Below are 57671 nucleotides of genomic sequence, written 5' to 3'. Positions count from 1 at the left end.
GCTTTACAGGGGCGTCTCATTTGATATGATGCGCCCCGCTTCCAGCAGGAAGCAGGCCAGTAAATAGCATTACCCCGTGGTGGGGTTCCCGAGCGGCCAAAGGGAGCAGACTGTAAATCTGCCGTCATCGACTTCGAAGGTTCGAATCCTTCCCCCACCACCATCATCTCAAAGCCAATCCAGTGATGTATTTCAAACGATGTGTCATGCATAGCAACAGACGATCACATTGGTGGCAACCGGCGCTTCACCGGTGAACTTTTTACGATCGACGTATTACACTGAGCATGTTCCGCCAGACCATCAAGCAACGCATCCAGTTGCTCAATCGACCGCACGACCAGCCTGATAACAAAGCAGTCTTCACCGGTGACTTTATCGCTCTCAATACATTCCGGCATGGCCTGAATGTATTTATCTACCTTTTGCAGTAACCCCGGTAAAGGACGAACCCGCACCAGCGCCTGCAACGTATACCCCAACGCCGTCAGATTGACGCGCGCGCCATACCCTTCAATCACCCCACGCTCTTCCAGCCTTTTCAGACGCTCTGCTGTACTGGGAGATGTCAGTCCAATACGTCCGCTGAGTACCTTTAGCGACATGCGCGCATCCTCAACCAGACAGGCCAGGATTTGGCGATCGATATCATCGAGAAGGTTTTCCATCGTTTTTACCTAATTTAAAAAAGCCATCACTGTATTTCACCTTATATCAGCCATGTTATTCCCGACAGCGGTATTCGACAATATCGTCATTAATCAGGAGGTGAATAATGGGTGATGTACAAAAAGGCGTCTGGCAGATGAGCCTGGCGATGTTAATTTCCGGCTCGATTGGCGCGTTTGTTCTGCTTTCCGGCCTGCCGGTGACGGAAGTGGTTTTCTGGCGATGCCTGATCGGGGCAATGGCCCTTTTTATTTTCATCCGAATAAGTCGAAAACCATTTAGTCCCCTCACCCGGGTCACGCTGTTGCTGGCAATTCTGGGCGGTGTTGCGTTAGTGGTGAACTGGTTGCTGCTGTTCGCGGCTTATGAACGTATTTCAATCGGCCTGTCTACCGTGGTTTATAACACTCAGCCGTTTATGCTGGTGTTGATGGGGATGTTTTTAGGTGAACGCGTGAGCCTGGTGAAATGGGGTTGGCTCGTTCTCGCCTTTGGCGGCGTGGTCATCCTGCTCTCCAGTGAGCTGAATGGCGCACAGGGCGAAGGCTGGCTCGCAGGAATCGGTCTGGCGATGGGGGCCGCTTTCTTCTACGCACTGACAGCCATAATCGCCCGCAGACTGAAATCAGTTGCGCCCCAGCATATCGCCTTTATTCAGGTACTGACCGGCGTGGTCATGCTGTTGCCCTTCGCCCACCAGCCGACATTTTCAGCTGATTTCCCATGGCCGATTTTACTGACGTTAGGTGTCGTCCACACTGGGATCATGTATCAGTTGCTGTATAGCGCGATCCAGAAGCTCCCGACGCCCGTTACCGGTTCTCTGTCTTTTATCTATCCCGTGGTGGCCATAATTGTCGATAACGTGGTGTTCGGACACTCGCTGAATATCACGCAACTGGCTGGTGGTGCATTGATACTGTTTGCGGCGGCAGGTAATAACCTGGGCTGGGGCGAGAAAAAACCCCGCGAGTGCGGGGTTGGGATCAAATCAGCAAATTAGCGTCGGGGGCGAACAGGCTAATCCTTGCGGATTAACGTGAGGAGATGTTCACGAGCCTGTTCAAGTTGCCTGAGTCCGCCGCGCAGCCAGATACCTTTTCTGAAAAACTCGACCCGGGCGGCATGATCGAACTGATCGTAGTCAACCGGGTACACCAGGGCCGGGATCCCTTTTTGAATACAGTGCCACATAATCCCCGCCCCGCCGTGGTGTATCACGACATCGTAACGAGATAACCAGGCATCATAATCAACCCAATGCATACGTAAGAAATTCCCTGCCCGCTCACATTCCGCACTTTCCAGGCTGCCATCCGTGAAATGGAACACCCAGTCTGGCATCGTTTTCGCCAGAGCTGTTGCCGCTTTCGCTACGTCATCTTTATGCCAGTCCAGATGTGTACCCAGCGTAATCAGGACATGCCGCTTTCCTTCAATGAAGGTCGGTTTCTCTCCATCTGCAGGCGGCGTGTACAGCGCAGGTCCAATAAAGGCTACCGATTCAGGCCAGGTCCGCTCAAATTCCATCTCTTTTTCGCCCAGAGCGAGAATGCGCAAGGGTGAATATGCCGTTTCACTGCCGTCAGACCGATAAAGCCGGGTTATGCCCGTCTGACGAATTACACCGCGAAAAAACCAAAAAACAAGACTCTTGAACAACCTGACTTTTTTCCTGTGGATCAGGTGGCTTATCCGTTCCCACGCGGTGATGGCCGGCATCAGCCCACCACAATAAGCGGGTGGGCCGTCCGGCGCTTCAAGAACGCACGGCGACGGCAAGCTACTCCACCAGAGAACCTTCATCCGGGTACAGACAGGCCCCACGACGGGAAGTGTAAAGTCGGCGATGACCAAATCCGGCACGCCTTCCCGATGCCACGCCCTCTCAAGTTCGTCAGCAAAACCCTTAAGCAGGCCCACGACTGAACGAAACTGACGATAAAGCCTCACAGGATGCGTCTTTACGGCATATTTTGGATTGGCGATCGACACTAACGGTGTATCGAAATCGCCGTCAAGAATGAGTCCTTGCAGTCCGGACGCCGCAATCCGCGCGCTGGCACCGCGAGTACTGATAATACGGACCTGATAATGCGCTGAAAGCGCCCTCCCCATTGTCAGCACGGGATGCAAATGTCCGGAAAATGGCGGGGCCAACAAATCAATTCGCGTGACGTTGTCAGGAATCAGATCAAACAAGCGTTGCATATCAGACTCTATTTCCGTATTTGATTTATAAATCGCTGACATAAACAGACCAGCTCCGGCTGCGAGAGATAGTCCATATGACCGCAGGGTATGCGCTCGTCCGCCTGGTGAAACCAAAGGCGAGAAATCCAGTCTTGCTGCCCCTGAACCAAAAGATGATGGCAGTCAGGACGCTGACGAGCCACGGGGCCGTAAGCCAAAATACTCACGCGAGACAGGACTGAGGACGGCAGGTGAAGATTATTAAAGAGTTCCAGTCCACAGCTTCCGGAAAGTAACAGCGTGTGATCCGCCGATTCCAGCAACGCGATCGCAATGTTTCGATAGCGCTCGCCAAACGCTGCCCTGCGAGAAGTGAGGTAGTCCCGCGCATTGCTGCAACTTGCACGCAATAAACCCGTATCACACCATGGCTGGGTTTGAGGTATCCAGGGGAAATTTTCAGTAACAGGCATGGCCCCTTCCGTCAGCAAAGACTGGAGGAACAAACTCTGCACCGGGCTGAGCGCAAGGTTGCCGGGACGGCTTCTTCCCGTGATAAAAGCGATGTTAAGTCGCATGCCGGTCACAATGAGCTGAAGCGGTCATTGCTGAAAACGCGATAGCGACGTGAACGCCAGTGGATATTCCGGTTGAACAAGGCATGAATTAAATGCACAGGCTGCAACAGCTCTGATAACACCGACATCACCGGCCTTGCGGAAATAGTCTCTGACACTAAGCGCTGTATACGGCGCAAGGCAACGTGGCGAACGAGAAGGACCACCGCCAGTAACACGCAATTTATCCCCCCACTGAATGCGAGCACCACCATCGCCCAAAGCAGTAACGGATGTAAACCCTGAAGAAGAAAGATTGCCAGATTCGTACCGGCAGGCTTCTCACGCATCAACAATGTGGCGAACAAAAACCAGCGGTGCATCTGACGAAAATACCGTCTGACGTCAGGTACGCTAGTTTGTACGCTCACAGGCGCGACAGACTGTACGATGCTTACCCCTTGCTGAGTAAGAAGCGTTGCCAGCGCGAGATCATCGGTCAGATGTCGAAGGATGGGCGAAAATCCCCCCACGCTTTCCAGCACACGTAAAGGTAACAGGTAGCACATGCCATTTAGCGTTAACGGTCTGACAAAAGGCAGCAACGGCAGATACGTCAGCGCTGAGTTATCATTTACAAATTGTGCCAGCAGTCGCGACGGTAAGTTGTCGGTAGCCACATACCAGGGTAGCGCGGTGACAAGCGAATGATCATCAAGCGCGGCAAGCATCGTGTTCAGCGATGTCGCCGTCAGTACCGCATCGTCATCTAAAATCAGGACCTTCAGGGTCTTAACCTGCTTTCTTCCTTGCTCAAGCTTATATAACTTTGGATTTATCCCTTCCGGCGCTTCAGGGTATGCGCAGATATGAATAGCGCTCTGAGGGTAACGCGTCTGCAACCGCTGCGTTACCCTTGCGGCCTCCGCATCGTCCACGTCAGTCAGCCAAAGAAACGTTGCGCCAGGCAAATTTTGAAGACTCGCGGCCAACACCGTCTCTAACGCAGGATCACCGCTGAGTATGGGTTGCATGACCGTAATGTCGCTGAAAGAGCGAGAGATGTTATCCCTTGTGGCTGTAAGCATTTTCTGCGTGATACAGACTTTGAAAAGCAGAATGGCCAGCCATGCTATTGCGATAATTAACACAGGCGCTCTTCCTTGAGTTGTTGTAAAAATGTACGCAGGCTGACGTCAAAATCCATTGAAGGTGGACCAAAGTCATCCAGCATACGCGTAACATTCAGGGTGTTAGTGTAGCCAAAGACGGCAACGCCAAAACGGGTAATCGGCGGTTCTCCCGGCAACGGCAGCCAGCGCCACAGCCTTTCAAGTATGCCAGCAAAACACATCGCTGTTCCCAGGCGCACAGTTTTATGCGGTTGAGGCAAACCCAACTGCTGCAAGACGTCACATAACAGCCGATGGATTTCGACAGATTGACTGGCGGAGATGTTATAACACGGGCGGAGATGACTGCGTTTCACGGCACGCATCAGGTAATCCCCTAGCACATCGACGTGCATAATGTCGGCCTGCACTTTTACACCGCGGCTAAGGATAGAGGGCAGCTTTCCTTTTTTAGCCGCAGCCAACAGAGGCGGTAAGAGCAAGCGATCGCCTTCACCAAATACGGCACAAGGGCGAAAAATGGTTTTCTCACCCTGATACGTCTCAACAAGGCACTCTGCCTGACGTTTTGTGCGCCCATATTGGCTGCTAAATTCGGGGCCGATAGCATCACATTCACGCAGTCCTGGCTGGTGCGCAAAACGGTAGTAAACCGCCGCACTTGAAATAAATATGAGTCGTGGGAAGCCACGATGACGGCAAAAATCGATAACATGCCGGGTCGTCTCAACGTTATCCCGGTAATAATCGTGCTCACTACCCCAGGGCGAAGTCCTTCCTGCCGCGTGAATAACCACATCGGGTACGACATCAAGCGTATGAAGCTGGTCTAACCCAAGTGCGTAATACTCAACTGATGCGGGCAACTCGACATGTGCACGGCGCCCGACGCCGCACAGCGAAACGCCGTCAGTATCGGCAAAACGCCGGATAAAAGCCCCGCCAATGAAACCCGATGCTCCGGTGACCATAATCTTCACGACCATTCTCCGTGTCGCTCAGGGCGTTCACCCATGCGCCTGAGAAAACGCTGCTGGAGAGACATTAAATCGGCGAGGGTGAGCCGTCGATAATCTAGCCCTTCTCGCGCGGCGACATCCTCGATGATTCGGCTCAACTGAGGATAATGGCGATGACTCCAGTGCGGGAAAAGATGGTGAGTCAGATGAAGATTGAGGCCACCCAGCCAGTAACCCATGAACGCGGGCCGTGTCGACCAGTCAAAGGTCGTTGCAAAGGTATGGGAAAGCCTGCCTTGAGCCATTTTGCCCCCGTCAGGGGGGAGCTGAGCGCTGCCCTTTGCCCAGTGCGTCCCGATGACGAGCATGACGAATATCAGAGAAGAGATCATCTGACAGAGCATATAGGTCAGCAAAATTGAACCGGCGCTAAATCTGTCGGCCAATAACCACATGGGTAACACGAGGCTGAATGCTGCGTGCAAGGCTTTACCCGTCAAAAAAAACGTCCAGCCGATAATACCCTGCTGCGCCAGATGAGGCGTCACCGGTGTATATCCCCCTCTGTCGAGCCAGTCAACAATCCAGATATACCAGGGGAAGGTTAATGCGGCGACCAACGGCCAGTAGTAGCGCTGCGCCCGCATAAAGGGGCGCCAGCGCTGCCAGGGCGTCTGGCGCATAAGACCATTTTCTGCGGTGTCCGGATCGTAACATTCTATGTTGGTGAATCCATGATGAAATCTGACATGGCGAACGCGCCAGCAATCGGGATCCAGGCCGAGTGGGATAGCGACAATACGGTTTACCCACGCGTTAGCTTTTTTACTTTTCAGAAAGGCATTATGAGACGCATCATGCACGACGTTCACGGTCAGCAACATCGTGAAAACGATGGCGGCAAAATACCATGAAAAATACAGGGTCAGGTCACTCTGATGAAGCGCTAACGCATAACTTCCAATACAGCCACCAGCCAGCATCACTGTTTTAACCAGCATTCGGCCATCTGCATAGCGATGATCGCCCCGTTCTGTTAACAACGCGCGTGTTTCGCTGTGAAGTGCTGCAACCAGCCCGGGGGGATCGGCGGGAAAGGTCAACCGCTTGTCAGGATTAAACTGGTTCACTTATCCCCCTTTTTGATCTGCGCCCAAGACCACAGGTGAGTGCAATACCGTGTGCGGCCAGTGCCGCCATAACTGCAACCCAATAGACGTGATTCCAGCCCCAGTAACCCAAGAAAAGCAGCGGTAAAGAGAGCGTGACCAGACACCACATCATCACTCCCCAGCGCTGACCCTCGCTGATCCCACCCAATGCGACAGAGCCAGCTGCCAGCAATATAAACAACAGGGACTGCGCAGCGCCCACGTTATCTATGCTGTATCCGTAGCGCTGGATGTAGCCCAGAACGAGCGCAAACAACAGAATAGCCCCGACACCTGTCATTAATATCGAACAGTCAAACTGGCGATGTCGGAGGCGAACCGTTTTCAAAATACCTGCCATTTGCAAAAAAGGAAGATTACTTTCCTGCATCGGGTTTAACGATGGCTTCCTGCCTTTTACCCCATAGGTCGACTTCTCCTGCGAGGGCATCTCGCAGAACGTACCGAATAATTTATCCCAGAAAATAAAGGTGCCACCGTAGTTGGTGTCGGCATAGCGCTTATTATTAAGGTGATGAACGCGATGATGTGTCGGGGTAACAAATACCTTTTCCAGCCATCCCAGCGTTGGCGTTAATGCGTTATGGTTAAAAAACTGAATGCTGTAATGCACGATGGAAACCGCCAGAAAGACACTCAGCGGTACGCCAGCCAGCGCTAACACCAAAAAGAAAGGGATTGACGTTAATGACGAGTACCAGGAATTTCGCACCCCCAGCGACAGGTTATAGTTCTCCCCCTGATGGTGAACAACGTGAACAGCCCACAGTAGCCGAAGCTGGTGATGGAGACGATGAAGCCAGTAGAAACCAACGTCCCATGCTAACAATGTAAAGAGCCATACCCCGACGGCAGACCATCCCTCAAAAAGATTCAGGCTAAAGTGTTCCAGCACAAATCCGTAGCAAAGCACCTCCAGGCACCGGAAAAACCACAGCATAATGTGCCCGGAATTGAGATTGAAAATGATATCGAGCCAGTCAATATTCTGCCGCCGTGTGAACTGAAGAATACAGGCCTCAGCACACACGAAAAACAGCATAAAAAGAACGGGAAACAGGAGTTCACTCACCGGGTATTCCTTTATATTTTTGTCTGCGCACGTCCAGATGCCCTGCCAGCCATACACTGGCCCCTGCCAGCAAAACACCCGCCATTAAATCAATAAACAGATGTCTTCTCAGCTGAAGAATAGAGTAGGCAATAGCACACGCCCAGATGACGCTTGCAACCGTCATCCAGCGTAAACGCCCTGCCGCTATCGCCCAGACGGCGAGTGCCGTCAGCGCAGCGTGCAAAGAGGGAAAGCAATTTTGACGGGAATCGACAGAGACCAGCCATCCCAATACTCTGGAAGAAACACCCTCTCCTGCCAGCGTGGGATACACCATGGTGGTCGGCCATAACAGATATATGATGCCTGCCCCCAGCGCCGAAAATTGCATAGACCGGGCAAGCCACCGCACTCGGTTATACGGCGTTAATAAATATCCCAACGGGACAATCAAGAAAAAGGACAAGTAGAGCCACACCGCATCAGGCGAAAAGGGAATTAACGCGTCAACCCGTAGTGGGGTTAAACGATAACCTTCACCCTGTAACCTGTCGCAAAGTGAATAAACGACCCCGACCGACCCCCACCCCAATAGCATCTGCTTGAGGCGTTGCAGTAATTCACTCATTCTTTTCCCCATTCACGAACTATGCGCCGTCGTTTTGCGTCAAAGTTCGGTGATACGCTTCGGGACTGCAGCGCCCATACCAGCCGGGAAGTGTCTATTCCCTGTAACGTAAACAGCTCATTCAGCGCGTCGCGGCAGTGAGGAAGTATTGCTGCGTCACAATCCGCGGTAAGACACAGTCTCTCTGCTTCTGTTTGTACCAGGCGATAGTCTGCGGTAAGTGGGAGCGTGACGGCCAGCACGCGGCTGCAGGGGTCGGCAAAAATAACCTGCGGTTTGCCCGTGCTATCCGGGAGAAGGAGTTGATCGTCCTGTCGACCCTCAATACGCTCAATCGCGCGCGCCGCACTTCCACACGGGCACCGCGCCTCGCGGGCAACCAGTATGTCATCAAGGCGGTAACGGACGATGGGCTGCGTGCTGCGGGTGAAATCGGTGATAACAGGCGTAAAGCGCTTCTCATCCAGCCAGTGGGGCTCGACGTGAATAAACTCCTCGTTCAGATGTAACGTCCCAAAAGAACAGGTTGAAGCTAAAAAACCCTCTGTTGCCTGATAGATTTCACCCACGCTACCAAATACCTGGTGGATAAGTGCCCTGTCCTGTTCCTCCAGAACTTCGGCGACAGAAATCACCTTTTTGACATTCAGCTGCAGCGTTCCGTCCAGTACCGCCAGCGCCAGCGCACGTAATACCTGTGCGGGGGCAACAATGATCGTCGGGGAAAACCGTTCTACATGGCGCAATTGCGGCTGAAACGGCGCCAGTAAATCGTAAAATTCCAGGCTCAACCAGCGGCTGCTCACACTCTGGTAAAGGTTATTATTTGCCCTCAGAAACAGTGCAACCCGTTCCCGGGCAAAAAGACCGTCCGGTAAGGCCCTTGCAAGAATACCTGCCGCCCAAATTTGCTGCTCCTTCGGACTGACAACAAATAACCCGCGTCTGCCAGAAGTACCTGATGACAGGCCCACGCTAAATCGGCCTATTTTCGGACTGAAGTCCCGGTTTTGTTCACTTTTCAGCGCGCAGGCCATCAGCGCGTCACGCTTAAGACCTTCAGTGTTCATCTCATCGAAATGCGTCAGCATCAGCGCCTTGTCCATCAGCGGCCACTGTCCGAACGGCACCGCTAGAAATCGTTGAAACCATGGGCTTTTCGATAACACGTTCCGCCTGAAGCGATGCAGTTTTTTTTCCTGCCATCTCTCCAGTTTTTCACGTTCGGTAAAACGCCGTCTGCGGGTGCAGAAATAGCGACACATCAACATAATGAGGTTCACAAATCGCCCTCATGACACAGACGAATATCCACTTTACCGTTTTTCCAGAGTTGATTGAGTTGCCGGAGCGTCTGGTAATAAGCAGAGGGATCGGACATCACCAGACTGGCAAGCCGTGAAGGACCGCGCATCTCCCGGTAATTGTCAGGAGACCAGGCCGCATCTGCGGCCAAAAGTGTCCAGCCGTCCTCTGTCAGGACGAATGCCCCGAAGTGTCCGGCCGCATGGCCTGCAAGCGGGATCAAAATAATTTCGCCCTGACTGTCCGGCAAAACATAGCCCCGCTCAAACGGAGCAAGCGCCTCGGGCAGCCTCAGGGTTTCGAAACCTTCAATGAAGCGCAATGACGACTCAAACTCGGAGGTGAAAAGTCCTGGCACAAATGCCTGACGCAGGGCGGCAAATCCTCTCAGCGCTCTCACCTGCTGCCAGCCCTCACCAGAACAAATACAGCTAACATCGGGGAAATCACGCAGCCCTGCGACGTGATCGGCATGGAAGTGCGACAAGATAATCGCATCGATATCGCCCCCGACCAGGCCTTGTGCGTAAAGCTGTTGAGCCAGGGACTGTTTGGGGTCGAAATAGACCGGCGTGACTTGCCGGTAAATGCGAAAAATGCCCGAGCGCGTGTAGTGTTCAAACCAGGAGGAATAGCCGGTATCCCATAGCCATCGGTGTGAACCGACCTCCAGGAGCCAGGCTCGAGAGGGAAATTTGCACACCCTGAGACCAGCGCCTTTTAGAGCCATGCAGCCGATATGGGTGCAATATCCTGTTTCAAACGCGGTAATCTTTGCCATTCGTCCTCAGCCATTCTCCCGTTAACGCGATGCCTTCTTCCATAGAGAAACACGGGGTATAGCCCAACTCCTCTACGGCTTTTTTAGCGCTCAGCGTCATATCGAAACAAACCGTTCCCGCACTGTAACGGGTGACGGGAGGTTCCTTATTGATGCACTTTCCGACTAATTCCATGCCACGCGCGGCCAGTGACACCACCGGCCAGGGAATTGACCGGATCTGATAGCGTAACCCCAGCTGCTGACGCAGCAACGCGTCAAGCATATCAACCAGCCGCTGCGGCTGGTGATTGGTCACGTTATAGATGCTGCCGGAATAAAGAGGCTGGCCCAAGGTTGCACGTTCCATAGCAAAGACCACGTTTTGTACGAAGGTCAAATCCAGAAGCGCTTCTCCTCCCCTGGGCAGACGCAGTACCCCTCCGTCATGATGGAGCTGACGCAGCAGGCGAGGAACGATCACCTTATCATGGGGACCGAAAAGCCCACGCGGGCGCAAAATGATGAACGTAGTCGCGCTGAAGTTTGCCACCGCATCTTCAATGATGCGTTCGGCTGCCCGTTTGCTGCTGGCATAGTGGCTGGAAAATGTGTTCGCCAGGTAGGTTTCCGGAAGATCGTAGTGATGCTGAAAATCGAAGTAGACCGCAGGGGTAGAAATGTGGACAAAACGCGGAATGCCCGCGGTGCCCGCAGCCATCGCCAGTTTTTGTGTTGCAATGACGTTAGCCTGCCAGAAAGCGTCCCGCCCTCCCCAGGGAGAAGATTTCGCTGCGCAGTGCCACACGGCATCGCACCCCTCCATGAGCCTGGCGCATTGGTCCAGAGACGCCTGGGACAAGTCGAGAGGGATAAACGTCGCGCCCACATGCTTTAAATGTGCACCTTCGACCTGATTACGCCCCGTCGCCACTACGCTAAAGCCACGTTCCAGCAAATAGTGGACAGCGTTACGCCCCAGCCCGCTGGTTGCCCCTGTCACCAGGATCTTCATGGCATAAGTACCATGCCAGCCAGCGTCAGGCCTGCTGCAGTACCAATAAGCATCGCGGGTTTTCCCGGCGTGAAACGACCATGGGTTACCGCTTCATGCAGCGCCGTAGGGATGGAGGCGGCCACCTGGTTGCCGTAGTGACGGTAAACATCAATTAAGATGGATTCAGGGACACCCAGCCGCTTACGCATGTGTTCAAGAGAAAGATGGCTGGCCTGATGCGGAATGACGGTACCGATATCCGACAGTTGCAGACCGCATTTTCCCAGCAGCCGCGCGAAGTAGTCATCAATCAGCGAAGAGGCATACCGGAACAGCGCCTTACCCTGCATATGGAACATAAAATCACTGTCGCTCATGCCCGCTCTGGGGTTGCGACGCGTTCCTCCCGCACGGATTTCACAGAGTTCGCTGCCATCCGGGTACATCTCGATTAGGCTTGTTATAATCCCGCTGTTGCCGTCACCACGCTCCACGATCGCACACGCCGCACCATCACCGAAAATCAACGAAGACTCTTCGTGGCTCCAGTCAATGCCGCGCGATGCTAAATCAGCTGAAACAATGGCGATGCGACGATATGCGCCTGTATTCAATAAACCGGCAGCAACTACTAAGGCGGAAATAAAGCTGACACAGCTACTGTTAATATCAAACCCCGCCATACCCGCGGGCATACCCGCCGCCTTGATAATATGAACCGCACTGCAGGGAAGCGCTTGTATGGCAATAGCCGATGCACAAATTAACAGGTCTATGGAAGCAGGTGATATCGTTCCGGCATGTAGCGCGTTATGTAGCGCCTGTGCGGCCAGCCCGGCCTGGCTGGCGGTGTGAGAAGCGTGGTAGCGGGTAAGAATACCGGACCGTTTTTCAACGTAGCCTGGCGGTTTTCCTAACCATGAATCCAGATCGCTGGATGTCAGTCTTTCAGCAGGCAAGGCAATGCCTGTTGAGATAATTTTTATTGCGGCCGAAATTTCCGGCTCTGTTGATTGGCCCACACCAGTGCTCCCTTCACTAGCTAATCCAACCGCTAATAATATAGGAGCCCCTTCTTTACACAATCTGAAATTAACGGGAGCGTCCTGCTCCCGTGTCAGTTTTCAGTGAATTAGCGACGGGCGCGAACAATCTGATATTTGCGCGTCAGATACTCCACCGGTGCGCTCCAGATATGCACCAGACGAGAGAACGGGAACAGCACAAACAGCGTCATCCCGAGCACCAGGTGCACGCGGAAGATAAACGCCACACCGTCAAGGTGCTCAGACGCACCACCGTGGAAAGTCACCACAGACTGCGCCCAGCCGACCAGCTTCATCATTTCGCTGCCATCCATATGCTGAGCCGAGAACGGAATGGTCAGCAGACCCAGCGCACACTGCACCATCAGCAGGGACAAAATCAGAATGTCCGCGCCGGTGGTGGTCGCGCGAACGCGCGGGCTGAACAGACGGCGTTTAAGCAGCAGTAAACCGCCCACCAGCGTCATCACGCCGCAGGCACCGCCGGCAATCATCGCCATTTTCTGCTTCACCTCAATCGGCAGGAATGACTCATACATCCAGTGCGGCGTCAGCATTCCGAGGAAGTGACCCGCAAAAATCCCCAGGATCCCGATGTGGAACAGGTTAGAAGCCAGGTTCATCCCTTTGCGATCGAGCATCTGGCTGGAGGCAGCACGCCAGGTGTACTGGCCGTAGTCATAACGCAGCCAGCTTCCCACCAGGAACACGGTGCCCGCGATATACGGGTAAATGTCAAAGAAGAACATATTCAGGAAGTGCATTATTGCTGTCCTCCGTTAGAGATATTCAAATATTGCGGGGCAACGGCTCCGGCAAAACGACGTTGGTGAGCAGAGATTTCAGACTCACCGCAGTTCTGGTCAGCCATGAATTTCACCTGCTCTTCCTCCCAGACCGCATCCAGCGCCTGTGGCGTATCATCGCGGGCTTCATCGGCGATCTTCTCCGCAACTTTTTCACTGTCGACCGATGCGTTGGCGAGTTTCACCAGCAGGTCGAACAGTACCGCGTAACGGCTCTCGCGCTGCTGAAGTCGTGCGCCGAGCAACGCCAGGATCGGCGCGATGTCCTGCAGCCCCCCCAGCGCCTCCTCTTTAGGCAACTGCGCCAGATACTCAAGGTAGAGCGGCAGGTGGTCCGGCAGCTCGCGGCTGTCGAGCTGCAGGCCGTGTTGCTCGTACTGTCCCATCAGGTCAACCATCGCCTGACCGCGGTCACGTGATTCACCGTGAACATGTTCGAACAGCAGCAGCGACGTCGCGCGTCCGCGGTCAAACAGCTGGCTGTAATCCGCCTGCGCATCCAGTAAATCGCGCGCTAACAGGTCCCGGAGGAAAACGGCCAGTGTCTGGGCATCCTCTTTCTCAAGATTTTCAGATGACGCGAGTGCATCAAAGAGCTCCTGCTGATGCTGCGCAAGCGCAGCATCCGGGTACTCGAGCAGACGCGAAACAATGACAAGTTCAATCATTGGTGCGGCTCCGTTTTGCTCGTCACATCCAGGGCATCAATGCGGCGGCTGTTGAAGAGATTGAATTTCGTGTCTGAACCGTGGCAACCGTCGCCAAAAGTAAAGCCACAGCCATTTTTCTCCGGGAAGGCTTCGCGAGCCAGTTCACGGTGGCTGCTCGGCACCACGAAACGGTCTTCGTAATTGGCAATCGCCAGGTAACGGTACATCTCCTGCGCCTGGGCTTCGGTCAGACCTACCGCTTCCAGTGCACGGGTATCGTTAACACCGTCAACGGTTTCAGCGCGTTTGAAGTGGCGCATCGCCAGCATACGTTTCAGCGCCAGCAGGACCGGCTGGGTATCCCCTGCGGTTAACAGGTTTGCCAGATACTGAACCGGAATACGCAGGCTTTCCACGTCTGGCAGAATGCCGTTGCTGCCGAGTTCACCTGCATCCGCAGCAGACTGGATCGGAGACAGCGGCGGCACGTACCAGACCATCGGCAGCGTGCGGTATTCCGGATGCAGCGGCAGCGCCAGCTTCCAGTCCATCGCCATTTTGTACACCGGAGACTGCTGCGCCGCGTCAATCACGCTCTGCGGAATGCCGTCTTTCAGCGCCTGCTCAATCACTTTCGGATCGTTAGGATCGAGGAAGACGTCCAGCTGACGCTGATAGAGATCTTTCTCGTTCTCGGTGCTGGCTGCATTTTCAATCGCGTCCGCGTCGTACAGCAGCACGCCGAGGTAACGAATACGGCCCACGCAGCTCTCAGAGCAGACGGTTGGCATACCGGCTTCAATACGCGGATAGCAGAAGATGCACTTCTCAGACTTGCCGCTCTTCCAGTTGAAGTAGATTTTTTTGTACGGGCAACCGGTAATACACATACGCCAGCCGCGACACTTGTCCTGGTCGATCAGCACAATGCCATCTTCTTCACGCTTATAGATGGCTCCGCTCGGACAGGTCGCCACGCACGCCGGGTTAAGGCAGTGCTCGCACAGACGCGGCAGATACATCATGAAGGTGTTTTCGAACTGGCCGTACATCGCCTTCTGCATGTTCTCGAAGTTCTGGTCTTTGGCGCGTTTTTCGAACTCGCCGCCCAGAATCTCTTCCCAGTTTGGACCGCTGGTGATCTTATCCATACGCTGTCCGGTAATGAGCGAGCGTGGACGTGCGATCGGCTGATGTTTGCTTTCCGGCGCGTTGTGCAGGTTCTGGTAGTCGTAATCAAACGGCTCGTAGTAATCATCGATGCCCGGCAGATGCGGGTTGGCGAAGATTTTACCGAGAAGCATCGCACGGTTACCCATGCGCGGCTGCAGTTTACCGTTGATTTTACGGATCCAGCCGCCCTTCCATTTCTCCTGGTTTTCCCAGTCGGTTGGGAAGCCTGTGCCGGGTTTACTTTCCACGTTATTGAACCACGCGTACTCCATCCCTTCGCGGCTGGTCCAGACGTTTTTACAGGTGACTGAGCAGGTATGACAGCCGATGCATTTATCCAGATTCAGCACCATGCCGACTTGTGAACGAATTTTCATTTTACGCTCTCCTGTACCTGGTCATTACCTTCGCCGTCTAACCAGTTAATATTCTTCATCTTACGTACCACCACGAACTCATCGCGGTTAGATCCTACCGTGCCGTAGTAGTTAAAGCCGTAGGCCAGCTGCGCATAGCCGCCGATCATGTGCGTCGGTTTTGGCGTAATACGGGTCACGGAGTTGTGAATGCCGCCGCGCTGCTCGGTGATTTCAGAACCCGGCAGGTTAACGATACGTTCCTGCGCGTGGTACATCATGGTCATCCCGGCCGGGACACGCTGGCTGACAACCGCACGCGCCGTCAGCGCACCGTTGCTGTTGAACACTTCGATCCAGTCATTATCTTCAATGCCCAGATCTTTGGCGTCCGTCTCGCTCATCCACACAATTGGGCCACCGCGGGACAACGTCAGCATCAGCAGGTTGTCGCTGTAGGTGGAGTGAATGCCCCACTTCTGGTGTGGCGTCAGGAAGTTCAGCGCCTTCTCCGGGTTACCGTTCGATTTCGTACCCATTACCGCTTTCACGGAGCGGGTATCGATTGGCGGACGATAAACCAGCAGGCTCTCACCGAAGTCGCGCATCCACTGGTGATCCTGATACAGGGACTGACGACCGGACAGGGTACGCCATGGGATCAGTTCGTGAACGTTGGTGTAGCCAGCGTTGTAGGAGACGTGTTCATCTTCCAGGCCAGACCAGGTCGGGCTGGAGATAATTTTGCGCGGCTGAGCCTGAATATCGCGGAAGCGGATCTTCTCTTCCTCTTTATTCGTCGCGAGATGGGTATGATCGCGACCGGTAAACTCACTCAGTGCCGCCCATGCTTTCACCGCCACGTGACCGTTGGTTTCCGGTGCCAGAGTCAGGATCATTTCTGCAGCATCAATGGCCGTGTTCAGCATTGGCTGGCCTTTGGCCGGGCCGTCCGCTTTGGTGTAATTGAGCTTACGCAGCAGGTCCATTTCGCTCTGGGTATTCCACGCAATCCCTTTACCCCCGTTACCGATTTTTTCCATCAGCGGGCCGATAGAGGTAAAGCGTTCGTACGTTGCCGGGTAGTCACGTTCAACGGGAATAATGTGCGGCGCTGTCACGCCCGGGATCAGGTCACACTCGCCTTTTTTCCAGTCCTTCACGTCCAGCGGCTGCGCCAGTTCGGCTGCAGAGTCGTGCTGAATCGGCAGGGTCACCACATCGGTCTCTTTGCCCAGATGTCCTACACACACTTCGGAGAATTTCTTCGCGATATCTTTGTAGATATCCCAGTCGCTTTTGGATTCCCACGCCGGGTCAACGGCTGCAGACAGCGGATGAATAAACGGATGCATATCCGAGGTATTCATGTCGTCTTTTTCATACCAGGTAGCGGTTGGCAGCACGATATCGGAATACAGGCAGGTACTGGACAGACGGAAGTCCAGCGTCACAACCAGATCCAGCTTGCCGTCCAGACCGTTGTCTTTCCACTCCACTTCTTCTGGTTTCACGCCGCCCTGCTTGCCCAGATCTTTCCCCTGAATACCGTTTTCAGTACCCAGCAGATATTTCAGCATGTACTCGTGGCCTTTACCGGAGGAGCCCAGCAGGTTAGAGCGCCAGATAAACAGGTTACGCGGATGGTTTTTGCCGTTTTCAGGCTGCTCGGCCGCAAAGCGAATGGTGCCTTCTTTCAGTGCCTTGACGGTGTAATCCGCCGGGGTCATGCCCGCTTTCTTCGCCTCGTCGGCAATGCGCAGCGGGTTAGTTCCTAACTGAGGTGCTGACGGCAGCCAGCCCATGCGTTCTGCGCGGACGTTGAAGTCGATCAGGTGGCCGCTGTAGCGGGATTTATCCGCCATTGGCGACAGCAGTTCCTGGGCCGTTACCGTCTCATAGCGCCACTGGCTGGAGTGGTTGTAGAAGTAAGACGTACTGTTCATATGACGCGCCGGACGCTGCCAGTCGAGGGCAAACGCCAGTGGCTGCCAGCCCGTCTGCGGACGCAGTTTTTCCTGGCCGACATAGTGCGCCCAGCCGCCGCCGCTTTGCCCCACACAACCGCAGAAGATCAGCATGTTGATCAGGCCACGATAGTTCATATCAAGGTGATACCAGTGGTTCAGACCGGCACCAACAATGATCATTGAACGGCCATGCGTCTTGTCAGCATTTTCAGCGAATTCACGGGCGATACGGGTGATGTGTGCACGCGGCACGCCGGTGATCTGCTCTGCCCAGGCCGGGGTATACGCTTTGATGTCGTCGTAGCTGGTTGCGCAGTTTTCATCATTCAGGCCGCGCTCCAGGCCGTAGTTGGCCAGCGTCAGGTCATACACGGTGGTCACCAGCGCCGTCGACCCATCCGCCAGCTGCAGACGTTTGACCGGCAGCTTATGCATCAGGATGTTCTGCAGCTCAACTTTGTTGAAATGCTCGGACCCTTCGCCGCCGAAGTACGGGAAGCCCACATCAGCAATTTCGTCCTGGCTACCCAACATGCTCAGACGCAGTTCAGTCTCTTCACCGGTGGTACCGTTACGCTGCTCGAGATTCCACTTGCCCTTCTCGCCCCAGCGGAAACCGATAGAGCCGTTGGGTGCCACCAGCTCGCCGTTATTGTTATAGGCGACCGTTTTCCACTCAGGATTGTTTTCCTGACCCAGCGCATCCACCAGATCGGCGGCACGCAGCGTGCGGCCCGCTGCATAGTAGCCATCACGCTCTTCCAGCATGACCAGCATCGGCATGTCGGTATAGCGACGGACATAGTCAGTAAAGTACTGGCTGGGTTTATCGAGGTGGAACTCACGCAGCATCACGTGGCCCATCGCCAGCGCCATCGCGGAGTCGGTACCCTGTTTAGGGGCCAGCCACAGGTCGCACAGCTTGGCAATTTCCGCATAGTCCGGGGTTACCGCAACGGTTTTGGTGCCTTTGTAACGCACTTCCGTGAAGAAGTGGGCATCCGGCGTACGGGTCTGTGGAACGTTAGAGCCCCAGGCAATAATGTAGCTGGAGTTGTACCAGTCAGCGGATTCCGGCACGTCGGTCTGCTCGCCCCAGGTCTGCGGAGAGGCTGGCGGCAGGTCGCAGTACCAGTCGTAGAAGCTCAGACAGGTTCCGCCGATAAGCGACAGATAGCGAGCACCTGAGGCGTAAGAGACCATCGACATCGCCGGGATAGGCGAGAAGCCTGCAACGCGATCCGGTCCGTAGGTTTTGACGGTATAAACGTTAGAGGCAGCAATCAGTTCGTTGACCTCTTTCCAGGAAGAACGAACAAAACCACCGCGCCCACGCGCCTGCTTAAAGCTTTTTGCTTTGTCGGCATCTTCGATAATGGATGCCCAGGCATCAACCGGATCGCTGTGCAGCACTTTCGCTTCACGCCACATTTTCATCAGGCGTTTGCGCATCAGAGGGTATTTCAGACGGTTGGCGCTGTACAGATACCAGGAGTAGCTTGCACCACGCGGGCAGCCACGAGGTTCGTGGTTTGGCATATCCGGACGGGTACGTGGATAGTCGGTCTGCTGCATTTCCCATGTCACCAGGCCGTTTTTAACGAAAATCTTCCAGCTACATGAGCCAGTGCAGTTCACGCCGTGGGTCGAACGGACGACTTTGTCATGCTGCCAGCGCTGACGGTAACCGTCTTCCCAGTCCCGGTTGGTCTCCAGAACCTGGCCGTGCCCATCGGCAAAAGTTTCACCCTTCTGTTTGAAGTAGCGAAACCGGTCCAAAAATTTGCTCATCGGGTATCTCCTGTGTGGAGCCTGTGGCTCTCTAAATCGACATTGCTGATTTGCAGCGAAGGTAACGCTCTGATAGATGGCGAGAATTGATAACGATCAAGGCGGAGAGGGAGTTTCAGGTGGGGTATTAGATCGGATACCACCAAAGCGGTAGTTTTTTAATTTTTATAAGCCATTAATTTATAATGATATTTATAATTTATCGTACAAAAAGCAGGGCTAAATTTAACATCTCAGGTATTAAGGGGTAGAACGCCCTGTAAAGCGATGGCGATCACAGTGTTACCCGCAGGCATTGTTCCTCAAACGCCATCAGTATGTTGTAACTACTGTAGTAATAAAAAAACGCGGCCCGAAGGCCGCGCAAACGGATAATCACACTTACTTATTTTTCTTGGTATTACGGCCATATACCAGCCACGTAATCACTACGCAGGCGATATAGAAAACGAGGAAGACTTTCATTGCTCCTGCCGGAGAGCCGGTCAGGTCCAGAGAGATACCGAACGCTTTCGGAATAAAGAAACCGCCAATTGCGCCGATGGCAGAGATAAAGCCCAGTGCAGCAGCCGTATCCGTCGCGGCTTCACGAATGGCCTGCTCTTCGCTTCCGCCCTGCGCTTTAACGCGATCCATCGTCAGCTTGCGGAAGATAACGGAAATCATCTGGAAGGTCGATGCGCTACCCAGACCGGCCGTCAGGAACAGCACCATAAACACGCCGAAGAAGGCGGTAAAGTTGCCACCCTGGCCATTGGCTGGCAGCGTCAGGAACAGCAGCGCACAGAAAATAGCCATGATCACAAAGTTCACCAGCGTCACGCGTGTTCCGCCCAGACGGTCAGACACCATCCCGCCCAGTGAACGCGCCAGGGCACCGATGAACGGACCAAAGAAGGCAAACTGCAGGATCTGCACTTCCGGGAACTGTGTTTTGGACAGCATGGCAAAGCCTGCGGAGAAACCGATAAACGACCCGAAGGTTGCCAGATAAAGCAGCGCCATGACCCACAGGTGGCCGCGTTTCAGCACCGGCAACTGCTCGCTCAGCGAAGCCTTAGATGCCGACAGATCGTTCATAAAGAACCATGCCGCCAGGGTGAAGACCACCAGGAACGGAACCCAAATCCACGCCGCATTCTGCAGGTACAGGGAAGAACCATCCGCCTGCTCGACGCCACCGCCGCCAAAGGCTGCAAAAATGGAGACAGAGATTGCCAGCGGTGCAATTAACTGCATCACGCTTACGCCCATGTTTCCCAGACCGCCGTTAATACCCAGCGCACCGCCCTGCTTCGCTTTCGGGAAGAAGAAGCTGATGTTCGCCATACTGGAGGCGAAGTTAGCGCCAGCAAAACCGCACAGCAGGGAGATAATCACGAACACGCTGAAAGGCGTGGAGGTATCCTGCACCGCAAAACCCAGCCACACGCAAGGTACGATCATGATGCCCGTACTGAACGCCGTCCAGCGACGACCGCCAAACACCGGCACCATAAACGCGTAAGGGACGCGCAGCAGCGCACCGGACAGCGACGGTAACGCGGTCAGCATAAACAGCTGATCGGTCGTAAAGGTAAAACCCACTTTTGGCAGATTGACTGCCACTGCACTAAACAACATCCATACGCAAAACGCTAACAGCAAACACGGAACGGAAATCCACAGATTCCGGCTCGCTATACGATGGCCGCGCTGTTGCCAGAACGCCGGATCCTCTGGACGCCATTCAGTAATAACGGCACCATTTTCCCTTTCGGGAGCGGATGAGTGACTCATAGACACCTCTGATTCTCGAATGATGCTGCAAACATTAGGGTTTTAGGGCGGCGGTAAGTTGATATAAATCAAAGGAAAAGTGGGAGGTTTTACAGCGCGAAAAAAGCCCTTATCCTTAGTGAGTAGGCTATTTCAGTAAAAAAGACGTGGTTTTTCACGGCACTGAAGCGTCTCCGATACTGCCTCCTCCTGCCGCTTACTCCGTTGGCAATTTAGGGGTAATCCTTTATTGGTATGGGTATACTCCTGGGTATGCACCAGAATAGCGCCATTCCTGCAAGCAGGCCACGTCAGGAGCCCGGCAACTCTATGTTAAAAAGATGTTTATCTCCGCTAACACTGGTTAACCAGTTGGCACTGATCGTTATGCTGTCCACCGCCCTCGGTGTGACCGGTATGGCGATTTCTGGCTGGCTGGTACAGGGCGTACAGGGTAATGCGCATGCCATCAACGAGGCAGGCTCTCTACGCATGCAGAGTTATCGCCTGCTGGCGTCGGTACCGCTGACGGAAGACGATCAGCCTCTGATCGACGAAATGGAGCGTACCGCGTTCAGCCCGGAGCTGGAACGTGCCGCCATCCGTGACGGGCAGGAATCACAGCTTAAATCCCTGCAAAACTACTGGCACACCCAGCTTCAGCCCGGTCTGAAACAGGCGCGCAATACGGAGACCGTGGCACGGGACGTCGCGGGCTTTGTGTCGCGCATTGACGCGCTGGTCTCCTCTTTCGATCAGACCACAGAATTGCGTATCGACCGGGTGCTGATGGTTCACCGTGCCATGGCGTTGTTTATGGGGCTGCTGCTGATTTTCACCATCCTCTGGCTGCGCGCCCGGCTGTTGAACCCCTGGAAACAGTTGCTGGCAATGGCCCGCGCGGTAACCGCACGCGATTTTACTCAGCGCACGCATATCAGCGGGCGGAATGAAATGGCGATGCTGGGCCAGGCGCTCAATACCATGTCCGAAGAACTCTCCGAAAGCTACGCCGTGCTGGAAAAACGCGTGCAGGAGAAAACGGCAGGGCTGGAGCAGAAAAACGAAATTCTCTCCTTCCTGTGGCAGGCCAACCGTCGTCTGCATATGCAGGTGCCGTTATGTGAACGCCTCTCGCCGGTGCTGAATGGCCTGCAAAATCTGACCTTGCTGCATGACCTGGAGCTGCGGGTCTACGATGTTGAAGATGAAGATAATCATCAGGAATTTACCTGTCAGTCCGACATGTCCTGCGATGACAAAGGCTGTCATCTTTGCCCGCGAGGCTTGCCGCCCCTGACCTCCGGCGGCACGACGCTGAAGTGGCGACTGACGGACAGCCATACCCAGTACGGTATCCTGCTGGCCACGCTGCCCGCCGGGCGGCATCTGAGCCACGATCAGCAGCAGCTGGTCGATACGCTGGTCGAGCAGCTGACCGCTACGCTGGCGCTCGACCGCCATCAGGAAAAGCAACAGCAGCTGATCGTCATGGAAGAGCGTGCGACTATCGCGCGCGAACTGCATGACTCCATCGCCCAGTCGCTCTCCTGTATGAAAATGCAGGTCAGCTGTCTGCAGATGCAGGATGCGGAGATGCCGGAAAACAACAAACAGCTGCTGAGCCAGATCCGCAACGAGCTCAATACCTCATGGATTCAGCTTCGCGAGCTGTTGACCACCTTCCGCCTGCAGCTGACCGAGCCTGGCCTGCGCCCCGCGCTGGAGTCCAGCTGCCATGAATTTAGCGCCCGACTGGGGTTCCCGGTGAAGCTTGATTATCAGCTGCCGCCGCGGTTTGTCCCCTCCCATCAGGCGATTCATCTACTGCAGATCGCCCGTGAAGCCCTGAGCAACGTGCTCAAACACGCTGACGCGACGGCGGTCACCGTTACCGTCAGCCAGCACGATAATCAGGTCAGGCTCACGGTTCATGACAACGGCTGCGGCGTGCCGGAAAATGCCGAAAGAACTAACCATTATGGTTTAATTATCATGCGAGACCGCGCCCAAAGCCTGCGCGGTGATTGCCAGGTTCGCCGGCGAGAGACAGGTGGCACGGAAGTCGTGGTCACCTTTATTCCCGAAAAACCGCTCACAACTGCTCAAGGAGAAACCCATGACTAATCAGGAACCGGCATCCATCCTGTTGATCGACGACCATCCGATGCTGCGTACTGGCGTTAAACAGCTGGTCAGCATGGCACCCGATATCACCGTCGTTGGCGAAGCCAGCAATGGCGAACAGGGCATTGAGCTTGCCGAATCGCTTGATCCCGATCTGATTCTGCTCGATCTCAACATGCCGGGCATGAACGGTCTGGAAACGCTCGACAAGCTGCGGGAAAAATCGCTCTCCGGACGCGTAGTGGTTTTTAGCGTCTCGAATCATGAAGAGGATGTGGTGACGGCGCTCAAGCGTGGCGCGGACGGCTACCTGCTGAAAGATATGGAGCCGGAAGATCTGCTCAAGGCCCTGCAACAGGCCGCCGCAGGTGAGATGGTACTGAGCGAAGCCTTAACACCGGTGCTGGCCGCCAGCCTGCGGGCAAACCGCGCCACCTCGGATCGCGATGTCAGCCAGCTAACGCCGCGTGAGCGCGATATTCTGAAGCTGATTGCCCAGGGCCTGCCGAATAAAATGATTGCGCGTCGCCTGGATATCACCGAAAGCACGGTCAAAGTGCATGTGAAACATATGCTGAAGAAAATGAAGTTAAAATCCCGGGTTGAAGCCGCGGTATGGGTACACCAGGAACGTATTTTTTAAGCATTACTCATCCGGCAGCAGCTTCCAGCGCGGATCGTCGGTGGGTAATGCCACTAGCGGTTGCGCCACAGCCAGCGTGATCTCATTGGACGAGACGCGCTTGCCATCATTATCTTCGACCACCACCGAAAGCCGCCAGCGGTTGCTCGCGCCTTCACTGTCATCCCAGGCAGGCATAATCACGCTCCAGCCGTCTTCGCTGGTATTGTTGGCCGGCGATGTCAGACTCAGCGCCTGCGTATCTCCCTGCCAGTGAAGCTGGCGAATCCCGTGCTTACTGCGGATCTGCAGCTTAAGCATCACGGTTTCGCCCCCTTTAAGATCCCACGGCGGTGTCGCCAGGTAGACGGACAACGTTTTGCTCTGGCGGAACTCCATCACCGGCAGGTTATCCCGCTCTGGCGAATCATAGCGACTGCCGCGCAGAGAACGGGTGGCGGCGACTTCACTGGCAGAAAGTTGCTTCACCAGCGGCACGCCAAAGCGGTAGTTGAGCTTGAGGCCAAGATTATTCTGGCTCACCCCACTCTCCCCTTGCTTATGCCCGGCGGTGAGGGTCACCAGCGGAACGGGGGTATAATTCAGCCCCAGATTGACCGCCACCGGGTTGTGATAACCGGTACCGCTGTTGAACAGGTCAACGTTATCACCAAAATATTGCTCAAAGCTGACGCTGGTATTCAGGTGATGGAACCACGGCAGCCACGCTTTAGCGGTCACGTCGTACCCCCGGGCCATGCGCTGCTCCTGAATGTCCGAGCGATCGCGCCAGCCGGCAAAGGGCTGATAATAGTTCGCAGACAGACGCAGGTTCTCGCCCCACACTTCCGCACCTAACCCGGCACGCTGCAGGTTTTCATCCAGCAGGTTGTCGTAAAAGGTGTTGTAGCCGAGCAACCATTTTCCGGCAACCCAGCGCTGTCCAATGCCGGCATTGCTCACCAGACCGTCAGTCTGCTGCGTCAGGCCAAGCTGGCTCCAGCTCAGATAACGGTTGTTATCGTTCCACGGAATAAACCAGCTACCGCTGCTACCGTTAAATTTGCCGTCGTCATCCACCAGCAAGTTCACGCTGGCGTTCCCCCACGGTGAAAGCCAGGATTCAATATGCTGGTTCACTTCGCCGCTCACCGCGTCACGCACCTTGCCAAAGGCAAACTGACGCGCCTGCTCGCCTGTCGTCAGGCCGTTATCGGTCATACTGGCTTCGCCAAACGCTTTCGCCATTTCTGCCAGATGTTTTTCGCCCTCGGTCGTGGGCGCCGCCATGCCGAGATCGGGCAGATTATCCCCGTTGTTATCAAAGGGGTTCTGTGCCTGTTGCACAAAGGAATTCGGCGCACCGTGAACGGCTCCGACCGGAATGAGGGGGAGTAAAGCAAGCAAACGAAGATGAGATGAAACAGCCATTAACGTCGTAAGAAATACCCGATGCTTACGTGAGAACACCGGGTACCTTACCGTTATTCCTCACGTTTTGCAGCCTTAAGAGGAATTTTCCGGAATATCCTGAAACATTGTTTTTAGTTCAGGCACACAGGAGCCGCAGTTCGTTCCGCAGCGCAGCCTGGCACCCAGCGCCGCGACGGAATCACACCCTCCCCCAATCGCCTCGCGTATGACGTTTTCCCCCACGCTGAAACAGCTGCAGATGATCCGGCCCGGATCGACACTGTCCCCGGTTCCCTGTCCATTCAACAACGCGTGGCGCTCAGCAAGCGTCACGGGAGGTGAACGAAACGCGGCTTCAATTACCGCGTGCGCCAGTGTCGGTAACGCAGTGCCTTCCCAGAACCCGAGCATCAATTGTCCGTCATGCCAGGCCAGCACGCTGCTGCGCTCGCTGGTCTGCGCGACCTGCAGCTGCCAGCCCCGTTCACTGGCGTACTGCATAACCCACGCCAGCAACGGCTTATCCCCCGCCACCGTCAGACGTGAGACTTTACGCCACCAGCAGACAGAGGGGGGAAGCTCCGGCAGTTCACGGGCATAAAGCTCACCCTGCCAGCCCGGCTGCCAGGGCATAATCCTGACGGCCGTCTGTTTACTCTCGGGCTGACCGGACAGCGGGTCACAGCGCCCTTCCACCAGCGCATTCACCTTCCCCTGGCGGGCAAACAGGGCATTCCAGTGCATTGGCACAAACAGCTCACCTTCTCGCTGCCCGTCAGTGATACGCACTCTTGCCAGCATCACCCCACGCGGAGAACTGATGCGCGCCAGCTGTCCGTCGCACAGTGAGAAGCGCATGGCATCGGCGGCGCCGATCTCAACACACGGCTCAGCACTATGCTGCATCAGTTTCGGGACGTACCCCGTCCGGGTCATGGTGTGCCACTGATCGCGGATACGCCCGGTATTGAGAATCAGCGGGTATAGCGCGTTTATTGCCGCACCGTGTGGCTGAGGCTCTACCGGCACAATTTCCCGGCGCGCAAAGGCCCCCGCTGGCCACTGATAAGGCTCAAGCCGGTCCCATTCCTCACGGGTAAGTGACGCCAGTTCATGAAGGTTAAACGCCCGCGCACCGTCATTTTCAAAGGCCGAGAGCGCTGCATGCTCACAAAAAATTTGCTGCGGATGTTCCCAGGCGAAGGCTTCACCATAGCCCAGCGCCTGTGCCACCCGGGCGATGATCCACCAGTCCGGTTTGGTCTCGCCTGGCGCCGGCAAAAAGGCGCGCTGGCGCGAAATACGCCGCTCGGAATTGGTTACCGTGCCGTCTTTCTCCCCCCACGCCTGTACCGGGAAGCGGATATGGGCATAGCGGCTGGTGTCGGTCTCCTGCATCACCTCGGAGACAATCACCAGCGGGCAATGTTCCAGCGCCTGGCACACCGCGTGGCTGTCCGGCAGCGAGACGGCAGGATTGGTGCCCATGATCCACACCGCTTTCACTTCGCCGCGGGCGATCGCATCAAACAACTCCACCGCCATCAGGCCCGGCGTCTGGGCCAGTCTTTCTGTACCCCAAAAACGCGCCACCCGCGAAAGAGACTCCGGCTCGAAATTCATGTGAGCGGCAAGCTGGTTCGCCAGCCCACCCACCTCCCGCCCCCCCATCGCGTTAGGCTGTCCGGTCAGCGAAAACGGTCCGCAACCCTGACGGGCGAATTTTCCGCTGGCCAGATGAACGTTGATGATGGCATTACACTTGTCGCTGCCGCTTGAGGACTGATTAATGCCCATGGTGTAGAGCGTGATGGCCCGCGGCGCAGTCACAAACCAGTCGTAGAAGGTCCCCACGACCTCGGTTGAGAGTCCACAAAACTCAGCCACCCGGGCGATGGGCCACGCGTCGGTTCCCTGAATCAGATTGAGTAAACCGACAAACAGCCCGGCGTCACTGCCGGGCGTAAGCGCCAGATGCAGGTCAGCAATATCGCAGGTGGCCGTTTTGCGTGGGTCGATAACCACAACTTTCATCGCAGGATTGTTCTGGCGCGCCTGTACCAGCCGCTGATACAGCACCGGATGGGTCCATGCCGCATTTGACCCGACCAGCACCACCAGATCGCTGTTTTCCACATCCTCATAGCTGCACGGCACCACATCTTCACCAAACGCGCGCTTGTAGCCTGCCACCGCGGACGACATACAGAGCCGCGAGTTGGTATCTATGTTTGCCGCACCGATAAACCCTTTCATCAGCTTATTGGCGGCGTAATAGTCCTCAGTCAACAGCTGGCCGGAGGCGTAAAACGCCACCGCCTGTGGTCCCCAGGTGTCGATGATGGTCTGCAGCCGTTCACCTGCCGCCGCCAGCGCCCGGGACCATTCCACCTCCTGCCCGTCGACCACCGGGTGCAGCAGTCGCCCCTGCAGACCGGTCGTTTCGCCTAATGCCGAGCCTTTAACGCACAGGCGTCCAAAACTGGCGGGATGGCGTTCATCTCCGCGCACGGTGACCTTCTCGCCCTCTACCGTTGCGATCACGCCGCAGCCCACCCCGCAGTAGGGGCACGTCGTTCGGGTTTCATTCATGACGCCTCCGCACGCAAGATCTGCGCGTCGTTCCCGACCCACACCTGACCGTTTTCTATTTTCACCGGCCAGGCGCGCACCGCAGGTTCCCCGTTATCGGCCTGACAGCCGTCGCGCAGACGGATACGCTGCTTATAGAGCGGAGAGATGACCACCGGCTCGCCGGCAGCATCGCCGAGAATACCGCGTGAAAGCACGTTTGCTGTGCTGCCCGGCTCGAGGTCGTCGAGGGCATAGACAGATTGACCAAAGCGGAAAAGCGCAATCGGTTTTCGCCCCAGCCGGGCGCCGATCCCCGCCTGCTCAGGGATCTCATCGATAGCGCAGACCGCTTGCCAGCGTTTATTCTCCTCCACCGGCTGACGGTTCACTTCGGTACGGAACAGCGCCAGACGGCTCGGATCGTTAAGCGTGGTCTGCCATTCACACTGGTAGGTTTCCACCACGCGGGCCATCTCCTGTTCCAGCTCGTGCGCAATGCCCAGGCTGTCGTGAAGAATCACCTCGCGCAGGTAGTCGATCCCCCCTTCCAGATTGTCCATCCACGTACTGGTACGCTGCAGGCGATCCGCCGTGCGGATGTAGAACATCAGGAAGCGGTCGACGGTACGGATCAGCGTCTCGTCATCCAGATCGCTGGCAAAGAGGTCCGCATGGCGCGGTTTCATGCCGCCGTTACCGCAGAGATAAAGGTTCCAGCCTTTGTCGGTCGCAATGACGCCCACATCCTTGCTCTGAGCCTCCGCACATTCACGGGTACAACCGGACACGGCCATTTTAATTTTGTGCGGCGCGCGTAAGCCTTTATAGCGGTGCTCAAGCGTGACCGCGAGACGCGTGGAATCTTGCACGCCATAGCGGCACCAGGTCGACCCGACGCAGGATTTCACCGTGCGCAGGGATTTACCGTACGCGTGACCGGTCTCAAATCCGGCCTCCACCAGCGCCTGCCAGATCGCCGGCAGCTGGTCGAGCGTGGCGCCAAAGAGGTCGATACGCTGCCCGCCCGTGATTTTGCTGTACAGCTGGTAGCGTTTGGCGATCTGGCCGATAGCTATCAAGCCGTCGGCCGACACTTCCCCTGCAGGCATCCGGGGCACGATGGAGTACGTCCCGTCTTTCTGAATATTGGCAAAATAACGGTCGTTGGTGTCCTGCAGCGGCAGATGTGCCGGTTTCAGCAGGTACTCATTCCAGCAGGAGGCGAGCACTGACCCCACCAGCGGTTTACAGATTTCGCAACCGTGCCCCTGCCCGTAACGGCTGATAAGCTGGTCGAAGGTACGAATATGATTGACGCGCACCAGGTGATAGATTTCCTGACGCGACCACGGGAAGTGTTCGCAGATGTCCTTTTTTACCTCCACGCCCTGCTCCGCAAGCTGGTACTCCATCACTTGTTTCACCAGCGCGCTGCATCCTCCGCAACCGGTCGCGGCTTTGGTGCACTGTTTTATGGCTCCAATATCCGCGGCACCGGCACTTACCGCCTGGCAGATATCACCTTTGCTGACGTTATGGCAGGAGCAGATCTGCGCACTGTCAGGCAGTGCCGCCACGCCGAGGGCTTTTGGCGCGCTCCCGGCGAAGGAAGGTAAAATTAGCGTTTCAGGCTCTTTGGGCAACGCTATGCCGTTGAGCATCATCTGCACCAGGGTCGCATATTCGCTGGCATCCCCCACCAGTACGCCGCCCAACAGGGTTTTATTGTCCTCACTGACCACGATCTTTTTATAGATTTGCTGCGGACCATGCGTCCATTGATAGCTAAGCGCGCCGGGTGTTCTTCCATGGGCATCGCCAAACGAGGCCACATCTACCCCCAGCAGCTTCAGTTTGGTGCTCATGTCAGCCCCGGTAAAGGCGCTCGCCTCTCCCGCCAGCGTGGCCGATGCCACCCGCGCCATCTGATAACCCGGGGCGACCAGGCCAAAAATTTTACCCTCCCACAGCGCACATTCGCCGATAGCGAACACGTCTTTATCGGAAGTCTGGCACTGGTTATCAATGCAAATCCCGCCGCGCTCTCCGGTCACCAGGCCACTGCTGCGCCCCAGTACATCCTGCGGGCGAATACCTGCAGAGAAGACCACGATGTCAGTTTCCAGCTGTTCGCCGTCCGCAAAGCGCATCACCAGCCCGCCGTTCGCAGAGACGATGTCGGTGGTGGCTTTGCTGGTGTGAACGCCCACGCCAAGCGCTTCGATCTTTTTGCGCAGCATGGCCGCGCCGTCGTTGTCGAGTTGTACCGCCATCAGGTGTGGCGCAAACTCCACGACGTGCGTTTCCAGGCCCAGCTGTTTCAGGGCATTCGCGGCTTCCAGTCCCAGCAGGCCACCGCCAATGACCACCCCGCGACGGGATTGCTTTGCCTGCGCGGCGATGTTATCCAGGTCGTCCAGCGTACGGTAAACAAAGCAGCCCGGCAGCGTGCTGCCCGGTACCGGAGGCACAAACGGGTACGAGCCGGTCGCCAGCACCAGTTTGTCCCAGTGGGTTTCATGCCCACTGGCGGTACGCACGACGTGTGCGTCGCGATCGATACTCACAATTTGCTGCGAGAGGCGAAGCTCAATGCCGTGTTCAGCAAAGAAATCACCGTCCACCAGTGAGAGCGATTCTGCGCTTCGTCCGCCAAAATACTCTGACAAATGCACACGATCGTAGGCGGCATAGCGCTCTTCGCCAAAAACGATAATCTGGTACTGCCGGTGCAAATTGCGCTTCACACAGTCTTCGAGAAAATGATGGCCGACCATACCGTGTCCAACCACCACCAGCGTAGGTTTTGTCATAGCGTTTTGTCCTGCAACCTGCGGTTGCGTAGTGAATCGATTGAACAGCCAGTCCGCGTGGGCGGGCGCAGCCGTTGCCAGTAAATCGGTGAATGTTGCCGCGTTGCGGCAATCCCCCATCAGCAGCACGCCAGCAAGCGCACCGCGATGCAGTAACAAACGGCGATAGTGACGGGTCAGCGGATCCCAGGCGCTCCAGACCACATCGTCCGGCAGAACCTCTGCTCGCCCGGCGCTGAACAGCTCCACACCGGGTACTTTGAGGCGCATGCCGCTGTCGGTCAGGGCAAATGGCGTGCTAGCCTCCCCAGCCAGCCGGGCGGCGAGGATATCTGCCTGCGCCAGGCAAGGTGCGACCAGGCCGAACGTCTGGCCGTCGATTTCACAGCACTCACCAATGGCGCTGATCGCCGGGACTGAGGTCTGCATCTGGTGGTTAACCACAATGCCGCGGACACAGTGAATGCCGCTGCCTTTTGCCAGTGCGACATTGGGCTGCACGCCGGTCGCCAGCACCACGCGAGAGGCGTTAATCTTGCGTCCGTTGTGTAACGTCACGGCATCCGCCGCAATGGCGGTCATTCCCGATGACAGTTCGCAGCGAACGCCGCGCTCCGCCAGCGCCTCTTCAAGCAAAACGCCTGCCTGCCGATCGAGCTGCTGTTCCATCAGCCACGCACCACGATGCACCAGCGTGACGTTGTCACAAGACCGGGCCAGTGCCGCAGCGACCTCAACGCCGAGCACCCCACCGCCCAGCACTACAGCTGGCCCCGGGTTCTCCTGAATCGCGCGGATATCGGCCAGCGTACGAAAGGTGAAGACATGCAGAGCGTCACCGCCCGGAATGGGGGGTACAAAAGGCGTCGACCCGGTGGCAAAGACCAGTTCGTCCCAGGCCAGCGTGGTTGCTGTGGTACGGACCTCGCGTTTCTCAACATCCACGGAGAGCACCTTTTCGCCCCGTCGTACCGTCACACCCCGTGCGTGATACCAGGCGTCATCCTGCAGGCGGATCTGCTGCGCCTGTTTTTCCCCGCCCAGTACCGGCGAGAGCATGATGCGGTTGTAAGCGTGTTCCGACTCCTCGCCAAACACGGTGATCGTGAAGCGACCGGGCGCACGCTCGGTCAGCGAGGCAATCAGCCGTGTTGCGGCCATTCCATTACCGATAACGATCAGTCGCATCACCGCCTCCGTTACGCCGCTTTAGGCTGTTTTTCATAGAGGAAATGGAGGATCTGCTGACGCATATGGTGATAGCGGCTATCGTCCGCCAGCTGAACCCGATTGCGCGGGCGAGGCAGGTCAACGTGCAGCACCTCGCCGACGGTGGCCGCCGGGCCGTTAGTCATCATCAGTACCCGGTCAGAAAGCAGCACAGCCTCGTCCACATCGTGGGTGATAAGCACGATGGTGGTGTTCAGCGCCTGCTGGATTTGCATCACCGAGTCCTGCAGATGCGCGCGCGTGAGCGCATCCAGCGCGCCAAACGGTTCATCCATCAGCAGGACCTTCGGCTTCATCGCCAGCGCACGGGCAATGCCAACGCGCTGTTTCATGCCGCCGGAGATTTCCGAAGGCCGTTTATGCAGGGCATGCCCCATCTGGACGCGATCGAGGTTGTGTTCAATCCATTCCTTGCGCTCCGCCTTGCTCATGGTGCGGCGAAAGACCTGATCCACCGCCAGCGCAACGTTGTCGAAGCAGGTGAGCCACGGCAGCAGAGAATGGTTCTGAAACACCACCGCACGCTCTGGTCCTGGCCCGGCGATTTCGCGGTTATCGCAAATCAGCCCACCTTCGGTCGGCAGGGTGATCCCGGCAATCAGGTTCAGCAACGTCGATTTGCCGCACCCGGAGTGGCCAATCAGGCTCACGGTTTCGCCTTCGTGAATATCAAAAGAGACGTTCTGCAGCGCCAGAAACTCGCCGCTGGCGGTAGAAAAACGCTGGCTCACGGCCTGGACCTGAATTAATGGTTTCATCTTCGCTCCTTATTTTTCCTGCCAGCTAAAGCGACGGGCGATCAGCATCAGCCCCTGCTCCAGCAGCAACCCGACCACGCCAATGATGACGATGGCGATGAGAATGTTTTCGACGTTGAGGTTGTTCCACTCATTCCAGATCCAGAAGCCGATCCCCAGCCCACCGGTGAGCATCTCGGCGGCGACAATGACCAGCCAGGCGATGCCAATAGAGAGGCGAACCCCGGTCAGCACCGCGGGCAGCACGGCCGGGAAGAGGATCCGCCGCATGATGGTCCACTCGGAGAGCTGCAGCACGCGGGCAACGTTGAGGTAATCCTGCGGAATACGACGTACCCCTTCGGCGGTGTTAATCACCATTGGCCATATTGAACAGATAAAAATGGTCCAGCTGGAGGCGGGTTCCGCTTTCTGGAACAGCAGCAGGCCGATAGGCAGCCAGGCTAAAGGACTGACCGGGCGTAACAGTGCGATCAACGGGCTGAACATGCGCGAGCAAAAGGTGAAGCGACCGATCAGGAAACCGAGCGGGATCCCCGCGAGCGCCGCCAGACCAAAGCCCACCGCCACGCGCTGCAGCGAAGCGAGCACGTTCCAGCCGATACCCATATCGTTTGGCCCGTCGCGGTAAAACGGGTCAGCGAAGAGCGTTAACGCGGAATCCAGCGTGCTGAGCGGCGTCGGGAACCCTTTGCTGTTGATCGCGGCCAGTTGCCAGAGCAACACCAGTAACCCGAGCCCCAGCAGCGCCGGGATCACGCGCTGCAGAAGGTCATTCATCCGTCGCGTGAACGTCGGTGCGCGGCGGCGAACCTGTACCGGAGGGAGGGTAATCACTTCCCCGCTCGCCGGCGTCTCGTCTTTCGATTTCGTGCTGTGCAGATGCTGCATAATCAGGCCCCTTTACGGTGAATAGCGAAGCGGTTGGCGTAACCGTCCGGATCGGTACCGTTCCAGACGGTACCGTCCATCAGGGTGCTGCTGCGATACGGTGATGACGGGGTGGATATGCCTCCCACCGCCGTGGCGGCATCCTGCCAGACCGAGGTCTGGTTAATGCGCTGCGCGATGGCGGCATAATCCGGCGCCGATTTGAGCAAGCCCCAGCGGCGGAACTGGGTTAAAAACCACATCCCGTCGGAGAGGTACGGATAGCTGACGGCACCCTCGTTGAAGAAACGGATCGGATGCGCATCCTGCCAGCGCTGGCCAAGCCCGTTGTCGTACTCTCCCAGCATCCGTCCGGTGAGATACTGCTCTTTGGTGTTCAGCCACGCCCGGCGAGCGAGGATTTGGGCGGTCTCACGTTTGTTGTCTGGTGATGCATCGATCCAGCGTGCGGCTTCCAGTACCGCACTCACCAGCGCCCGCGCGGTGTTCGGGTTTTTCTCCACCCAGTCGCGACGTGTGCCAAGAATTTTTTCCGGATGATCGGCCCAGATCGACTGGGACGTTGCGGCGGTAAACCCGATGCGGTCGTTAATGGCGCGCGCATTCCACGGCTCACCAACGCAAAAGCCGACCATGTTGCCAATCCGCATGTTCATCACCATTTGCGGCGGCGGCACAACCACGGTCCGGACGTCATCGAACGGATTAATGCCCGCGCTGGCCAGCCAGTAGTACAACCACATCGCATGCGTACCGGTCGGGAAGGTGTGTGCGAAGGTATAAGTGCCGGGTGCCTGCTGCCCAATCAGCGTTTTCAGCCCGTCGAGATCGCGAACGCCCTTCTCGGCCAGATCGCTGGAGAGCGTGATGGCCTGACCGTTCTGGTTCAGGGTCATCAGGTTTGCCATCTGCTGTGGCTTACCGGCAAGCCCCAGCTCCAGCCCGTACAGCAGGCCGTAAAGAATGTGGGCGGCGTCCAGTTCGCCGGCCACCAGCTTATCGCGCACGGCTGCCCAGCTTGCCTCTTTGGTTGGCACGATGGTGATGCCATATTTTTTATCAAACCCCTTCAGCGCCGCGATAACCACCGGCGCGCAGTCGGTTAACGGTATAAACCCAATGCGCACCGTCTCCTGCTCCGGTTTATCCGAGCCTGCCGCCCACGCGGCCTGCATGACACCCGGTAACAACATGGCGCCGCTCGCCAGCATGCTGGCCTGTAAAAACCGCCGTCTCGACAAATCCGCCATGACCACTCCTGAAAAAAAGACAAAAAAAAGCGCCCACCCGTGCCGAAGCACCGCTGGACGCCTTTATCCCGAAGACAGATGCACCGCCGTTGGCGCACCGTCAAAAATGGTTAATCAGATAATGCAAAGGGAATGCCAGGTTTTACTGCCCTGTTTTCCGGGCGTTTACCGGGAAATCTCCACGACCGCGCACCTCAATCAGGCACTAAATGCCCACTGATTGTGCAGCTACTCCTTAGGGGTTACCTGCCACAAGCTTTTCACGGTGAGCAGCGCGCGGGCGATATCTACCATGCGCTGGTTTTTGTCCATCGCCATTTTACGCAGCGCCGTCCATGCCTGTTCCTCACTCATCTTTTGATGGGTCATCAGTACGCTTTTCGCTTTATCGATGGTTTTGCGCTCTTCGAGCGTATCGCGCAGTGACGCGAGCTGACGGGAAAGCTGTTCTATCTCGCGCGCCTGCTGGCGAACCAGGGTTAACAAGGGCTTATCCGGATAAGAGGCCAGCGGATCGTCCTGCTCCTCAGCCGGTAGCGTGTACTCCTCCTGGCGATGGATACGCTCGTCCACCGCGATCATCAGATCGGCGATAACCATCTCCTCCAGGGTGCGCAGATGCTCAAGGCGTGCCGTTTGCAGAGCAAACCAGGCCAGTGCGGTATGGCCATTGTCAGCGGCTGGCTGGCGGGTACAGGCCACGCGCCTCAGTTGTTCCGTCTCACGGTCAGGCTGGCAATTCTGGGAAAAGGTGGTTTGCACATCCGCCGTGCTGTGGGTCATGAAAATCTCGAAGCAGGCCTGCTGTCCGTCAATCCGGTCCACCAGCCGCTGACGGATGCCATCGTCAAAATAGCCCTGCGTGAAGCCAATGGCGCCCAGCGCCCGCTCTTGTCCCGCCAGCTCTTTACCCTGCATCAGGCTATAAAGTGCGACAAAGCGGCCTGCGATTTGCGGATCGTCAATGCTGTCATTAAGCTGCGGTACGATACTGAGCAGATGACGCAGGATGCGACAATAGTGATCCATCGCCTGCGGGGCCGTGATGGTTTGCTGAATAACGCCGTCACGAAGGGCTGACAGGTTATCCAGACTGAGCAGCGCGCCGGCTATACGTTCGCACACGCCGCTGCCCTGGAACGGGGAGTGATTATCCAGAACGTCATAAAGCGCAGTGAGGTTCTCATTCACCAGCGCCCGGCTCGCTTTGCATTCGGCAGCGTACAGCTTACCCTGTGAGCAGAGCCAGACGTTAGAGGCTCCACGCTCGCACTGCAGCATATGCACCAGCAGGCTGATGGCGTTAACCAGCACGCCAAGCTGTGCCAGCCTGCTCAGTTGCTCCCGGCGCATCGACCTTGCACGCTGGAGCCATTCGGTCGCACCTGGCGAAATGCCAGCCATTAATGTCATGCTTACTCTCCCGGACAGCGAAACCCTGGATAGCTAAGCAATATTCGTGCCTTTAAAAGAACAGGAGTCAACATGCAAAAGATTGTTATCGTCGCCAACGGTGCGGCTTACGGCAGCGAATCCCTTTTTAACAGCCTGCGTCTGGCGATCGCGCTACGTGATAAAGAGAGTGAACTGGAGTTACGGCTCTTTTTAATGTCGGATGCGGTCACCGCCGGGCTGAAGGGACAAAAACCGGCAGAAGGTTACAACCTCCAGCAGATGCTGGAGATCCTGACCGCGCAAAACGTTCCGGTCAAACTGTGCAAGACCTGCACCGACGGGCGCGGCATCACCGGATTGCCACTGATTGAAGGTGTGGAAATCGGCACGCTCGTTGAACTGGCCGAGTGGACTCTGCGCGCCGATAAAGTATTAACTTTTTAATAATAAACCCGTAAAAATATTATTTTCTTATGGACGCGGTTTCAGCATCAAGTTTACCTGCAGGGTTGCCGATAGGCATGGAAACAACACAGCAGGTATTTCACTTATGTTCAGATCCATTCGTGCACGCATCATTGCCGCGACGACAGGTTGTCTGGTCGTCGCCCTTCTTCTTAATACTGTCATCAATTTTCAGGTCACACGCCAGGATAACCAGCAGTCACAGCGCGACATCCTGACCAGCACCAGCGCCAGCCATAACATGGCGATTGCGGACTGGGTGAAGAGCAAAATGACGGTTATCGCCTCCGCACAAACCGTTGCGCTCAGCGACGATCCGGTTCCGGTCTTTAAACAGCTTGCCCAGGCGGGTGGGTTCACTAACGTATACGTTGGCTATGCCAGCAAAACGGCGAAATTCTCTGAACCAGCGGGCGTACCGGCGGATTATGACCCCACGATCCGTCCCTGGTATCAGCAGGTCGTAAGCCAGGATAGCCCGGTCGTGACCGCGCCATATGTCGACGCCGGTAGCGGAAAACTGGTGGTGACGTTTGCCGTGCCGGTGAAAGAAAACGGTACCCTGAAAGCCGTGGTGGCTGGCGATGTGGCGATGGACAGCGTGGTAGCTAACGTGCGCGGGATCCACCCAACCCCGGCAAGCAGCGGGCTGCTGCTGAATAGCGATGGCACCGTCATTGCCGCCAGCGACCCTGCCCTGACGCTTAAACCGTTCGCCGAAACCCTCAAAGGCATTGACTTTGCGGCGCTGAAAAGTGGAAAACCGGTAAACGGGACCTTCAATGGCGCCGAAAAAACCTTCGTGGCAACCGCCGTGCCGGGTACGAACTGGATGCTGGTTGTTGCCCTGGACACAGGCGATGCCACCTCCGGAATGCGCTCGCTGCTGAAAGCCTCGGCCATCTCGCTGGTGATTCTGGCCTTACTCAGCGGCGCCATTGTTCACTTCCTGATTGCGCGTCTGCTGAAGCGCCTGTCTGACATTCGCGATGCGATGCATAACATTGCGAACGGCACTAACGATCTGTCGCAACGCCTGCCGGACAGCGGCGATGACGAAGTGGCGCAGATAGCGCAGGCGTTTAACGCCTTCAGCGACAAGCTCTCGGTGGTGATGGTACAACTGCGGGATGCCAGCGCATCGGTGAAAAACGCCGCGCGGGAAATTGCGGCAGGTAACCAGGACCTCTCAGGGCGTACCGAGCAGGCCGCCTCCAGCCTTCGCGAAACGGCCAGCGCCGTGGAAGAGATCACCGCGTCAGTAACCCAGTCGAACGAGTCTGCGGCTGAAGCCAATGACCAGGCGAGTAAGGCCTCTGCGGCGGCGGCTCGCGGCGGCGAGGTGGTATCGCAGGCCATCAGCACCATGCAGTCCATTGAAGTGGCTTCCGCGAAGATTGGCGACATCACCAGCGTGATTGACGGGATTGCCTTCCAGACCAATATCCTGGCGCTGAATGCCTCGGTGGAAGCCGCACGCGCCGGAGAGCAAGGCCGTGGGTTTGCCGTGGTGGCCGGCGAAGTGCGTAATCTGGCCAGCCGCAGCGCACAGGCGGCGAAAGAGATTAAAACGCTTATCGATTCCACCACCAACAGCGTGGCCACCGGCTCCCGCTACGTTCATCTGGCCGGGGAAAGCATGAACGAAATCCGCTCCAGCATCGGTAGCGTGTCGGGCATCATGCGTGAAATCTCCATCGCCACCAGCGAGCAGATGAAAGGCATCCAGGAGATTAACCATGCGGTGACCCATCTGGACAGAATGGTTCAGCAGAACGCCGAACTGGTGGTGCAATCTGCGGCTGCAGCCGGCGCGCTGCAGAGCCAGGCGGGCGACCTTGCTGAAACTGCCGGACATTTCCGCATTTAATTTTAGGGTGGCGCGCGTTCACCGGGCAAAACGCGCGCCAGGGTAAATTTTCAGGAATTTTGTCATTTTTGTTTAATCGTTACGCCATTTTTTGATCAAAGTCAGCATCCTCACCCTCCCCCTTTGGTGTTATGCCATGAGTGAATTGTGAACAATATCACGCTCGGATATGGCAGCAGGGAGAGCGTTGTTTAAGACTACGGGGTAAAAAATGGCACTGGTAAAAACAAGTTTGAAATTGTTTGGCGGGGATACGGTCGTGGTGCGGTGTTCTGAGCGCTGCCGCATTCATTTGATGAGTTCGAAAGCACAACAACACTCGCAGGCGGATATCCTGACCGTGCAGGATGACAAGGCATGGCTTACCGTGCCGTACACCGGCACGTGGGATGTTCTGATTGACAGCCATAGTCAGTCACTGGAGCATTCCGTAAGCTACGTTGCTGCATAAGAGACAAACGCCCGGTCTGCTCACGCAGCCGGGCGCATTCTCAGGCAAAACCGGGACGCAGCGTATTATTCAGCGGGTTCCCTTCCAGCAGCGCTTTCACCTTCACCACCAGCTCATTCAGACAATCGTCCTTCATGCCGAGGCGCGTCAGCTCCTGGTCGAGCGAAAAGAGATACTGCGCGTTGGTGCCCAGCGGTCCACTGGCGGCAGCGATCAACGGGGCAATGACCTGCGTGCGGGTATCCGCTTCATACAGCGGATGGCGCGGATCCATAATAAACACCAGCGCGTTAACGGTACGTCCGTCATCGAGTTCCAGCTTGCACCAGCTCGGCATATAGCAGCCGGTGATCATCTCGCGCTTCCACAGCAGCGTCAGTTCGTCTTCCAGCGTTGCATCGGGCAGGCGGTAGGCCACCCCCGTGGTGCGTCCGCCCTCTTTTAGTGCAAGCATGCGTCCAGGCTGACACGCGCTACCTCGACCGGCCGTCAGGCGCAAACAAAATGCGCGATGCCAGCCAGGAAGTGTGCCTGTTGCCGATTCGACAAATTCGAGAGCCGGGTTCCACATCAGCGAACCGTAGCCAAAAATCCATACCGGGCCATCATCCGGGCGGCACGCCAGCGTGGCAGCGAGCGACGCCGCACGTTGTTCAGCTGACCAGAGAAGCGATTCCTCAATAGCACCAAATGCCGTCTTACAATCTGCCTTCATTAAGAAATCACGCGTTAACACTTTCCACCTCCGCCACTGCATGCTTCCTTGCGACATCTGTAATCCGCCTTCCCGGCATTGTGTGCTGGTCATTTTGCCAGCAGTTGAGTAACGATAAGCAATTCACGGGCCAGTTGCAATACAACGGAAGTTCAACCGCCTGAAAAGTCAAAACGAAGGCAGCGAATGATTTCACGGCTATTTCTTTTTATGCCATTTATCGTCGTCTCCTTTCTCATATTCATGTTTTACTGCGGCCCAGGCGACTTTGTGCGCGGTCTCTTCACGGCTGGCATCATCACGTCGATCTTCTTTATCTTTGTATTGATCCCAGGCGCTGTTAAAGGCCTCTTTGTAGATATCCTGCGCGTGCGCGGGTAATACGTGTTGCACGCTGTCTGGTAATTCGCGTTTCGTTTTATATGGCATCGCTAACCCCTCTTTTGGTTAAAAAGATAAGTGTGGACGACGATACGGCATGGTGCCAGTCAATTAAGAATTATGCGTAAATGATAATTTTAATATTATGTTATTAAAGGATTAATTACAGAACACGCTCCATTATCGACACCCCAAAGCCAAAACATTACAAACAGTAAAATTGAGTAAAAAATCAAGGGTATTTAACAGAGATCTGTTAATTTAATGACCGAAAATTCTATCTATAATTACAAGCACCTGCATTGATGGAGAAGCACATGACAGCAGCACACGAGGCGGTAAAGACCCGCCACAAGGAGACATCACTCATTTTCCCGGTCCTGGCACTGGCTGTGCTGCTCTTCTGGGGAAGCAGTCAGTCACTGCCAGTGGTAGTTGGTATCAATATTCTTGCTCTGGTGGGTATCTTAACCAGCGCCTTTAGCGTCGTTCGCCATGCGGACGTATTAGCCCATCGCCTGGGTGAGCCTTACGGCTCGCTAATTCTCAGCCTTTCGGTGGTTATCCTCGAAGTCAGCCTGATTTCCGCGCTGATGGCGACCGGTGACGCCGCACCGACCCTGATGCGTGACACCCTCTACTCCATCATTATGATTGTGACAGGTGGTCTGGTGGGCTTTTCACTGTTACTGGGCGGCCGCAAATTTGCGACCCAGTACATGAATCTGTTCGGCATAAAACAGTATCTGATTGCCCTTTTCCCGCTGGCAATTATTGTGCTGGTCTTCCCGATGGCATTGCCGGGGGCCAACTTCTCAACCGGTCAGGCGCTGCTGGTTGCGCTAATTTCCGCAGCCATGTACGGCGTGTTCCTGCTGATTCAGACCAAAACGCACCAGAGCCTGTTCGTCTATGAACATGAAGATGACGGCGACGACCCGCATCACGGTAAGCCATCGGCTCACAGCAGCGCGTGGCATACGGTTTGGTTGATCGTACATCTGATTGCGGTTATCGCCGTGACCAAAATGAACGCCAACCCGCTGGAGACGCTGTTAACCGAGCTGAATGCCCCGGTCGCGTTTACCGGTTTCCTGGTGGCGCTGCTTATCCTGTCGCCTGAGGGGCTGGGGGCACTGAGAGCGGTGCTGAACAATCAGGTGCAACGCGCAATGAATCTGTTCTTTGGCTCGGTCCTGGCGACTATCTCACTCACCGTGCCGGTGGTGACGCTGATTGCCTTTATGACCGGTAACGAGCTGCAGTTCGCGCTGGGTGCGCCAGAGATGATTGTGATGGTGGCTTCACTGCTGCTGTGTCAGATATCCTTCTCGACCGGGCGCACCAACGTGCTGAACGGCGCGGCGCACATGGCGCTGTTTGTGGCCTATCTGATGACGATATTTGCCTAAGCGTTGTTCGGTGAGGCTCTGAGGCCACACCCGACACCTCTTCCATCGGGAGAGGAATAACCAAAAAAAACCCGCCGAAGCGGGTTTTTTTATTAGTGGCTGGTATCCAGCTCGTCGAAACTCTTCACCAGATCGTCAATCGCCTTGATCTGTTTCAGGAACGGCTCCAGTTTAGCCAGCGGCAATGCGGATGGGCCGTCGCACTTCGCGTTGTCCGGGTCCGGGTGTGCTTCAATGAACAGACCGGCCAGGCCAGTCGCCATACCGGCGCGCGCCAGCTCGGTGACCTGCGCACGGCGGCCGCCAGAAGCTGCACCAAACGGGTCGCGGCACTGCAGCGCATGGGTCACATCGAAGATGACCGGAGACTGGTTGGACACGTTCTTCATCACGCTGAAGCCGAGCATATCAACGACCAGGTTGTCGTAACCGAAGTTTGCGCCACGGTCACACAGGATCACTTTGTCGTTGCCGCCTTCGATAAATTTATCGACGATGTTACCCATCTGGCCAGGGCTCACGAACTGAGGTTTCTTCACGTTGATGACCGCGCCGGTTTTCGCCATCGCTTCCACCAGGTCCGTCTGACGCGCCAGGAACGCCGGCAGCTGGATAACGTCGACAACGTCCGCAACAGGCTGCGCCTGAGAAGCTTCGTGCACGTCGGTGATCACTTTCACGCCAAAGGTCTGTTTCAGTTCCTGGAAAATTTTCATCCCCTCTTCCAGGCCCGGGCCACGGTAAGAGTGAATGGAGGAACGGTTGGCTTTGTCAAAAGAGGCCTTAAACACGTACGGGATACCCAGTTTTTGGGTCACGGTCACGTAGTGCTCGCAGATACGCATCGCGAGATCACGGGATTCCAGCACGTTCATACCGCCAAACAGCACGAACGGCAGGTCGTTTGCCACGTTGATATCACCAATGCTAACCACTTTTTGTTTCATAGGATCGCCTTATTCAGGTGTGAATCGGAATTAAGATTAATGCAGTGTAATTTGTTTGTGCGAGATCGCGTTGATCTGCGCACGAATCATTTCGCTGATCGGGTCTTCCGGGCATTGCTCAACGAAATAATTCAGATCGTTCAGCGCCACATGCTCGCAATCAAGCTGGGCATAAATCAGCCCGCGATCGCGGATTTCGTACGGATCTTCCGGATTAAACTGCAGCAGCACTTCGCTGGCACGTAATGCCAGCTCCATCTGACGCTCTTCCATCAGCGCAGATTTCAGCGTATCCAGCAGTTTACGGATCACCTCGGCGTTATCCGCCTCGTCGAGATCTTCATTAAAGAGCTCGGCAACCGGGCTGATATTGCCTTTTAACCAGACGTCCAGCGTATGCTCATCCAGCGTATCGCCGTTAAACGGATTGATGAGCCACATCTCACCGTCCAGCCACTCCGCTCGCAGGATCATCTGCGTCGGGAAAATGACCGGCACCAGTGGAATATCCAGACGATGCGCGACCCACAGCAAAATGGAACCCAGCGCAACCGCGCTGCCCTGACGATTTTTTAAGACCTGATCCAGCCATAGTGCGTCAGACAGACGATACACGCCACGCGTGTCGCAGAAACCCCATTCGCCGTAGAAAAGCTCAAGCAGCTTCTCTAATTGCCAGTCCTGCGGGCGCGCCTGATTGATCTCTTCACGCGCCAGGCTGACCAGATTCTCCAGCTCTTCGTAGACGTACTGCGACGTAAAATCGTCGCGGATCATCTCCGAAATCAGGATCATGCCATCGCAAAGCGGCACTTTATTAAATTCGAAATCGGCTAAGGACCTCATGACTTACCCCAGTAACGGTATTCTTGTGGTGGCGAGTTTAATGATGATGTACAGCACCACCAGCCCCAGCAGAAAGGCGATAAAACCGGTCTGCTGGCTGCGCGGACGACGACGCCCAAGCGCGATAAAACCCAAAACGATGTAGATGATAACGCCAAACAGCTTTTCAGTCAGCCATGCGCCTTTATCAGTAAATGGCAGATAGCCGGTCTTCCACATTAATCCGGCCCCTGAGAGAAACAGCACCGTGTCAATACAGTGCGGCGCAATACGCACCCAGCGGGCGTCAATCAGCGGATTATTGCTGTAACGCCACCCGTAACGGACGATGAAAAAGCTGATGGTCAGGGCAACGGCTATCAGGTGGGCCGTGATCAGCACGGTAAAGAGACTCATGCACATTGTCCCAGCGTCAGACGGTCGTTGCCGCCATAGTCGCGACAGGTCTCCACGGCACGATAACCTGCAGCGATGAACACGTCACGCACCGCGTCCCCTTGCGTCCAGCCGTGCTCGACCAGCAGCCAGCCGCCGGGGAGCAAATGCTGTCGTGACGTTGTCACAATATGCACAATATCCGCCAGCCCTTCGTTGGCAGCGACCAGCGCCGTCAGCGGTTCGAAACGCACGTCCCCCTGCGTCAGGTGCGGGTCATGCTCGTCGATATAGGGAGGGTTGCTGACAATCATCCCGAACGTGCGGTTATCCAGCGCGCTAAACCAGCTGCTTTGCAGAACGGTGACGTTCGGGAAGCCCAGACGCGCCACGTTACGCTGCGCCAGCGCTACCGCATCGGGCATCACGTCAACCGCCGTCACCTCGCAGTCCGGACGCTCGCTTGCCAGCGCCAGGGCAATTGCGCCAGTGCCGGTTCCAAGATCAAGAATTCGGCAGGCTTGTGCGGGTAAACGCGACAGCGCCTGCTCCACCAGACACTCGGTGTCCGGACGTGGGATCAGGGTCGCTGGGGAGACGTACAATGGCAGTGACCAGAACTCACGCTCCCCGACCAGATGCGCCACCGGCTCACCGGTTTTGCGTCGGGCAAGCAGCGTAGCGAGCTGCGCTTCCTGCTCAGCACTCAGCTGGGTCTCGCCGAAAGCCAGCAGGTAAGTGCGGGCTTTCCCCGTCACAAACTCAAGCAAAATTTCGGCGTCACGTTTAGGGCTTTCGCTCGCGGAAAGCTCACTGGCGGCCTGCCGTAACCAGTGCTGAAACTCCATTATTCCTGCTCGGACAGTGCTGCCAGCTGGTCGGCCTGGTATTCCTGCACGATAGGCTCAATCAGCATATCCAGCTTTCCTTCCATCACTTCGTCCAGACGGTACAGGGTCAGGTTGATGCGGTGGTCGGTAACACGGCCCTGCGGGAAGTTATAGGTACGGTTACGGTCGCTGCGATCGCCGCTGCCCAGCAGGTTACGACGCGTGGAGGCTTCCGCCTGTTGACGTTTTGCCATTTCAGCCGCGTGGATACGCGCGCCCAGCACGGATAAGGCTTTGGCTTTGTTCTTGTGCTGAGAACGTTCGTCCTGGCACTCCACCACGATGCCGGTTGGCAGGTGGGTAATACGGATAGCGGAATCGGTGGTGTTAACGTGCTGACCCCCTGCCCCGGAGGAGCGGAAGGTATCGATACGCAGGTCCGCCGGGTTGATGTCCGGCAATTCTGCTTCAGGCAACTCTGGCATCACCGCAACCGTACAGGCAGAAGTGTGAATTCGCCCCTGAGATTCGGTGGCAGGTACGCGCTGCACGCGATGACCGCCGGATTCAAACTTCAGACGACCGTACACGCCGTCACCGCTGATTTTAGCGATAACCTCTTTGTAGCCGCCATGTTCACCGTCGTTGGCGCTCATAATCTCAACGCGCCAGCGACGCGCTTCGGCGTAGCGGCTGTACATACGGAACAGATCGCCGGCAAACAGTGCCGCTTCGTCACCGCCGGTCCCGGCGCGGACTTCGACAAAGGCGTTACGCTCATCGTCCGGATCTTTTGGCAGCAGAAGCACCTGCAACTGTTGCTCCATCTCTTCAGAACGCGCTTTTGCGTCCAGCAACTCTTCCTGCGCCATCTCGCGCATTTCAGGGTCGTCGAGCATCATCTGCGCAGTTTCAATATCTTCCTGGACCTGTCGCCAGTCGGTAAAGCATTTTGATACATCACTCAACTGCGCGTATTCACGCGAGAGCGCGCGAAAACGTTCCTGGTCAGCAATGGTCCCGGCATCGCCGAGCAGCGCCTGTACTTCTTCATGGCGCTCGTGCAGAGCTTCCAGTTTAGCGACGATAGAAGGCTTCATAGGCGTAAATGCACCTTGTAATAGAAAATGGGTATAGGGCGCTATTCCAGCCCGAGGCTGTTGCGCAGAATAGTCAGGCGTTCATCATCCCCGTCACGGGCGGCCTGCTGAAGAGATTTGGTTGGTGCATGGATCAGGCGGTTGGTCAGTTTCCAGGCCAGATCCTGCATAATGGCTTCTGCGTCGCCACCCTGCTGAAGGGCGGCCAGCGCTTTGGCGGTCAGGTCATCACGCACCTGCTCCGCCTGACCGCGGTACTCGCGGATAGTCTCGCTGACGCTTTGCGCGCGCAGCCAGGCCATAAACTCACTTGTTTCCTGCTCTACAATGGTTTCCGCCTGAACCGCCGCCGCTTTACGCTGGGCAAGGTTATGCGAAATGATGCTTTGCAGGTCGTCCACGCTGTAAAGGTAGGCGTTCGCCAGTTTACCGACTTCCGGTTCGACATCGCGCGGGACGGCAATATCCACCAGCAGCATCGGTTGATTACGGCGGGATTTCAGCGCTCGCTCGACCATCCCTTTACCGATAATCGGCAGCGGGCTGGCGGTAGAGCTGATGATAATATCTGCCTCTTTCAGGCGCTCATCGATGTCGCTCAGCGCAACCACCTCGGCCCCCACCTCGTCCGCCAGCACCTGAGCACGTTCGCGGGTACGGTTAGCGATAATCATCTTTTTAACTTTATGTTCGCGCAGATGGCGCGCCACAAGTTCGATGGTTTCGCCCGCCCCGACCAACATCACAGTGACGGTCGACAGGGATTCAAAGATTTGACGGGCCAGGGTACAGGCCGCGAAAGCAACAGAAACCGCACTGGCACCAATGTCGGTTTCGGTTCGCACACGCTTCGCCACGGAGAATGACTTCTGGAACATACGCTCCAGTTCACTGGCTTTCAGATGCCCTTTTTGCGAATCGGCAAACGCCTTTTTCACCTGACCGAGAATTTGCGGCTCGCCGAGCACCAGCGAGTCCAGGCCGCTGGCCACACGCATCAGATGGCTGACTGCATCGTTATCCTGATGCCAGTACAGGCTATTACGCAGCTCTTCTTCGTTGAGGTTGTGGTAATCACATAACCAGCGGATCAGCGCTTCATGCAGGTTGTCCTGCTCTTCAACGCTTAGGTAGAGTTCAGTACGGTTGCACGTCGAGAGCACCACGCCACCCTGCACCATCGGCTGTGCAAGCAGGCTGTCCAGCGCCAGGTCAAGCGTATCCGGCGAAAACGTGACGCGTTCTCGCAGCGAAACCGGGGCTGTTTTGTGGTTAATACCGAGTGCTAATAGGGTCATGTTGAGCGGGAGTAGTACCAGCGTTAATAAGGTTAGCAGAACGCATCATACAGGATGCGCGAGATCAATAAAAGAGACTGCCCCCTTTCGGAGTAATAGCTTATACAATGCTTTGAGATAATTTGAACGTAGACGGTGGCACCCTTCGACGCTAGCATTAACAGTTATAACTGCAACGTATCTCAAGGATTTGTCCTCATTATGACCCGACTGATTCGCCTGCTGCCCCTGGCGGCACTGGTTCTGACCGCATGTACCGTCACCCAACCTAAAGGCCCGGGCAAAAGCCCTGATTCACCGCAGTGGCGTCAGCACCAGCAGGACGTCCGCAATTTGAGCCAGTACCAGACCCGTGGTGCCTTCGCTTATCTCTCTGATGAACAAAAAGTGTATGCGCGTTTCTTCTGGCAGCAAACCGGGCAGGACAACTATCGCCTGCTGCTGTTAAACCCGCTGGGCAGCACCGAACTGGAGCTTATTGCCAAACCGGGTGAAGCGCAGATCACCGATAACAAAGGCAAGCACTATACCGCCACCGACGCCGAAGAGATGATCGGCAAGCTGACCGGAATGCCTATTCCGCTGAACAGCCTGCGCCAGTGGATCCTGGGCCTGCCGGGTGACGCGACCGACTACCAGCTTGACGACCAGTACCGTCTGAGCCAGGTGAACTACACCCAGAACGGCAAAACCTGGAAAGTGGTGTACAGCGCCTATGACAGCAACACCAGGCCTTCCCTGCCATCCAACATGGAACTGACCCAGGGCAGCCAGCGCATCAAGCTGAAAATGGACAACTGGATCGTTAAATGATGACCCACTGGCCTTCTCCGGCAAAACTGAACCTGTTTTTATACATCACCGGACAGCGTGCTGACGGGTACCATACCCTGCAGACGCTGTTTCAGTTTCTTGATTACGGCGACACAATCGCGATTGACCCGCGTCAGGACGGCGAGGTTTGCTTGCTGACGCCGGTTGATGGCGTGGCGCATGAAGATAACCTGATTGTGCGCGCTGCACGTCTGCTGATGAAAGTGGCGTCGGACACCGGTCGCCTGACGGCAGGAAGCGGCGCGGATATCCGTATTGAGAAGCGTCTGCCGATGGGCGGTGGACTGGGCGGTGGCTCATCAAATGCCGCCACCGTGTTGGTTGCCCTGAATCACCTCTGGGGCTGCGGGTTATCTCAGGATGAGCTGGCAGCGTTAGGCTTAACACTGGGGGCGGATGTCCCGGTCTTCGTGCGCGGTCATGCGGCGTTTGCTGAAGGGGTGGGCGAAATACTTTCCCCGGTCGAGCCGCCGGAAAAATGGTACCTGGTGGCCCACCCGGGCGTCAGCATTCCGACCCCGGTCATCTTCAACGATCCTGACCTGCCACGGAATACCCCGGTGCGGTCAATAGAAACGTTATTAAATTGTGAATTCAGCAACGATTGCGAGGTTATCGCAAGAAAACGTTTTCGCGAGGTTGATGCGGTGCTTTCCTGGCTGTTAGAATACGCGCCGTCGCGCCTGACTGGCACAGGGGCCTGTGTCTTTGCTGAATTTGACACCGAATCCGCCGCTCGTCAGGTGCTTGAGCAAGCGCCGGTTTGGCTGCATGGTTTTGTAGCACGTGGGATGAACACCTCCCCCCTACAGCAAGCCATTCTGGCGCAGACTGAGTTTCGGTGACAACGTCACCCTGTTCCAGACGTTGCATCGCGCTCTTTAATACACCGCCTGGATAGCATTTCGCCTGGCCCGCACAGTTTGCGGCGAACGCTATCCACCACTGGACGCATGCCTGAGGTTCTTCTCGTGCCTGATATGAAGCTTTTTGCTGGTAACGCCACCCCGGAACTAGCACAACGTATTGCCAACCGCCTGTACACTTCCCTCGGCGACGCCGCTGTAGGTCGCTTTAGCGACGGCGAAGTCAGCGTACAAATCAATGAAAATGTACGCGGTGGTGATATTTTCATCATCCAGTCCACCTGTGCTCCAACAAATGACAACCTGATGGAACTGGTTGTTATGGTCGACGCCCTGCGTCGCGCTTCAGCAGGCCGTATCACTGCTGTTATTCCTTACTTCGGCTATGCTCGTCAGGACCGTCGTGTCCGTTCCGCGCGTGTGCCAATCACTGCCAAAGTTGTCGCTGATTTCCTCTCCAGCGTTGGCGTTGACCGTGTTCTGACCGTTGACCTGCATGCAGAACAGATCCAGGGCTTCTTCGACGTTCCGGTTGATAACGTATTCGGTAGCCCAATCCTGCTGGAAGACATGCTGCAGCTGAATCTGGATAACCCAATCGTGGTTTCTCCGGACATCGGCGGCGTGGTACGTGCTCGTGCTATCGCTAAGCTGCTGAACGATACCGACATGGCAATCATCGACAAACGCCGTCCACGCGCTAACGTTTCTCAGGTGATGCACATCATCGGTGACGTTGCTGGCCGTGACTGCGTGCTGGTTGACGACATGATCGATACCGGCGGTACGCTGTGTAAAGCAGCAGAGGCGCTGAAAGAGCGTGGTGCCAAGCGCGTATTCGCCTACGCGACTCACCCGATCTTCTCCGGCAATGCAGTAAACAACCTCCGCAACTCCGTTATCGACGAAGTAGTGGTGTGCGATACCATCCCACTGAGTGACGAGATCAAAGCGCTGCCAAACGTGCGCACCTTGACCCTGTCCGGGATGCTGGCCGAAGCGATTCGTCGTATCAGCAACGAAGAATCTATCTCAGCAATGTTCGAACACTAATCGAACACGGCCGAAAAACCCGCTGCGGCGGGTTTTTTTGTCTCTGATATTTATTTGTATGATTAATGCCTCCTTCACCTGCCATTCACATGACAGATGATGCGCACACGGATGAGAGATAATTGTGAAACACGTAACCTCCTCACATGTTCTTCCCTTTCGCGCCCTCATCGACGCTTGCTGGAAAGAGAAATACACCGCTTCACGTTTTATGCGTGACCTTATTGCCGGTATCACCGTCGGGATTATCGCCATTCCGCTCGCCATGGCACTGGCGATTGGCAGCGGCGTAGCACCGCAGTATGGGCTTTACACGGCGGCCGTCGCCGGGATTGTGATTGCGCTAACGGGCGGGTCTCGCTTCAGCGTTTCCGGCCCGACAGCCGCATTTGTGGTGATCCTCTATCCCGTTTCTCAGCAGTTTGGCCTGGCAGGCCTGCTGGTCGCCACCCTGATGTCCGGCGTCTTTTTGATCCTGTTTGGTCTGGCCCGTTTTGGCCGGCTGATTGAATACATTCCCCTTTCCGTGACGCTGGGGTTCACCTCCGGGATTGGCATTACCATCGGGACAATGCAGATCAAGGACTTCCTCGGCCTGCAGATAGCCCACGTCCCTGAACATTACCTGCAAAAAGTCGGGGCGCTGTTTATGGCGCTCCCCACCGCCAACCCGGGCGATGCCGCCATCGGGATTGTTACCCTGGGCACGCTGATTATCTGGCCTCGTTTAGGCATTCGTCTGCCTGGCCACCTGCCCGCCCTGCTGCTGGGCTGTGCGGTGATGGCCATCGTTAATCTCTTTGGTGGCCACGTCGCGACCATTGGATCTCAGTTCCACTATGTTCTCGCTGACGGTTCACAGGGAAGCGGTATTCCTCAACTGTTACCGCAACTGGTACTGCCATGGGATATGCCGGGTTCCAGCTTCACCTTAAGCTGGGACTCCCTGCGCGCCCTTCTGCCCGCGGCCTTCTCAATGGCGATGCTGGGGGCCATTGAATCCCTGCTCTGTGCCGTCGTGCTGGACGGCATGACCGGCACCAAGCATAAAGCTAACAGCGAACTGGTTGGGCAGGGTCTGGGCAACATCATCGCTCCGTTCTTTGGCGGTATTACGGCAACAGCGGCCATCGCCCGCTCTGCGGCAAACGTACGTGCCGGGGCGACGTCACCGGTATCGGCAGTTATCCACTCCGTGCTGGTGATCCTCGCCCTGCTGGTCCTCGCTCCGCTGCTCTCCTGGCTGCCGCTTTCAGCCATGGCAGCCCTGCTGCTGATGGTGGCGTGGAACATGAGCGAAGCACATAAGGTGGTCAATCTGCTGCGTCGCGCACCGAAAGACGACATCATCGTGATGCTGATGTGTATGTCGCTGACCGTGCTGTTCGATATGGTTATCGCCATCAGCGTCGGGATCGTGCTGGCCTCCCTGCTGTTTATGCGCCGTATTGCGCAGATGACGCGCCTTTCCCCGGTTAACGTAGAGGTACCTGACGATGTGCTGGTGCTGCGTGTGATTGGCCCGTTGTTCTTTGCTGCCGCGGAAGGTCTGTTCAGCGAACTGGAAACCCGTATCGTGGGCAAACGCATTGTGGTGCTGAAATGGGATGCCGTGCCGGTACTGGATGCGGGTGGTCTGGATGCCTTCCAGCGCTTTGTTTCGCGTCTGCCGGAAGGCTGCGAACTGCGGGTGAGTAATCTCGAATTCCAGCCGCTGCGCACCATGGCGCGCGCTGGCGTGCAGCCGATCCCTGGCCGCCTGGCCTTTTATCCCAACCGTGAAGCCGCGTTAGCGGATCTGTGAATGCCCTGATGCAGAGAAACGTCTCTGCATCATCACGGCTATCGCCTGCTGGAGCCATGCAAGCACGGCAGGCGTCATCCATGTTCCTTTCATCAGATGCGGCTCCTGCTGCATGGCAACGCGAAACTTTTGCTGGGTTTCAGGATTCGTTCCCGCGTATGACTGGAACAATACCCGCCAGTGTTCAGCGAGCATTTGCGCCTCGCCGGAAGACGGGTCAAGGTTTTCCCGCTGTGCCTGATGCAATTTCGCTACCAGTGGCGGCCACTCCATCATGCGATCAAAATAGTGTGCGCGGGTAAAGGTCATCTCTTCTGCAGAGAGATACTTTTCCCAGATGGCAAGCTTCGATTCGGCAAACGCCCGCGTAATATAGTCAGTCATTTCCGCCGTAATACCCGTCTGCTCACGCATCTGCGGCTCGACGCTGTGCATCTCGTTCAGCCGGGTGAGAAATTCCGGCTTACCTGCCGTATCCTGCTCCAGGCGTGACATCCAGCGCGTCGCCAGATCCCTGGCACGGGGATCCGAAACGTCGATATTATGCTTCAGCAGGCTATTTGCCTCAGCAACCAGACCTGACCAGATATCCGCAAGTGCCTCCTTCTGTACGGCAAACGGCAACTGCTGTAACTCCTCTTTGCTAAACCAGCGTTCGTACATATTCATTAACTCCAGAGTCTGTAGCCAGGATTCCAGATTGGGTGCCGCATCGTCGGTAAGCCCGGTACGCAATTCCACCAGCCTCTCGCGCAGTGTCAGCATGCTGCGAAGTTGCTTATCCAGCAAACTGATTTGCGCATCGAGTAATTCGGTTAACGACAGCGACTCCTGTTTCAGAAAATCCCTGATTTCAGCAAGTTCCAGCCCGGCTTTTGCCAGCACCTGAATCATATGCAGACGTTGCACATCCGCCAGATTATACAGCCGGTAACCTGCCGCACTTCTGGCAGAAGGCAGTAACAACCCTGTTTGCTCATAGTGATGCAATGTTCGCACGGTGATCCCGGCACGTTTCGCGAGTTCACCCACCTGAATCAACATAACTGCTCCTTTTACTTTGCCAGTGGCACCACTCTGAAGCCTTACGTTACGTGAGGGTCAACCTTTCATGCAAAAAAAAACGACTCCATGAGGAGCCGTTTCGGTGTTCTTTCGTCGTAGCACGTTAGCTGTGTTTGTGCTGGTCCCTGCGGCAGCGCTTATCGTAATGGCGCACCCACCAGTATTTATCGCAGACTTCTTCATGACCACTCACGCGCGCACCGGCAAGCCATAGCACTGCACCAAGGAAGATACTCAATACCGCGCCATGCGCAAAGTATTGCGGAAGGTCAAGCTGCGGCAATTGGTTTAAAATTGAATAACCCACGCCAGCGACCATCACAAACAGTCCCAACCCCATCAGCACATTACCGAGTATCGAAGCGTTTTTGCGTTTCATATGTCACCTCCGGAACTTTGGGTTGTAAGGGGAAAAGCCCCTGATCCTTGTGTGTAAAGTATAGACAACGGCTCTTTTATGAGTTGCGTGAATGATCACATTTACAGATAACTCCCAGACAAAAGTTTACAAATAAGGCATTGAACAGCTTGAAATTCTAATTGTTCAGATAAGTAATTATTCATATCTCGCGGTTCGGGCAGCAGAATTTTGTCAAGCGGCGCGTCAGACAGTAAACTACGCGCCAGATCTGGAACCCATTAGGAATTGAATCGTGACGATTAAACTGATTGTCGGCCTCGCGAACCCAGGCGCAGAGTACGCGGCGACCCGCCACAATGCCGGCGCCTGGTACGTTGATCTGCTGGCCGAACGGTTACGTGCTCCCCTGCGTGAAGAACCAAAATTCTACGGGTATACCTCACGTATCAATCTTGCTGGCGCAGATGTCCGTCTGCTGGTGCCCACCACCTTTATGAACCTGAGCGGCAAAGCTGTTGCAGCCATGGCGACGTTTTATCGCATTAACCCGGATGAAATTCTGGTGGCCCACGATGAACTGGACCTGCCCCCCGGTGTGGCAAAATTCAAACTGGGCGGTGGTCATGGCGGTCACAATGGTCTGAAAGACATTATCAGCAAGCTGGGCAATAACCCCAATTTCCACCGTTTGCGTGTGGGAATCGGCCATCCGGGCGACAAAAACAAAGTTGTCGGTTTTGTGTTAGGTAAGCCACCGGTTTCTGAGCAGAAACTGATTGACGAAGCGGTTGACGAAGCGGTGCGCTGCACCGAAATCTGGCTGCAGGATGGCCTAACCAAAGCGACAAACCGCTTACACGCTTTCAAAGCGCAATAATCCGCCCGATACGGCTTTTTTACCGCGCGTGGTGCGGGTTACGTGTATAATAGGCGTAGTTATTTACTTTTCATCAATCGGTTATCGTTAACGGATTGATTATCAAGATATTAAGGTGATTTAGAAATGGGATTCAAATGCGGTATCGTCGGTCTGCCAAACGTGGGCAAATCCACCCTGTTCAACGCGCTCACCAAAGCAGGTATTGAAGCGGCGAACTTCCCGTTCTGTACCATCGAACCGAACACCGGCGTTGTGCCAATGCCCGATCCGCGTCTGGACCAGCTCGCGGAAATCGTGAAGCCACAGCGCATTCTGCCGACCACCATGGAGTTCGTGGACATCGCGGGCCTAGTGAAAGGTGCATCCAAAGGCGAAGGCCTCGGTAACCAGTTCCTGACCAACATCCGTGAAACGGAAGCAATTGGTCACGTTGTCCGTTGCTTCGAGAACGACAACATCATCCACGTTAACAACAAAGTGGACCCAGCTGACGACATCGAGGTGATCAACACCGAGCTGGCACTGTCTGACCTCGACACCTGTGAACGCGCTATTCACCGCGTGCAGAAGAAAGCCAAAGGTGGCGACAAAGACGCGAAAGCAGAATTGGCTGCGCTGGAAAAATGTCTGCCACAGCTGGAAAACGCGGGCATGCTGCGCGCGCTGAAAAACCTGACGGAAGAAGACAAGGCGGCAATCAAATACCTGAGCTTCCTGACTCTGAAGCCAACTATGTACATTGCCAACGTTAACGAAGACGGTTTCGAGAACAACCCATACCTGGACAAAGTGCGTGAAATCGCGGCGGCTGAAGGTTCAGTGGTTGTAGCGGTTTGCGCTGCCGTTGAATCCGACATCGCAGAGCTGGACGACGCTGACCGTGATGAATTCATGGCCGAGCTGGGTCTGGAAGAGCCGGGCCTGAACCGCGTGATCCGTGCAGGCTATGAGCTGCTGAACCTACAGACCTACTTCACCGCAGGCGTGAAAGAAGTGCGTGCGTGGACCATCCCTGTCGGTGCGACTGCACCTCAGGCGGCCGGTAAGATCCACACCGACTTCGAGAAAGGCTTCATTCGTGCGCAGACTATCGCATTTGAAGACTTCATCACCTACAAGGGTGAGCAAGGCGCGAAAGAAGCAGGCAAGATGCGTGCGGAAGGGAAAGATTACATCGTTAAAGATGGCGATGTGATGAACTTCCTGTTTAACGTTTGATTTGTTTTGAATGAAAAAAATCCACGCTTTGGCGTGGATTTTTTTATTCCGGGGTTAAAACACATTTTCCAGGAGTTCTGTTTTCATGCTGGGTTCAAAGGGAATGATTTCAACAGTCGCAAGTTTTAACTTCTGAAAAGGATCCTCGCGTAAGCGCTCTTCAAGAGAGGCAAGACTCTCGCACTTAGCGAGAATGACACCGCCGTTTCTTGGGATCCGTCTACCGGACGCCAGAAAAATCCCCTCTGCATACCCCTTTTTTAGCCACTCAACATGAGCAGGTATCGCTGCGTCGATTTCATCGAGTGGTTTTATATAGGTCAAAATGACAATGTAAACCGTGCTCATCCTTTGCCTCTTAACTCTGTTTTTTTAAATCGCTTGTTGGAACTGCTGATACAGTCCCTGTTTTGCCACCGGTTATAGTTATCATTTTTTTTAGCTCTTTTGATCTTAATATGCAGGGCCCGATTGAGACAACGCGTTACGCTTCATATCCCAGGAATAAAACCAATCATGCCAACCATTTTGTTTTGCTGGATAGCTACAGAAAACGACCACTTCCTTTGACAGATTGAATGTTAAGTAATAGAAAGTCGCACCTTCAGGAGGTGCAGATCAAAATAATTTTTCGCCCTGAGTATCGAAGATGGTCAAAACGGTTGGTAATGGCTTAGACTCGCTTAACGCAAAGACTAACTGGCGTGTTGAGTCGACCATTGCATGGTCTAAAAATGGCATACTAACCACTCTGTTACTTTCACCACTAGCCCAATGAAGCAGGTTATTTTCTTTAAAATAAATGAGATTTTCAATCCTTCGTAAACCTCAACTTTTAAAGTTTGATCTTTTTCAAATAACCTTCAAAAAGCCCCACAAGATATACCCGGCATCGTGCTGGTTGCACTTCTTTATACGTTAATACACTAGAAAAATCTTTCAAACACTTTGAACATGTATTTTTCGAAACATCTAATTGGCTATCGCCGTAGCTATATTTCTTATGTTCACTAACAAGCTTCACACCTCTCATTTTCTTAACCAAAAAGCTTTTTACCTCTTCAGTAAGCGTGTCAAACTCATATGAGTTTACGATAGAGTAGACTATTACCCCGTCACATTCAGGGCATGATATTTCCTTTCCATACTCGATGAAATCATTGTCAATGCCATCGAGGACTAATAACTTCTTTTTAAGTCGATTAGTTATTTTCATTTCCTCTATAACCTTTAACTCCAATAATAACAAGTAAGATTAAAAGTAAATGAATGATGTTATTAGTCAATAACTTAATTTAGGCAAGCCTTGGTTATTGATTATATTGAATTCCAAACTATATATATACCATGGTTGAATGACTTTGTCTCATACGAGACAGAAATTCGACCCCATTCATAATCCCATCTAATCATTTCTGTTTTCGTAACATCAGGAACCCCTAAATTCAGAGAAAGGCTTAGCCAATCAGACAAGCTTTTCACTGAGTTATTTAGCATGTTAATATTAGTTCTCGCATCCCAGTCCTTTAGGGATTTATAATATTCACTATCTTTATCGACAAGATGAACCATAAAAGGAAAACCAAAACATATTGGACGTATAATAGCTTGAAATTCTTTTTCGAAAAATACTGTTGAGTCAATAAGATAGTGATGAGGCATAATGTTTTTTATAGCTTTGTGCTTTATTGATTTGTGGTAAAAGTCACAATTACAAAATCCTTCTTCACTATCTATCTCTAAACTTAGACCATCCAGGTTTAGCTCACCGGTAATCGGGTTTAAATTTAATTCAAGCATATTGCCTTGCTCCAATTTTGAGTAACCCATAGATAATGGCAATATAATTACCTTCTCATAGCACTTATATGAAAAGCATTTTCCATGCGTGCAAATCACATACTTTATACGCAAGGCGCATGCTGGAATTTTCACCATGGCACCAAAATTCACTTACATCAATTTATTCACGCTGGTATGTAAGAACCATTTCCAATGGAATCTTTGTGACAATAAAACCTTATTGCCAATGGTTCAATAAATTAATCCACATTTCTTTTTCTCCAGCGATGACTTTTATATTTTCTCTATTTTCTTTTACATACTGCATGTACGTTTCATAAATAGCTCTTATTGTCACAGTTTTGTCAGAGCGAGAAGCTTCAATCAAAGTTATTAGCTTTTCTAAATAACGTGCTGACTCTACTCTTGACTTAAAAAACTCCTTGAGATAGTCGAGCACCTCATTGTATGAATCGTAATTCATTATTCCTCCGGAAAAATATCAATTTTGTCGAAAGTAATTCCCCGTTTTTCTGCGTGCATTTGTTCTACGCCCCCCTTTCCCATACTGCGGATAAGCATTTGTAAATTGTTCTAATGGTGCACCAACTTCATCCCCAAACATTCTTGGATGCCTCACTTGAGAAGTACCATTTTCATAAGGTTGCAATGTATCAAATATCCCTCTAATTCTTGCATCACTCCAAGAAACATCCGCTGGTAAAGTCGGATCAACTTTATCAGGACCTTTTATCTGAAACGCATCACGAGTCGCTTTACCCATATAAAATTTTTCGAATCCAAAATACGTTACAGGCGCTTTTTTAGTTTCGAGAAGACCAGGAACCCATTTATCTAAACTGCCATCGTCATTCAAATATCGGACATAACGATAAGCAGTTGAAGGCATTGTAGCGCCTGGACCAGCAGGCCCAACATAGAAATCAGGTTTTGTTTTACCGCTACACTCACGACTCCCCCCCACAGATCCACCCATCCCAGCGCATTCGGCGCATACTGGTAAAGGTTTATCCCCCCCGCCAGCCCTATCGGGTCCTGCTGCGTAAA

53 protein-coding genes and 1 tRNA gene are annotated in these 57671 nt (G+C 55.1%); 14 read left to right on the top strand and 40 right to left on the bottom strand.

The genetic code is table 11. The annotated features are described in order from the left end of the window. Window positions 1–78 precede the first annotated feature (78 nt). A tRNA-Tyr gene (locus QLG09_RS01810) sits at window positions 79–163 on the top strand. A gap of 61 nt (window positions 164–224) precedes the next feature. Here QLG09_RS01810 and QLG09_RS01805 read toward each other — a convergent pair. Beyond that, complete coding sequence (locus QLG09_RS01805; RefSeq protein WP_014170457.1) at window positions 225–668, bottom strand: Lrp/AsnC family transcriptional regulator; 444 nt, start codon at window positions 666–668, stop codon at window positions 225–227. Window positions 669–775: 107 nt separating this feature from the next. Between QLG09_RS01805 and QLG09_RS01800 the strand changes: the two genes are divergently transcribed. Further along, window positions 776–1672 (top strand): DMT family transporter, encoded by an 897-nt coding sequence (locus QLG09_RS01800; protein ID WP_282488705.1) that lies wholly within the window; start codon window positions 776–778, stop codon window positions 1670–1672. A 17-nt stretch (window positions 1673–1689) separates the two neighbouring features. Here QLG09_RS01800 and QLG09_RS01795 read toward each other — a convergent pair whose 3' ends face one another. From QLG09_RS01795 to QLG09_RS01720, 16 genes are all read right to left on the bottom strand, one after another. Further along, entirely contained in the window at window positions 1690–2880 is a 1191-nt protein-coding gene (locus QLG09_RS01795) for a glycosyl transferase (protein ID WP_348994671.1), read from the bottom strand. An 8-nt stretch (window positions 2881–2888) separates the two neighbouring features. After that, a complete protein-coding gene (locus tag QLG09_RS01790; RefSeq protein WP_348994669.1) occupies window positions 2889–3449 on the bottom strand; it encodes a hypothetical protein in 561 nt (186 codons plus the stop codon). After that, window positions 3446–4570, bottom strand: a complete 1125-nt coding sequence (locus tag QLG09_RS01785; RefSeq protein WP_282488702.1) for a glycosyltransferase — start codon at window positions 4568–4570, stop codon at window positions 3446–3448. Before QLG09_RS01785 ends, QLG09_RS01790 begins: the two co-directional genes overlap by 4 nt. Then, window positions 4564–5538, bottom strand: coding sequence for an NAD(P)-dependent oxidoreductase (locus QLG09_RS01780; protein ID WP_282488701.1), 975 nt, complete (start codon window positions 5536–5538; stop codon window positions 4564–4566). The genes QLG09_RS01785 and QLG09_RS01780 overlap by 7 nt, the downstream gene beginning before the upstream one ends. Beyond that, window positions 5529–6641, bottom strand: a complete 1113-nt coding sequence (locus tag QLG09_RS01775) for an acyl-CoA desaturase (RefSeq protein ID WP_282488700.1) — start codon at window positions 6639–6641, stop codon at window positions 5529–5531. Before QLG09_RS01775 ends, QLG09_RS01780 begins: the two co-directional genes overlap by 10 nt. Further along, window positions 6628–7755 (bottom strand): sterol desaturase family protein, encoded by a 1128-nt coding sequence (locus QLG09_RS01770; protein ID WP_181240565.1) that lies wholly within the window; start codon window positions 7753–7755, stop codon window positions 6628–6630. The genes QLG09_RS01775 and QLG09_RS01770 overlap by 14 nt, the downstream gene beginning before the upstream one ends. Continuing rightward, window positions 7748–8365, bottom strand: a complete 618-nt coding sequence (locus QLG09_RS01765) for a phosphatase PAP2 family protein (protein WP_282488699.1) — start codon at window positions 8363–8365, stop codon at window positions 7748–7750. The genes QLG09_RS01770 and QLG09_RS01765 overlap by 8 nt, the downstream gene beginning before the upstream one ends. Beyond that, complete coding sequence (locus QLG09_RS01760) at window positions 8362–9636, bottom strand: F390 synthetase-related protein (RefSeq protein ID WP_282488722.1); 1275 nt, start codon at window positions 9634–9636, stop codon at window positions 8362–8364. Before QLG09_RS01760 ends, QLG09_RS01765 begins: the two co-directional genes overlap by 4 nt. A gap of 8 nt (window positions 9637–9644) precedes the next feature. Continuing rightward, complete coding sequence (locus QLG09_RS01755) at window positions 9645–10451, bottom strand: MBL fold metallo-hydrolase (protein WP_282488698.1); 807 nt, start codon at window positions 10449–10451, stop codon at window positions 9645–9647. Continuing rightward, entirely contained in the window at window positions 10429–11445 is a 1017-nt protein-coding gene (locus QLG09_RS01750) for an NAD(P)-dependent oxidoreductase (RefSeq protein WP_044857626.1), read from the bottom strand. The genes QLG09_RS01755 and QLG09_RS01750 overlap by 23 nt, the downstream gene beginning before the upstream one ends. Continuing rightward, complete coding sequence (locus QLG09_RS01745) at window positions 11442–12449, bottom strand: 3-oxoacyl-[acyl-carrier-protein] synthase III C-terminal domain-containing protein (RefSeq protein ID WP_282488697.1); 1008 nt, start codon at window positions 12447–12449, stop codon at window positions 11442–11444. The genes QLG09_RS01750 and QLG09_RS01745 overlap by 4 nt, the downstream gene beginning before the upstream one ends. 110 nt (window positions 12450–12559) lie before the next feature. Further along, a complete protein-coding gene (gene narI, locus QLG09_RS01740; protein ID WP_014170469.1) occupies window positions 12560–13237 on the bottom strand; it encodes a respiratory nitrate reductase subunit gamma in 678 nt (225 codons plus the stop codon). Further along, complete coding sequence (gene narJ, locus QLG09_RS01735; RefSeq protein WP_040017698.1) at window positions 13237–13947, bottom strand: nitrate reductase molybdenum cofactor assembly chaperone; 711 nt, start codon at window positions 13945–13947, stop codon at window positions 13237–13239. The genes narI and narJ overlap by 1 nt, the downstream gene beginning before the upstream one ends. Then, window positions 13944–15479, bottom strand: a complete 1536-nt coding sequence (gene narH / locus QLG09_RS01730; protein WP_020882363.1) for a nitrate reductase subunit beta — start codon at window positions 15477–15479, stop codon at window positions 13944–13946. The genes narJ and narH overlap by 4 nt, the downstream gene beginning before the upstream one ends. Next, on the bottom strand, window positions 15476–19219 hold the full coding sequence (locus tag QLG09_RS01725; protein WP_032680833.1) for a nitrate reductase subunit alpha: 3744 nt from the start codon (window positions 19217–19219) through the stop codon (window positions 15476–15478). Before QLG09_RS01725 ends, narH begins: the two co-directional genes overlap by 4 nt. A 381-nt stretch (window positions 19220–19600) precedes the next feature. Beyond that, window positions 19601–20998, bottom strand: a complete 1398-nt coding sequence (locus QLG09_RS01720; protein ID WP_282488696.1) for a NarK family nitrate/nitrite MFS transporter — start codon at window positions 20996–20998, stop codon at window positions 19601–19603. A 309-nt stretch (window positions 20999–21307) separates the two neighbouring features. Between QLG09_RS01720 and narX the strand changes: the two genes are divergently transcribed. Further along, a complete protein-coding gene (gene narX, locus QLG09_RS01715; protein ID WP_252067973.1) occupies window positions 21308–23104 on the top strand; it encodes a nitrate/nitrite two-component system sensor histidine kinase NarX in 1797 nt (598 codons plus the stop codon). Continuing rightward, window positions 23097–23747, top strand: a complete 651-nt coding sequence (narL, locus tag QLG09_RS01710; protein ID WP_003856701.1) for a two-component system response regulator NarL — start codon at window positions 23097–23099, stop codon at window positions 23745–23747. The genes narX and narL overlap by 8 nt, the downstream gene beginning before the upstream one ends. Before the next feature lie 3 nt (window positions 23748–23750). Here narL and QLG09_RS01705 read toward each other — a convergent pair whose 3' ends face one another. The 7 genes from QLG09_RS01705 to nasR form a co-directional block, all read right to left on the bottom strand. Next, window positions 23751–25157: a YchO/YchP family invasin gene (locus QLG09_RS01705; RefSeq protein ID WP_032669735.1), complete on the bottom strand. Its 1407-nt coding sequence runs from the start codon at window positions 25155–25157 to the stop codon at window positions 23751–23753. 75 nt (window positions 25158–25232) lie between these two features. Then, window positions 25233–27731: a nitrate reductase gene (locus tag QLG09_RS01700; RefSeq protein WP_282488695.1), complete on the bottom strand. Its 2499-nt coding sequence runs from the start codon at window positions 27729–27731 to the stop codon at window positions 25233–25235. Further along, on the bottom strand, window positions 27728–31714 hold the full coding sequence (gene nirB, locus QLG09_RS01695; RefSeq protein ID WP_282488694.1) for a nitrite reductase large subunit NirB: 3987 nt from the start codon (window positions 31712–31714) through the stop codon (window positions 27728–27730). The genes QLG09_RS01700 and nirB overlap by 4 nt, the downstream gene beginning before the upstream one ends. An 11-nt stretch (window positions 31715–31725) precedes the next feature. After that, window positions 31726–32514, bottom strand: a complete 789-nt coding sequence (locus QLG09_RS01690) for an ABC transporter ATP-binding protein (RefSeq protein WP_014170481.1) — start codon at window positions 32512–32514, stop codon at window positions 31726–31728. Between the two features lie 9 nt (window positions 32515–32523). After that, window positions 32524–33405: a nitrate ABC transporter permease gene (gene ntrB, locus QLG09_RS01685; protein ID WP_014170482.1), complete on the bottom strand. Its 882-nt coding sequence runs from the start codon at window positions 33403–33405 to the stop codon at window positions 32524–32526. 2 nt (window positions 33406–33407) lie between these two features. Then, window positions 33408–34655, bottom strand: a complete 1248-nt coding sequence (locus tag QLG09_RS01680) for a CmpA/NrtA family ABC transporter substrate-binding protein (RefSeq protein WP_032678342.1) — start codon at window positions 34653–34655, stop codon at window positions 33408–33410. Window positions 34656–34883: 228 nt separating this feature from the next. Beyond that, a complete protein-coding gene (gene nasR, locus QLG09_RS01675; protein WP_113656314.1) occupies window positions 34884–36068 on the bottom strand; it encodes a nitrate regulatory protein NasR in 1185 nt (394 codons plus the stop codon). A gap of 72 nt (window positions 36069–36140) precedes the next feature. Here nasR and QLG09_RS01670 point away from each other — a divergent pair, with 72 nt between their 5' ends. The 3 genes from QLG09_RS01670 to QLG09_RS01660 all read left to right on the top strand — a co-directional run bounded on the left by QLG09_RS01670 (window position 36141) and on the right by QLG09_RS01660 (window position 38836). Beyond that, window positions 36141–36494 carry a DsrE/DsrF/TusD sulfur relay family protein gene (locus QLG09_RS01670; RefSeq protein ID WP_282488692.1) on the top strand — a complete coding sequence of 118 codons (354 nt, stop codon included), beginning with the start codon at window positions 36141–36143 and terminating at the stop codon, window positions 36492–36494. A gap of 106 nt (window positions 36495–36600) precedes the next feature. Continuing rightward, complete coding sequence (locus QLG09_RS01665) at window positions 36601–38385, top strand: methyl-accepting chemotaxis protein (RefSeq protein WP_282488691.1); 1785 nt, start codon at window positions 36601–36603, stop codon at window positions 38383–38385. Between the two features lie 211 nt (window positions 38386–38596). Then, the gene (locus tag QLG09_RS01660) at window positions 38597–38836 is read left to right on the top strand and encodes a DUF1883 domain-containing protein (RefSeq protein WP_014170489.1); all 240 of its coding nucleotides are present in this window, start codon (window positions 38597–38599) and stop codon (window positions 38834–38836) included. Between the two features lie 40 nt (window positions 38837–38876). Here QLG09_RS01660 and QLG09_RS01655 read toward each other — a convergent pair whose 3' ends face one another. Then, window positions 38877–39572 carry a gamma-glutamylcyclotransferase gene (locus tag QLG09_RS01655; RefSeq protein WP_020882351.1) on the bottom strand — a complete coding sequence of 232 codons (696 nt, stop codon included), beginning with the start codon at window positions 39570–39572 and terminating at the stop codon, window positions 38877–38879. Between the two features lie 177 nt (window positions 39573–39749). Beyond that, window positions 39750–39980: a putative cation transport regulator ChaB gene (gene chaB, locus QLG09_RS01650; protein WP_032680829.1), complete on the bottom strand. Its 231-nt coding sequence runs from the start codon at window positions 39978–39980 to the stop codon at window positions 39750–39752. A gap of 269 nt (window positions 39981–40249) precedes the next feature. On the opposite strand from chaB, the gene chaA reads away from it, so the two are divergent. Continuing rightward, the gene (chaA, locus tag QLG09_RS01645; RefSeq protein ID WP_020882349.1) at window positions 40250–41344 is read left to right on the top strand and encodes a sodium-potassium/proton antiporter ChaA; all 1095 of its coding nucleotides are present in this window, start codon (window positions 40250–40252) and stop codon (window positions 41342–41344) included. A gap of 92 nt (window positions 41345–41436) precedes the next feature. Here chaA and kdsA read toward each other — a convergent pair whose 3' ends face one another. The 6 genes from kdsA to hemA are packed head-to-tail and all read right to left on the bottom strand — an operon-like array spanning window position 41437 to window position 46740. Beyond that, window positions 41437–42291 carry a 3-deoxy-8-phosphooctulonate synthase gene (gene kdsA / locus QLG09_RS01640; RefSeq protein WP_014170494.1) on the bottom strand — a complete coding sequence of 285 codons (855 nt, stop codon included), beginning with the start codon at window positions 42289–42291 and terminating at the stop codon, window positions 41437–41439. A 36-nt stretch (window positions 42292–42327) separates the two neighbouring features. After that, entirely contained in the window at window positions 42328–43137 is an 810-nt protein-coding gene (sirB1, locus tag QLG09_RS01635) for an invasion regulator SirB1 (RefSeq protein ID WP_014170496.1), read from the bottom strand. 3 nt (window positions 43138–43140) lie between these two features. After that, window positions 43141–43533 carry an invasion regulator SirB2 gene (sirB2, locus tag QLG09_RS01630; protein ID WP_020882348.1) on the bottom strand — a complete coding sequence of 131 codons (393 nt, stop codon included), beginning with the start codon at window positions 43531–43533 and terminating at the stop codon, window positions 43141–43143. Then, entirely contained in the window at window positions 43530–44360 is an 831-nt protein-coding gene (gene prmC / locus QLG09_RS01625; protein WP_014170498.1) for a peptide chain release factor N(5)-glutamine methyltransferase, read from the bottom strand. Before prmC ends, sirB2 begins: the two co-directional genes overlap by 4 nt. Then, window positions 44360–45442, bottom strand: a complete 1083-nt coding sequence (gene prfA, locus QLG09_RS01620) for a peptide chain release factor 1 (protein WP_014170499.1) — start codon at window positions 45440–45442, stop codon at window positions 44360–44362. The genes prmC and prfA overlap by 1 nt, the downstream gene beginning before the upstream one ends. A gap of 41 nt (window positions 45443–45483) precedes the next feature. Next, a complete protein-coding gene (hemA, locus tag QLG09_RS01615; RefSeq protein ID WP_014170500.1) occupies window positions 45484–46740 on the bottom strand; it encodes a glutamyl-tRNA reductase in 1257 nt (418 codons plus the stop codon). A gap of 201 nt (window positions 46741–46941) precedes the next feature. On the opposite strand from hemA, the gene lolB reads away from it, so the two are divergent. The 4 genes from lolB (at window position 46942) to dauA (ending at window position 51297) form a co-directional block, all read left to right on the top strand. Next, window positions 46942–47553 carry a lipoprotein insertase outer membrane protein LolB gene (gene lolB / locus QLG09_RS01610; protein ID WP_020882344.1) on the top strand — a complete coding sequence of 204 codons (612 nt, stop codon included), beginning with the start codon at window positions 46942–46944 and terminating at the stop codon, window positions 47551–47553. Further along, complete coding sequence (ispE, locus tag QLG09_RS01605; RefSeq protein ID WP_047356818.1) at window positions 47550–48419, top strand: 4-(cytidine 5'-diphospho)-2-C-methyl-D-erythritol kinase; 870 nt, start codon at window positions 47550–47552, stop codon at window positions 48417–48419. The genes lolB and ispE overlap by 4 nt, the downstream gene beginning before the upstream one ends. Before the next feature lie 126 nt (window positions 48420–48545). Next, window positions 48546–49493 carry a ribose-phosphate diphosphokinase gene (gene prs / locus QLG09_RS01600; RefSeq protein ID WP_003856663.1) on the top strand — a complete coding sequence of 316 codons (948 nt, stop codon included), beginning with the start codon at window positions 48546–48548 and terminating at the stop codon, window positions 49491–49493. 124 nt (window positions 49494–49617) lie between these two features. Then, window positions 49618–51297 carry a C4-dicarboxylic acid transporter DauA gene (gene dauA / locus QLG09_RS01595; RefSeq protein ID WP_014170504.1) on the top strand — a complete coding sequence of 560 codons (1680 nt, stop codon included), beginning with the start codon at window positions 49618–49620 and terminating at the stop codon, window positions 51295–51297. Here the strand turns inward: dauA and QLG09_RS01590 are convergent. Next, entirely contained in the window at window positions 51283–52341 is a 1059-nt protein-coding gene (locus QLG09_RS01590; protein ID WP_232929811.1) for a MerR family transcriptional regulator, read from the bottom strand. The genes dauA and QLG09_RS01590 overlap by 15 nt on opposite strands. A gap of 124 nt (window positions 52342–52465) precedes the next feature. Beyond that, window positions 52466–52741 carry a stress-induced protein YchH gene (ychH, locus tag QLG09_RS01585; RefSeq protein WP_014170506.1) on the bottom strand — a complete coding sequence of 92 codons (276 nt, stop codon included), beginning with the start codon at window positions 52739–52741 and terminating at the stop codon, window positions 52466–52468. Between the two features lie 274 nt (window positions 52742–53015). On the opposite strand from ychH, the gene pth reads away from it, so the two are divergent. Next, window positions 53016–53600 (top strand): aminoacyl-tRNA hydrolase, encoded by a 585-nt coding sequence (gene pth, locus QLG09_RS01580; protein WP_006175913.1) that lies wholly within the window; start codon window positions 53016–53018, stop codon window positions 53598–53600. A gap of 126 nt (window positions 53601–53726) precedes the next feature. Then, a complete protein-coding gene (gene ychF / locus QLG09_RS01575; protein ID WP_014170508.1) occupies window positions 53727–54821 on the top strand; it encodes a redox-regulated ATPase YchF in 1095 nt (364 codons plus the stop codon). A gap of 54 nt (window positions 54822–54875) precedes the next feature. Here the strand turns inward: ychF and QLG09_RS01570 are convergent, their stop codons facing one another. The 6 genes from QLG09_RS01570 to QLG09_RS01545 all read right to left on the bottom strand — a co-directional run. Continuing rightward, on the bottom strand, window positions 54876–55169 hold the full coding sequence (locus QLG09_RS01570) for a YciI family protein (RefSeq protein ID WP_014170518.1): 294 nt from the start codon (window positions 55167–55169) through the stop codon (window positions 54876–54878). A gap of 487 nt (window positions 55170–55656) precedes the next feature. Next, a complete protein-coding gene (locus QLG09_RS01565) occupies window positions 55657–56037 on the bottom strand; it encodes a hypothetical protein (RefSeq protein ID WP_049022523.1) in 381 nt (126 codons plus the stop codon). Between the two features lie 101 nt (window positions 56038–56138). Further along, complete coding sequence (locus QLG09_RS01560) at window positions 56139–56663, bottom strand: hypothetical protein (protein WP_231106607.1); 525 nt, start codon at window positions 56661–56663, stop codon at window positions 56139–56141. Window positions 56664–56841: 178 nt separating this feature from the next. Further along, entirely contained in the window at window positions 56842–57087 is a 246-nt protein-coding gene (locus tag QLG09_RS01555; RefSeq protein WP_049022524.1) for a hypothetical protein, read from the bottom strand. A gap of 18 nt (window positions 57088–57105) precedes the next feature. Continuing rightward, window positions 57106–57513: a hypothetical protein gene (locus QLG09_RS01550; RefSeq protein ID WP_131828540.1), complete on the bottom strand. Its 408-nt coding sequence runs from the start codon at window positions 57511–57513 to the stop codon at window positions 57106–57108. Further along, window positions 57477–57671: hypothetical protein (locus QLG09_RS01545; protein WP_282488690.1), on the bottom strand; the 195-nt coding region annotated here is incomplete at its 5' end. The genes QLG09_RS01545 and QLG09_RS01550, both read right to left, overlap by 37 nt.

The sequence above is a fragment of the Enterobacter sp. V89_11 genome, assembly GCF_029967775.1.
Classification (GTDB): domain Bacteria; phylum Pseudomonadota; class Gammaproteobacteria; order Enterobacterales; family Enterobacteriaceae; genus Enterobacter; species Enterobacter ludwigii.
This window is presented reverse-complemented; position numbering and strand designations above follow the sequence as displayed.

Bases quoted from the DNA above. Each gene is read 5' to 3' on its own strand.
- QLG09_RS01750 (WP_044857626.1), bottom strand. From the start codon at position 11,445: ATGAAGATCCTGGTGACAGGGGCAACCAGCGGGCTGGGGCGTAACGCT.
- nirB (WP_282488694.1), bottom strand. From the start codon at position 31,714: ATGCGACTGATCGTTATCGGTAATGGAATGGCCGCAACACGGCTGATT.
- QLG09_RS01555 (WP_049022524.1), bottom strand. From the start codon at position 57,087: ATGAATTACGATTCATACAATGAGGTGCTCGACTATCTCAAGGAGTTT.
- nasR (WP_113656314.1), bottom strand. From the start codon at position 36,068: ATGACATTAATGGCTGGCATTTCGCCAGGTGCGACCGAATGGCTCCAG.
- chaA (WP_020882349.1), top strand. From the start codon at position 40,250: ATGACAGCAGCACACGAGGCGGTAAAGACCCGCCACAAGGAGACATCA.
- narL (WP_003856701.1), top strand. From the start codon at position 23,097: ATGACTAATCAGGAACCGGCATCCATCCTGTTGATCGACGACCATCCG.
- QLG09_RS01760 (WP_282488722.1), bottom strand. From the start codon at position 9,636: ATGTTGATGTGTCGCTATTTCTGCACCCGCAGACGGCGTTTTACCGAA.
- prmC (WP_014170498.1), bottom strand. From the start codon at position 44,360: ATGGAGTTTCAGCACTGGTTACGGCAGGCCGCCAGTGAGCTTTCCGCG.
- lolB (WP_020882344.1), top strand. From the start codon at position 46,942: ATGACCCGACTGATTCGCCTGCTGCCCCTGGCGGCACTGGTTCTGACC.
- QLG09_RS01805 (WP_014170457.1), bottom strand. From the start codon at position 668: ATGGAAAACCTTCTCGATGATATCGATCGCCAAATCCTGGCCTGTCTG.
- hemA (WP_014170500.1), bottom strand. From the start codon at position 46,740: ATGACCCTATTAGCACTCGGTATTAACCACAAAACAGCCCCGGTTTCG.
- narH (WP_020882363.1), bottom strand. From the start codon at position 15,479: ATGAAAATTCGTTCACAAGTCGGCATGGTGCTGAATCTGGATAAATGC.
- QLG09_RS01665 (WP_282488691.1), top strand. From the start codon at position 36,601: ATGTTCAGATCCATTCGTGCACGCATCATTGCCGCGACGACAGGTTGT.
- QLG09_RS01755 (WP_282488698.1), bottom strand. From the start codon at position 10,451: ATGGCAAAGATTACCGCGTTTGAAACAGGATATTGCACCCATATCGGC.
- QLG09_RS01795 (WP_348994671.1), bottom strand. From the start codon at position 2,880: ATGCAACGCTTGTTTGATCTGATTCCTGACAACGTCACGCGAATTGAT.
- QLG09_RS01670 (WP_282488692.1), top strand. From the start codon at position 36,141: ATGCAAAAGATTGTTATCGTCGCCAACGGTGCGGCTTACGGCAGCGAA.
- ispE (WP_047356818.1), top strand. From the start codon at position 47,550: ATGATGACCCACTGGCCTTCTCCGGCAAAACTGAACCTGTTTTTATAC.
- QLG09_RS01570 (WP_014170518.1), bottom strand. From the start codon at position 55,169: ATGAGCACGGTTTACATTGTCATTTTGACCTATATAAAACCACTCGAT.
- QLG09_RS01725 (WP_032680833.1), bottom strand. From the start codon at position 19,219: ATGAGCAAATTTTTGGACCGGTTTCGCTACTTCAAACAGAAGGGTGAA.
- sirB2 (WP_020882348.1), bottom strand. From the start codon at position 43,533: ATGAGTCTCTTTACCGTGCTGATCACGGCCCACCTGATAGCCGTTGCC.
- QLG09_RS01565 (WP_049022523.1), bottom strand. From the start codon at position 56,037: ATGAAAATAACTAATCGACTTAAAAAGAAGTTATTAGTCCTCGATGGC.
- kdsA (WP_014170494.1), bottom strand. From the start codon at position 42,291: ATGAAACAAAAAGTGGTTAGCATTGGTGATATCAACGTGGCAAACGAC.
- QLG09_RS01705 (WP_032669735.1), bottom strand. From the start codon at position 25,157: ATGGCTGTTTCATCTCATCTTCGTTTGCTTGCTTTACTCCCCCTCATT.
- QLG09_RS01550 (WP_131828540.1), bottom strand. From the start codon at position 57,513: ATGCCTTCAACTGCTTATCGTTATGTCCGATATTTGAATGACGATGGC.
- QLG09_RS01700 (WP_282488695.1), bottom strand. From the start codon at position 27,731: ATGAATGAAACCCGAACGACGTGCCCCTACTGCGGGGTGGGCTGCGGC.
- ntrB (WP_014170482.1), bottom strand. From the start codon at position 33,405: ATGCAGCATCTGCACAGCACGAAATCGAAAGACGAGACGCCGGCGAGC.
- narI (WP_014170469.1), bottom strand. From the start codon at position 13,237: ATGCACTTCCTGAATATGTTCTTCTTTGACATTTACCCGTATATCGCG.
- prfA (WP_014170499.1), bottom strand. From the start codon at position 45,442: ATGAAGCCTTCTATCGTCGCTAAACTGGAAGCTCTGCACGAGCGCCAT.
- ychF (WP_014170508.1), top strand. From the start codon at position 53,727: ATGGGATTCAAATGCGGTATCGTCGGTCTGCCAAACGTGGGCAAATCC.
- QLG09_RS01780 (WP_282488701.1), bottom strand. From the start codon at position 5,538: ATGGTCGTGAAGATTATGGTCACCGGAGCATCGGGTTTCATTGGCGGG.
- QLG09_RS01720 (WP_282488696.1), bottom strand. From the start codon at position 20,998: ATGAGTCACTCATCCGCTCCCGAAAGGGAAAATGGTGCCGTTATTACT.
- narJ (WP_040017698.1), bottom strand. From the start codon at position 13,947: ATGATTGAACTTGTCATTGTTTCGCGTCTGCTCGAGTACCCGGATGCT.
- QLG09_RS01690 (WP_014170481.1), bottom strand. From the start codon at position 32,514: ATGAAACCATTAATTCAGGTCCAGGCCGTGAGCCAGCGTTTTTCTACC.
- chaB (WP_032680829.1), bottom strand. From the start codon at position 39,980: ATGCCATATAAAACGAAACGCGAATTACCAGACAGCGTGCAACACGTA.
- QLG09_RS01800 (WP_282488705.1), top strand. From the start codon at position 776: ATGGGTGATGTACAAAAAGGCGTCTGGCAGATGAGCCTGGCGATGTTA.
- QLG09_RS01590 (WP_232929811.1), bottom strand. From the start codon at position 52,341: ATGTTGATTCAGGTGGGTGAACTCGCGAAACGTGCCGGGATCACCGTG.
- QLG09_RS01680 (WP_032678342.1), bottom strand. From the start codon at position 34,655: ATGGCGGATTTGTCGAGACGGCGGTTTTTACAGGCCAGCATGCTGGCG.
- QLG09_RS01660 (WP_014170489.1), top strand. From the start codon at position 38,597: ATGGCACTGGTAAAAACAAGTTTGAAATTGTTTGGCGGGGATACGGTC.
- narX (WP_252067973.1), top strand. From the start codon at position 21,308: ATGTTAAAAAGATGTTTATCTCCGCTAACACTGGTTAACCAGTTGGCA.
- ychH (WP_014170506.1), bottom strand. From the start codon at position 52,741: ATGAAACGCAAAAACGCTTCGATACTCGGTAATGTGCTGATGGGGTTG.
- QLG09_RS01765 (WP_282488699.1), bottom strand. From the start codon at position 8,365: ATGAGTGAATTACTGCAACGCCTCAAGCAGATGCTATTGGGGTGGGGG.
- sirB1 (WP_014170496.1), bottom strand. From the start codon at position 43,137: ATGAGGTCCTTAGCCGATTTCGAATTTAATAAAGTGCCGCTTTGCGAT.